General features: G+C 63.4%; 49 protein-coding genes and 2 pseudogenes (2 of these 51 cut by a window edge). 22 read left to right on the top strand and 29 right to left on the bottom strand.

The features are described 5' to 3' along the window. The 9 genes and pseudogenes from gltB to pilM all read right to left on the bottom strand — a co-directional run. Positions 1 to 3,716: the 5' portion of a glutamate synthase large subunit gene (gltB, locus tag PFLCHA0_RS02300; protein WP_015633870.1), read on the bottom strand. Its footprint begins 733 nt before the window's first position; 3,716 of the gene's 4,449 nt are visible here — the first part of the coding sequence; it begins with the start codon at positions 3,714 to 3,716; the stop codon falls past the left edge of the window. A gap of 348 nt (positions 3,717 to 4,064) precedes the next feature. Then, positions 4,065 to 5,645, bottom strand: coding sequence for an SPOR domain-containing protein (locus tag PFLCHA0_RS02295; protein WP_015633869.1), 1,581 nt, complete (start codon positions 5,643 to 5,645; stop codon positions 4,065 to 4,067). Positions 5,646 to 5,655: 10 nt separating this feature from the next. Continuing rightward, positions 5,656 to 6,756: a 3-dehydroquinate synthase gene (gene aroB, locus PFLCHA0_RS02290; RefSeq protein ID WP_015633868.1), complete on the bottom strand. Its 1,101-nt coding sequence runs from the start codon at positions 6,754 to 6,756 to the stop codon at positions 5,656 to 5,658. Positions 6,757 to 6,901: 145 nt separating this feature from the next. Continuing rightward, positions 6,902 to 7,420, bottom strand: a complete 519-nt coding sequence (gene aroK, locus PFLCHA0_RS02285) for a shikimate kinase AroK (RefSeq protein WP_011058824.1) — start codon at positions 7,418 to 7,420, stop codon at positions 6,902 to 6,904. Positions 7,421 to 7,424: 4 nt separating this feature from the next. Next, positions 7,425 to 9,080, bottom strand: a pseudogene (locus PFLCHA0_RS02280) (type IV pilus secretin PilQ); the annotation flags it as partial. Between the two features lie 110 nt (positions 9,081 to 9,190). Beyond that, positions 9,191 to 9,721 (bottom strand): pilus assembly protein PilP, encoded by a 531-nt coding sequence (locus PFLCHA0_RS02275; protein ID WP_015633866.1) that lies wholly within the window; start codon positions 9,719 to 9,721, stop codon positions 9,191 to 9,193. Further along, the gene (locus tag PFLCHA0_RS02270) at positions 9,718 to 10,341 is read right to left on the bottom strand and encodes a type IV pilus inner membrane component PilO (RefSeq protein WP_015633865.1); all 624 of its coding nucleotides are present in this window, start codon (positions 10,339 to 10,341) and stop codon (positions 9,718 to 9,720) included. The genes PFLCHA0_RS02275 and PFLCHA0_RS02270 overlap by 4 nt, the downstream gene beginning before the upstream one ends. Next, positions 10,338 to 10,904 carry a PilN domain-containing protein gene (locus tag PFLCHA0_RS02265; RefSeq protein WP_015633864.1) on the bottom strand — a complete coding sequence of 189 codons (567 nt, stop codon included), beginning with the start codon at positions 10,902 to 10,904 and terminating at the stop codon, positions 10,338 to 10,340. Before PFLCHA0_RS02265 ends, PFLCHA0_RS02270 begins: the two co-directional genes overlap by 4 nt. Beyond that, entirely contained in the window at positions 10,904 to 11,965 is a 1,062-nt protein-coding gene (gene pilM / locus PFLCHA0_RS02260; protein ID WP_041751917.1) for a type IV pilus assembly protein PilM, read from the bottom strand. The genes PFLCHA0_RS02265 and pilM overlap by 1 nt, the downstream gene beginning before the upstream one ends. Positions 11,966 to 12,184: 219 nt before the next feature. Here pilM and PFLCHA0_RS02255 point away from each other — a divergent pair, with 219 nt between their 5' ends. Further along, entirely contained in the window at positions 12,185 to 14,617 is a 2,433-nt protein-coding gene (locus PFLCHA0_RS02255) for a penicillin-binding protein 1A (RefSeq protein ID WP_373365351.1), read from the top strand. Positions 14,618 to 14,738: 121 nt separating this feature from the next. On the opposite strand, the gene PFLCHA0_RS02250 is transcribed toward PFLCHA0_RS02255, so the two are convergent. The 3 genes from PFLCHA0_RS02250 to rpmE form a co-directional block, all read right to left on the bottom strand. After that, positions 14,739 to 16,007 carry a malic enzyme-like NAD(P)-binding protein gene (locus tag PFLCHA0_RS02250; RefSeq protein WP_011058817.1) on the bottom strand — a complete coding sequence of 423 codons (1,269 nt, stop codon included), beginning with the start codon at positions 16,005 to 16,007 and terminating at the stop codon, positions 14,739 to 14,741. A 187-nt stretch (positions 16,008 to 16,194) separates the two neighbouring features. Continuing rightward, positions 16,195 to 16,974, bottom strand: coding sequence for a thermonuclease family protein (locus tag PFLCHA0_RS02245; RefSeq protein ID WP_015633861.1), 780 nt, complete (start codon positions 16,972 to 16,974; stop codon positions 16,195 to 16,197). Between the two features lie 41 nt (positions 16,975 to 17,015). After that, positions 17,016 to 17,237, bottom strand: coding sequence for a 50S ribosomal protein L31 (rpmE, locus tag PFLCHA0_RS02240; RefSeq protein WP_011058815.1), 222 nt, complete (start codon positions 17,235 to 17,237; stop codon positions 17,016 to 17,018). Between the two features lie 299 nt (positions 17,238 to 17,536). Here rpmE and PFLCHA0_RS02235 point away from each other — a divergent pair, with 299 nt between their 5' ends. The 10 genes from PFLCHA0_RS02235 (at position 17,537) to PFLCHA0_RS02190 (ending at position 30,413) form a co-directional block, all read left to right on the top strand. After that, positions 17,537 to 19,756 carry a primosomal protein N' gene (locus PFLCHA0_RS02235; protein ID WP_011058814.1) on the top strand — a complete coding sequence of 740 codons (2,220 nt, stop codon included), beginning with the start codon at positions 17,537 to 17,539 and terminating at the stop codon, positions 19,754 to 19,756. 210 nt (positions 19,757 to 19,966) lie between these two features. Next, the gene (gene argS, locus PFLCHA0_RS02230; RefSeq protein ID WP_011058813.1) at positions 19,967 to 21,703 is read left to right on the top strand and encodes an arginine--tRNA ligase; all 1,737 of its coding nucleotides are present in this window, start codon (positions 19,967 to 19,969) and stop codon (positions 21,701 to 21,703) included. 1 nt (position 21,704) lies between these two features. After that, positions 21,705 to 22,412 (top strand): SPOR domain-containing protein, encoded by a 708-nt coding sequence (locus PFLCHA0_RS02225; protein WP_011058812.1) that lies wholly within the window; start codon positions 21,705 to 21,707, stop codon positions 22,410 to 22,412. 199 nt (positions 22,413 to 22,611) lie between these two features. Further along, the gene (hslV, locus tag PFLCHA0_RS02220) at positions 22,612 to 23,142 is read left to right on the top strand and encodes an ATP-dependent protease subunit HslV (protein WP_003186641.1); all 531 of its coding nucleotides are present in this window, start codon (positions 22,612 to 22,614) and stop codon (positions 23,140 to 23,142) included. A 57-nt stretch (positions 23,143 to 23,199) separates the two neighbouring features. After that, on the top strand, positions 23,200 to 24,540 hold the full coding sequence (hslU, locus tag PFLCHA0_RS02215) for an ATP-dependent protease ATPase subunit HslU (RefSeq protein ID WP_011058811.1): 1,341 nt from the start codon (positions 23,200 to 23,202) through the stop codon (positions 24,538 to 24,540). Positions 24,541 to 24,631: 91 nt separating this feature from the next. Continuing rightward, positions 24,632 to 25,009, top strand: a complete 378-nt coding sequence (locus tag PFLCHA0_RS02210; protein ID WP_011058810.1) for a gamma-butyrobetaine hydroxylase family protein — start codon at positions 24,632 to 24,634, stop codon at positions 25,007 to 25,009. 256 nt (positions 25,010 to 25,265) lie between these two features. Further along, on the top strand, positions 25,266 to 26,945 hold the full coding sequence (gene phaC / locus PFLCHA0_RS02205) for a class II poly(R)-hydroxyalkanoic acid synthase (RefSeq protein ID WP_015633859.1): 1,680 nt from the start codon (positions 25,266 to 25,268) through the stop codon (positions 26,943 to 26,945). A gap of 130 nt (positions 26,946 to 27,075) precedes the next feature. Continuing rightward, positions 27,076 to 27,936 carry a poly(3-hydroxyalkanoate) depolymerase gene (gene phaZ / locus PFLCHA0_RS02200; RefSeq protein ID WP_011058808.1) on the top strand — a complete coding sequence of 287 codons (861 nt, stop codon included), beginning with the start codon at positions 27,076 to 27,078 and terminating at the stop codon, positions 27,934 to 27,936. A 108-nt stretch (positions 27,937 to 28,044) separates the two neighbouring features. After that, positions 28,045 to 29,727, top strand: coding sequence for a class II poly(R)-hydroxyalkanoic acid synthase (gene phaC, locus PFLCHA0_RS02195; protein ID WP_011058807.1), 1,683 nt, complete (start codon positions 28,045 to 28,047; stop codon positions 29,725 to 29,727). Positions 29,728 to 29,792: 65 nt separating this feature from the next. Next, positions 29,793 to 30,413, top strand: coding sequence for a TetR/AcrR family transcriptional regulator (locus PFLCHA0_RS02190; RefSeq protein WP_011058806.1), 621 nt, complete (start codon positions 29,793 to 29,795; stop codon positions 30,411 to 30,413). 60 nt (positions 30,414 to 30,473) lie between these two features. Here the strand turns inward: PFLCHA0_RS02190 and PFLCHA0_RS02185 are convergent, their stop codons facing one another. From PFLCHA0_RS02185 to PFLCHA0_RS02175, 3 genes are all read right to left on the bottom strand, one after another. Further along, positions 30,474 to 31,346: a phasin family protein gene (locus tag PFLCHA0_RS02185; protein ID WP_011058805.1), complete on the bottom strand. Its 873-nt coding sequence runs from the start codon at positions 31,344 to 31,346 to the stop codon at positions 30,474 to 30,476. 10 nt (positions 31,347 to 31,356) lie between these two features. Beyond that, positions 31,357 to 31,779: a phasin family protein gene (locus PFLCHA0_RS02180; protein ID WP_011058804.1), complete on the bottom strand. Its 423-nt coding sequence runs from the start codon at positions 31,777 to 31,779 to the stop codon at positions 31,357 to 31,359. A 123-nt stretch (positions 31,780 to 31,902) separates the two neighbouring features. Further along, the gene (locus PFLCHA0_RS02175) at positions 31,903 to 32,178 is read right to left on the bottom strand and encodes a polyhydroxyalkanoic acid system family protein (RefSeq protein ID WP_011058803.1); all 276 of its coding nucleotides are present in this window, start codon (positions 32,176 to 32,178) and stop codon (positions 31,903 to 31,905) included. A gap of 155 nt (positions 32,179 to 32,333) precedes the next feature. On the opposite strand from PFLCHA0_RS02175, the gene ubiE reads away from it, so the two are divergent. The 11 genes and pseudogenes from ubiE to PFLCHA0_RS32190 all read left to right on the top strand — a co-directional run bounded on the left by ubiE (position 32,334) and on the right by PFLCHA0_RS32190 (position 40,460). Continuing rightward, positions 32,334 to 33,104, top strand: a complete 771-nt coding sequence (gene ubiE / locus PFLCHA0_RS02170; RefSeq protein ID WP_011058802.1) for a bifunctional demethylmenaquinone methyltransferase/2-methoxy-6-polyprenyl-1,4-benzoquinol methylase UbiE — start codon at positions 32,334 to 32,336, stop codon at positions 33,102 to 33,104. Beyond that, positions 33,104 to 33,727, top strand: a complete 624-nt coding sequence (locus PFLCHA0_RS02165) for a ubiquinone biosynthesis accessory factor UbiJ (RefSeq protein ID WP_015633857.1) — start codon at positions 33,104 to 33,106, stop codon at positions 33,725 to 33,727. Before ubiE ends, PFLCHA0_RS02165 begins: the two co-directional genes overlap by 1 nt. Further along, complete coding sequence (gene ubiB / locus PFLCHA0_RS02160; RefSeq protein WP_011058800.1) at positions 33,724 to 35,328, top strand: ubiquinone biosynthesis regulatory protein kinase UbiB; 1,605 nt, start codon at positions 33,724 to 33,726, stop codon at positions 35,326 to 35,328. The genes PFLCHA0_RS02165 and ubiB overlap by 4 nt, the downstream gene beginning before the upstream one ends. 80 nt (positions 35,329 to 35,408) lie before the next feature. Beyond that, positions 35,409 to 35,801 (top strand): phosphoribosyl-AMP cyclohydrolase, encoded by a 393-nt coding sequence (gene hisI, locus PFLCHA0_RS02155; RefSeq protein WP_011058799.1) that lies wholly within the window; start codon positions 35,409 to 35,411, stop codon positions 35,799 to 35,801. 1 nt (position 35,802) lies between these two features. After that, positions 35,803 to 36,135: a phosphoribosyl-ATP diphosphatase gene (locus tag PFLCHA0_RS02150; RefSeq protein WP_015633856.1), complete on the top strand. Its 333-nt coding sequence runs from the start codon at positions 35,803 to 35,805 to the stop codon at positions 36,133 to 36,135. A 25-nt stretch (positions 36,136 to 36,160) separates the two neighbouring features. Next, positions 36,161 to 36,442 carry a twin-arginine translocase TatA/TatE family subunit gene (locus PFLCHA0_RS02145; RefSeq protein ID WP_011058797.1) on the top strand — a complete coding sequence of 94 codons (282 nt, stop codon included), beginning with the start codon at positions 36,161 to 36,163 and terminating at the stop codon, positions 36,440 to 36,442. Between the two features lie 10 nt (positions 36,443 to 36,452). Continuing rightward, on the top strand, positions 36,453 to 36,911 hold the full coding sequence (tatB, locus tag PFLCHA0_RS02140) for a Sec-independent protein translocase protein TatB (protein ID WP_011058796.1): 459 nt from the start codon (positions 36,453 to 36,455) through the stop codon (positions 36,909 to 36,911). Next, entirely contained in the window at positions 36,908 to 37,702 is a 795-nt protein-coding gene (gene tatC / locus PFLCHA0_RS02135) for a twin-arginine translocase subunit TatC (RefSeq protein WP_011058795.1), read from the top strand. Before tatB ends, tatC begins: the two co-directional genes overlap by 4 nt. Then, positions 37,699 to 38,406: a 16S rRNA (uracil(1498)-N(3))-methyltransferase gene (locus PFLCHA0_RS02130; protein ID WP_011058794.1), complete on the top strand. Its 708-nt coding sequence runs from the start codon at positions 37,699 to 37,701 to the stop codon at positions 38,404 to 38,406. The genes tatC and PFLCHA0_RS02130 overlap by 4 nt, the downstream gene beginning before the upstream one ends. A gap of 137 nt (positions 38,407 to 38,543) precedes the next feature. After that, positions 38,544 to 39,605, top strand: a pseudogene (locus tag PFLCHA0_RS32195) (methyl-accepting chemotaxis protein); the annotation flags it as partial. Beyond that, on the top strand, positions 39,588 to 40,460 hold the full coding sequence (locus tag PFLCHA0_RS32190; protein ID WP_370059461.1) for a methyl-accepting chemotaxis protein: 873 nt from the start codon (positions 39,588 to 39,590) through the stop codon (positions 40,458 to 40,460). The pseudogene PFLCHA0_RS32195 and the gene PFLCHA0_RS32190, both read left to right, overlap by 18 nt. 49 nt (positions 40,461 to 40,509) lie before the next feature. Here the strand turns inward: PFLCHA0_RS32190 and PFLCHA0_RS02120 are convergent, their stop codons facing one another. The 14 genes from PFLCHA0_RS02120 to PFLCHA0_RS02055 form a co-directional block, all read right to left on the bottom strand. Continuing rightward, positions 40,510 to 41,244: an amino acid ABC transporter ATP-binding protein gene (locus tag PFLCHA0_RS02120; RefSeq protein WP_011058792.1), complete on the bottom strand. Its 735-nt coding sequence runs from the start codon at positions 41,242 to 41,244 to the stop codon at positions 40,510 to 40,512. Beyond that, entirely contained in the window at positions 41,237 to 42,199 is a 963-nt protein-coding gene (locus PFLCHA0_RS02115; RefSeq protein ID WP_015633854.1) for an amino acid ABC transporter permease, read from the bottom strand. Before PFLCHA0_RS02115 ends, PFLCHA0_RS02120 begins: the two co-directional genes overlap by 8 nt. Positions 42,200 to 42,344: 145 nt before the next feature. After that, the gene (locus PFLCHA0_RS02110) at positions 42,345 to 43,142 is read right to left on the bottom strand and encodes a transporter substrate-binding domain-containing protein (RefSeq protein ID WP_015633853.1); all 798 of its coding nucleotides are present in this window, start codon (positions 43,140 to 43,142) and stop codon (positions 42,345 to 42,347) included. A gap of 259 nt (positions 43,143 to 43,401) precedes the next feature. Then, positions 43,402 to 45,972, bottom strand: coding sequence for a glucans biosynthesis glucosyltransferase MdoH (gene mdoH / locus PFLCHA0_RS02105; RefSeq protein WP_011058789.1), 2,571 nt, complete (start codon positions 45,970 to 45,972; stop codon positions 43,402 to 43,404). Next, complete coding sequence (locus PFLCHA0_RS02100; protein WP_011058788.1) at positions 45,965 to 47,797, bottom strand: glucan biosynthesis protein G; 1,833 nt, start codon at positions 47,795 to 47,797, stop codon at positions 45,965 to 45,967. Before PFLCHA0_RS02100 ends, mdoH begins: the two co-directional genes overlap by 8 nt. A 276-nt stretch (positions 47,798 to 48,073) precedes the next feature. Next, positions 48,074 to 48,511, bottom strand: coding sequence for a D-aminoacyl-tRNA deacylase (gene dtd, locus PFLCHA0_RS02095; protein WP_015633852.1), 438 nt, complete (start codon positions 48,509 to 48,511; stop codon positions 48,074 to 48,076). Then, complete coding sequence (pip, locus tag PFLCHA0_RS02090; RefSeq protein ID WP_011058786.1) at positions 48,508 to 49,479, bottom strand: prolyl aminopeptidase; 972 nt, start codon at positions 49,477 to 49,479, stop codon at positions 48,508 to 48,510. Before pip ends, dtd begins: the two co-directional genes overlap by 4 nt. 201 nt (positions 49,480 to 49,680) lie before the next feature. Further along, positions 49,681 to 50,481, bottom strand: coding sequence for an N-formylglutamate deformylase (gene hutG / locus PFLCHA0_RS02085; RefSeq protein ID WP_015633851.1), 801 nt, complete (start codon positions 50,479 to 50,481; stop codon positions 49,681 to 49,683). 10 nt (positions 50,482 to 50,491) lie between these two features. After that, a complete protein-coding gene (gene hutI, locus PFLCHA0_RS02080) occupies positions 50,492 to 51,697 on the bottom strand; it encodes an imidazolonepropionase (RefSeq protein ID WP_041115309.1) in 1,206 nt (401 codons plus the stop codon). Positions 51,698 to 51,707: 10 nt separating this feature from the next. Continuing rightward, a complete protein-coding gene (locus PFLCHA0_RS02075; RefSeq protein ID WP_015633849.1) occupies positions 51,708 to 53,120 on the bottom strand; it encodes an amino acid permease in 1,413 nt (470 codons plus the stop codon). Between the two features lie 156 nt (positions 53,121 to 53,276). Next, positions 53,277 to 54,815 (bottom strand): histidine ammonia-lyase, encoded by a 1,539-nt coding sequence (hutH, locus tag PFLCHA0_RS02070; protein WP_015633848.1) that lies wholly within the window; start codon positions 54,813 to 54,815, stop codon positions 53,277 to 53,279. Positions 54,816 to 54,932: 117 nt separating this feature from the next. Then, a complete protein-coding gene (locus tag PFLCHA0_RS02065; protein WP_015633847.1) occupies positions 54,933 to 56,456 on the bottom strand; it encodes an HAL/PAL/TAL family ammonia-lyase in 1,524 nt (507 codons plus the stop codon). An 80-nt stretch (positions 56,457 to 56,536) separates the two neighbouring features. After that, the gene (locus PFLCHA0_RS02060) at positions 56,537 to 57,367 is read right to left on the bottom strand and encodes a quaternary amine ABC transporter ATP-binding protein (RefSeq protein WP_011058780.1); all 831 of its coding nucleotides are present in this window, start codon (positions 57,365 to 57,367) and stop codon (positions 56,537 to 56,539) included. Beyond that, positions 57,364 to 57,545, bottom strand: partial view of an ABC transporter permease gene (locus PFLCHA0_RS02055; RefSeq protein WP_011058779.1) — the 3' end only. 670 nt of this gene lie beyond the right edge of the window; the window shows 182 of its 852 coding nt (coding positions 671-852); its start codon lies beyond the right edge, outside the window; its stop codon occupies positions 57,364 to 57,366. The genes PFLCHA0_RS02060 and PFLCHA0_RS02055 overlap by 4 nt, the downstream gene beginning before the upstream one ends.

Below are 57,545 nucleotides of genomic sequence, written 5' to 3'. Positions count from 1 at the left end.
CAGATATCCAGGGCGAAGTCGGCACCGCTCTTGTCGTTGATCGCCGAACGCGCCATCTCGACCATTTTCTCGGCCAGCAGGCCCTTGTCGAACGGCGGGTTGCGGTCCACCTGGCAGAACTGCGGTTTGTCCGCCGGGATGTGGTCGCTGCCCAGCAACGGGGTCAGGTCCAGGTGGTGCTGCTTGGCGGTCTGGCCTTCCAGCACTTCCAGCAGATCGGTACGACCGATCAGTTCTTCCAGGGAGCGCACGCCGAGTTTGGCCAGCCACTCACGGGTTTCCTCGGCAACGTAGGTGAAGAAATTCACCACCATGTCGACGGTGCCGATGTAGTGATCCTTGCGCAGCTTCTCGTTCTGCGTCGCAACGCCGGTGGCGCAGTTGTTCAGGTGGCAGATGCGCAGGTATTTGCAGCCCAGGGCGATCATCGGCGCGGTGCCGAAGCCGAAGCTTTCGGCGCCGAGGATGGCTGCCTTGATCACGTCGAGGCCGGTTTTCAGGCCGCCGTCGGTCTGTACCCGGACCTTGCCGCGCAGGTCATTGCCGCGCAGGGTCTGGTGGGTTTCCGCCAGGCCCAGTTCCCACGGTGCACCGGCGTACTTGATCGAGGTCAGCGGCGAAGCGCCAGTGCCGCCGTCGTAGCCGGAGATGGTGATCAGGTCGGCATAGGCTTTGGCCACACCGGCAGCGATGGTGCCAACGCCGGCCTCCGCCACCAGTTTCACCGAGACCAGGGCCTGAGGGTTGACCTGCTTGAGGTCGAAGATCAGCTGCGACAAGTCTTCAATCGAATAGATGTCGTGGTGCGGCGGTGGCGAGATCAGGGTCACGCCGGGGACTGCATAGCGCAGCTTGGCGATCAGGCCGTTGACCTTGCCACCGGGCAGCTGGCCGCCCTCACCGGGCTTGGCGCCCTGAGCGACTTTGATCTGCAGTACTTCGGCGTTGACCAGGTACTCCGGGGTCACGCCGAAACGGCCAGTGGCCACTTGCTTGATCTTCGAGCTCTTGATGGTGCCGTAGCGCGCCGGGTCTTCACCGCCTTCACCGGAGTTGGAACGCGCGCCAAGGCGGTTCATGGCTTCGGCCAGGGCTTCGTGAGCTTCCGGCGACAGGGCGCCGAGAGAGATACCGGCAGAGTCGAAGCGCTTGAGGATCGATTCCAGGGGCTCGACTTCGCTGATGTCCATCGGCGTGTCCAGGGTCTTCACCTGGAACAGGTCGCGGATCATCGACACCGGACGGTTGTCCACCAGCGCGGTGTATTCCTTGAACTTGGCGTAGTCGCCCTGCTGCACAGCGGCTTGCAGGGTGTTGACCACGTCCGGGTTGTAGGCGTGGTATTCGCCGCCGTGGACGAACTTCAGCAGGCCGCCTTGCTGGATCGGCTTGCGCGGGCTCCAGGCTTCGGTCGCCAGGGCTTTCTGCTCGGCTTCGATGTCGACGAAACGTGCGCCCTTGATCCGGCTCGGCACGCCACGGAAGCTCAGGTTGCAAACTTCCTCGGATAAGCCGATGGCTTCGAACAGCTGCGCGCCACGGTAAGAGGCGATGGTGGAGATGCCCATCTTCGACAGGATCTTCAACAGGCCCTTGGTGATGCCCTTGCGGTAGTTCTTGAACACCTCGTAGAGGTCGCCCAGCACTTCACCGGTACGGATCAGGTCGCCCAGCACTTCGTAGGCCAGGAACGGATAGACCGCCGAGGCGCCGAACCCGATCAGCACCGCGAAGTGGTGCGGATCGCGGGCGGTGGCGGTTTCCACGAGGATGTTGGAGTCGCAGCGCAGGCCTTTTTCGGTCAGGCGGTGGTGCACCGCGCCCGTGGCCAGGGAGGCGTGGATCGGCAACTTGCCCGGCGCGATATGACGGTCGCTGAGGACGATCTGGGTGCGGCCGGCGCGCGCGGCTTCTTCAGCCTGGTCGGCGACGTTGCGGATCGCCGCTTCCAGACCGACGCTCTCGTCGTAGTTGAGGTCGATGACCTGGCGCTCGAAGCCCGGGCGATCGAGGTTCATCAGCGAACGCCACTTGGCCGGGGAGATCACTGGCGAGCTGAGTATCACTCGCGAAGCATGCTCAGGCGACTCCTGGAAGATGTTGCGCTCGGCACCGAGGCAGATCTCCAGGGACATGACGATGGCTTCGCGCAGCGGGTCGATCGGCGGGTTGGTGACCTGGGCGAACTGCTGGCGGAAATAGTCGTAAGGGGTACGCACGCGCTGGGACAGCACCGCCATCGGCGTGTCGTCGCCCATGGAGCCCACGGCTTCGTAGCCCTGCTCGCCCAGCGGACGCAGGACCTGGTCACGCTCTTCGAAGGTGACCTGGTACATCTTCATGTACTGCTTGAGCTGGTCGACGTCGTAGAAGGCCGAACCGTGGTCGTTGTCTTCCATGGTGGCCTGGATGCGCAGGGCATTCTTGCGCAGCCATTGCTTGTACGGATGACGGGACTTCAGACGGTTGTCGATGGCGTCGGTGTCGAGGATCTGCCCGGTCTCGGTGTCCACGGCAAAGATCTGGCCCGGGCCGACCCGGCCCTTGGCGATCACGTCCTCGGGCTGGTAGTTCCACACGCCGATTTCCGAGGCCAGGGTGATGAAGCCGTTCTGGGTGGTGACCCAGCGCGCCGGGCGCAGGCCGTTGCGGTCCAGCAGGCAGACGGCGTAGCGGCCGTCGGTCATGACCACGCCGGCCGGGCCGTCCCACGGCTCCATGTGCATCGAGTTGTATTCGTAGAACGCGCGCAGGTCGGCGTCCATGGTCTCGACGTTCTGCCACGCGGGCGGAATGATCATGCGCACGCCGCGGAACAGGTCGATGCCGCCGGTGACCATCAACTCCAGCATGTTGTCCATGCTCGAGGAGTCGGAACCCACACGGTTGACCAGCGGGCCGAGCTCTTCCAGGTCCGGGATCAGGTCGTTGGCGAACTTGGTGCGCCGGGCCACGGCCCAGTTGCGGTTGCCGGTGATGGTGTTGATCTCGCCGTTGTGGGCGAGGAAGCGGAATGGCTGGGCCAGCGGCCATTTCGGCAGGGTGTTGGTAGAGAAACGCTGGTGGAACACGCAGATCGCGGTTTGCAGGCGCTCGTCACCCAGGTCCGGATAGAAGGCGGCGAGGTCCGCCGGCATCATCAGGCCCTTATAGATGATGGTCTTGTGGGAAAAGCTGCAGATGTAGTGGTCGGTGTCGGCGGCGTTGGCCACCGAGGAGCGGCGACGGGAACTGAACAGCTTGATGGCGAAATCCTGGTCGCTCAGGCCCTGGCCGCCGATGAATACTTGTTCGATCTGTGGCAGGCGCTCCAGGGCCAGACGCCCGAGCACACTGGTATCGATCGGCACTTTGCGCCAGCCCACCAGTTGCAGGCCGGCGGCGAGGATCTCGCGGTTCATGTTTTCGCGAGCGGCTTCGGCTTTCACCGGGTCCTGGTTGAAGAACACCATGCCCACCGCATATTGCTTGGGCAGCTCGATGCCGAAGTGCTCCGTGGCGACTGCGCGCAGGAACAGGTCGGGCTTTTGCATCAGCAGACCGCAACCGTCGCCGGTCTTGCCGTCCGCGTTGATCCCACCGCGGTGGGTCATGCAGGTCAGGGCCTCAATGGCCGTTTTCAACAGGGTATGACTGGGTTCGCCCTGCATATGGGCTATCAGGCCGAAACCACAGTTATCCTTAAATTCATCTGGTTGGTACAGACCTGCTTTCATAGACACTTTCTCACCAGGCTGCCTCTTTTAGAGGCAAATTTCTTTTCAATTCAACCACTTGCATTCCGCGCCGAACGTACGCCAGCTTTGCGGGGGCAAAAGGGAGGTCATTGTACACACCGACACAAAGCCCCACAAATTTAGCGACGATCTGTCGTAAATTCATGTCGCATTTATGAACGTTTTAAAGCGATATGCTGTGCTAGTCAAAAAGTTTTGCTTTTGACTGCCGCGACTCAAAAACTACTGTGACGCAGACACCACAAGGCACGCGGCCTGTAAGGCAGCATGCCGATGCGGAAATTTGAGGTTGCCGGGAGAGGCGGCCTGGGTAAGGCCGCCGAATCTTCAGCGAGTTGTTGCCAGTTCTTGTTGAACGCTAGCGACAGTGCGAGGCCAAGGTTTACCAGCCTGAACCTTCGCTGGCAAGGATTTGATGGCGCTGACCGCTGCATCGCGGCTTGCGAAGTTGCCGTAGGTGATCACATACAGCGGCTTGCCGTTGAGGACTTTCTTGAAGTAGCGGTATTCGCCGCCCTGTTCCTTGACGAAGTTCTGCGCGGTGGCTTCCGAGCTGGTGCCGAGGATCTGCACCACGTAGTTGCCTGGCGCCTGGCCAGCGTACCAGCTGCCACCGGCGGCCTTGGCCACGGTGACCGGCTTCTCGGCCGGCTTGGCCGGAGCAGGCTTGGCTGCCACTGGTTTCTCTGCCGGCTTGGCGGCAGGCGCAGGCTTGGCCGTGGCCACCTGGGTCGGTGCCGGGGTTGGACGCGCTGCCGGAGTCGGCGTCGGGCCAGCCGTAGCCCCAGCAGGCGGCGCGGTGGTGGTCACGGTCGGTGGAACGGCGCTGGAGCCTTCAACCGGTACCCCGTCGTCACCCTCACTGATACCCCCTGCGGCTTCGGCCAGAGGACCGCGCATCACGGGCTGCGACTGGCCGACCAACGGCAGCGGCATTGGCTGTGACGAACCGGCGAACTCTACTGACGGGCTGCCATTGGCATTGGGTGTCGGTGTTTGCCCCAAAGGCAGTTGCGCTTGCTCATTGGCCGGAGCGCCGGTGGTTGGAGCCTTGCTGCGGCCCGGCATCAACCAGGCCGCGGCCACGGCCACCACCACGACAGCGGAGATGGCCAATACGTGTTTCTTCGGCATGTTGAACCCCATACTTGGACGCTTGACCGCAGAGCGGCTGGCGATCATTGCTTCGATCATTGCATCCCTGGCGACCTGGTTGATGTTGCCCGGCCAGCCATCGGAGCCTTCGTGAATATCACTGATCTGATCTGCGGAGAAAAGTTCGATGCCCTGCCCCGCACCTTCAAGCCGCTGGGCCAGATATTCGCGGGTTTCCTCTTCGGTATAAGGCTGCAACTCGATGACGTGGAAGCGCTCTTCCTCGGTATTGAGCTGGTCCAGTGCGGCGATCAGCGACGACTCGCCGAACAGGAACACATGGGGACGACCTTCCGGTGCGCCGGCCGCCAGGGCCAGCAGGGCCTCGAGGGCGGACTCGTCGAGCTGCTCGGCGTCATCCACCAGCAGATAGACTTCCTGACCGGTCAGGGCCAGCTGCACTACCTGGGCGAGGATCGCGCCGATTTCAGCCTCGGCCACGTTCAGCGCCTGGGCCACCTGGCGCAGCACGCCGGCAGCGTCGCCGGCGCCGCGGGCCGACACCACCACGCTCTGCACCGATTGCTTGTTGGTACTGGCTACCAGCGCCTGGCGCAGCAGGGTCTTGCCGCTGCCCTGAGGCCCGGTGACCACCAGCAGCAACTGGCTGTAGCGGGCCAGGTGATGCAGTTGCCCCAGCACGGGCTTGCGCTGGGCAGGAAAGAACTTGAAGCCAGGGACCCGGGGAGCGAAAGGATCGTGGCTCAACTGGTAATGGCCGAGGAAAGCCTCGTCGGCGTGCAAACTAGTCATCGGGATCTTATTAACCTTTAAGCTGAGCCAGGGCGCGGTAGTCCGCTCCCAGCGTGGCCTGTAAAACCTCTTTCGGATAATCGTCGGTCACTACGGCTTCGCCCATGCGGCGCAACAGCACCAGACGCAAACGACCGTCGATCACTTTCTTGTCAATTGCCATGTGTTCGAGAAAATCCGCTTCGCTCATTTCCTCTGGCGGGATGACCGGCAAGCCCGCGCGCTGGAACAGGCGAATACCGCGGTCACGCTCCTGGCTGGTGATCCAGCCCAGGCGCGCGGACATTTCCAGGGCCATTACGGTGCCAGCAGCCACCGCCTCACCGTGCAGCCACACACCGTACCCCATGTGGGTTTCGATGGCGTGGCCGAAGGTATGCCCCAGGTTGAGGGTGGCCCGCACTCCCGATTCACGTTCGTCGGCACCCACTACCGCGGCCTTGGCCGCACAGGAGCGCTCGATGGCGTAAGTCAGGGCCTGCTGGTCCAGGGCCCGCAGGCGGTCGACGTTCTCTTCCAGCCAGGTGAGGAAGGGCTCGTCGCAGATCAGGCCGTACTTGATCACTTCCGCCAGACCTGCCGACAGCTCGCGGCTGGGCAGGGTGTTAAGGCTGGTGGTATCGATCAGCACCACGTTCGGCTGGTAGAAGGCGCCGACCATGTTCTTGCCCAGCGGGTGGTTGATACCGGTCTTGCCGCCCACCGAAGAGTCCACCTGGGACAGGAGGGTGGTAGGAATCTGGATGAAATCCACGCCCCGCTGGTAGCAGGCCGCGGCAAAGCCGGCCATATCACCGATCACGCCGCCACCGAGGGCGATGATGGTAGTGCGTCGATCGTGGCGCGCAGTGAGCAGGCCATCGAAGATCAACTGCAGGGTTTCCCAGTTCTTGTAGGCCTCGCCATCGGGCAGAACCACCGAGATCACCGAGAACTGCCCCAGGCTGCGGGTCAGGCGCTCAAGGTAAAGCGGCGCGACGGTCTCATTGGAAATGATCGCCGCTTGCCGCCCGGCGATATGCGGCACCAGCAGCTCGGGCTGGTCCAACAGACCTTCACCAATGTGAATCGGGTAGCTGCGCTCGCCTAGATCGACCTTAAGTGTCTGCATGTGTCCCCACAGTGAAGATGGAAGCAGGCATTGTGCCCTGCATTGACGATGGGCCTCGTCTGGTCTTCTGACGCAGCCCGATAGCTCTGCGCCACACCTTGGCGGTCTGGCGCGACGCCGAGAATAGCGCATTTCGCTCGACGCATTAACGGGGTGGCAGCTGCTGCAGGCGCTCCAGTATGTCCAGCACCACCATTCGTGGCGGCCGCTCATCGGTTTCCACCACCAGATCGGCAATTTCCCGATAAAGCGGGTCGCGGATTTCCAGCAGGTCGCGCAGGGTCTTGGCCGGATCGGCGGTGCGCAGCAGGGGACGATTGCGGTCCCGGGCGGTGCGCCCCACCTGTTGCTCGACCGAGGCGTGCAGATAGACCACTCGTCCGCCAGCGTGCAGCGCCCGACGATTGGCCTCGCGCATCACTGCACCACCGCCAGTGGCCAGGACCACGCCGTCAGTGCCACAGAGCTCGGCGATCATCGCCTGTTCGCGATCACGAAAGCCCGGTTCGCCTTCCTTATCGAAGATCCACGGGATATTCGCGCCTGTACGCAGTTCAATTTCCTTATCGGAATCTTTGAATGGCAGGCGCAGCTCTTTGGCCAGTAAGCGACCGATGGTGCTTTTTCCAGCCCCCATCGGCCCAACAAGAATCAAATTTCGCACAGAATCAACGACTCACAGCAATCGCCTGGTTGTTCATGATACGCGGAGTGAGAAATACCAGCAGCTCGGATTTTTTCTCCGACACCACGTCACGCCGGAAAAGGCGGCCAAGATACGGCACATCGCCAAGAAATGGCACTTTATCTACAACCTTGCTCTGGGTATTCGAGAAAACCCCGCCGATGACGATGGTCGCCCCGTCGTTGACCAGTACCTTGGCATTGACCTCGTTCTTCTTGATCGGCGGTACATCCTGGACCTTGTTCAGGTAGTCCGGCTCATCCTTGGTGACCTTGACCTCCATGATGATGCGGTTGTCCGGGGTGATCTGCGGCGTCACTTCAAGCGACAGCGACGCCTCCTTGAAGGACACCGAGGTAGCGCCGCTGGAGCTGGCTTCCTGGTAGGGGATCTCGGTGCCCTTGAGGATCTTTGCGGTTTCCTTGTCGGAGGTGACCACCTTGGGCTGGGAAACGATCTCGCCGTTGCCGGTCTTCTCCATGGCGGTCAACTCCAGGTCCAGCAGCACGTTGTCGGTGATGTAGGCGATGCCGATGCCCGAGGTATGGGCGCTAGCCCCCAGATCGACAAAGGGTGAGTTGCTGCCGCCGCTGCCCGGAGCGCCGATGCCGCTGGAACCGCTGGCAGCGTTCTGCACCCCGCTGGCGCTCCAGTTGCCCTGGTTCTGCACCGAGCCGCCCCAGCGCACGCCCAGGCTCTTGTCGTAGTCAACGTTGGCCTCGACGATGCGCGCTTCGATCATCACCTGGCGCACGGGAACATCCAGCTGGGCGACGATGCGCCGAAGTTCGTCGAGGCGCTCCTGGCTCTGGTAGGCAATGATGCTGTTGGTGCGTTCGTCCACGGTGATCGAGCCACGCTCATCGGCTTTTTCCTCGGCGCGGGTCACCGACTGGAACAGCTTGGCGATGTCCGCCGCCTTGGCGTAGTTGACCTGAAGCAGCTCCCGACGCAACGGCGCCAGGTCCTCCAGCTGCTTCTGCGACTCCAGCTCCTGACGCTCGCGGGCGGCAATCTCATCCGCCGGAGCCACCAGCAGCACATTGCCGATCTTGCGCGAATCAAGGCCCTTGGTCCGTAGCACCAGATCCAGGGCCTGATCCCAGGGCACGTTCTGCAGGCGCAGGGTGATGCCGCCCTGCACGGTGTCGCTGGCCACCAGGTTGAGGCCCGTGAAATCGGCGATCAATTGCAGCACCGAGCGCACCTCGATGTCCTGAAAGTTCAGCGAGAGCTTTTCCCCCTTGTAGGCAGGTCGGGCCGCAGCCGCCCTGCTGCTGGTCTCGGCCAGGGGGCGGACACTGACCGTCAGGCGGTTGTCGGTCTGGAAGGTGGAATAGTCGAAGGCGCCCTTGGGCTCCAGGGTGACGGTGGTACGCCCGGCAGCCGTATCCGCAGTGATGTACTGCACCGGGGTGGCGAAATCCTTGACGTCCAGGCGAACCCGCAGCGCCTCGGGCAATTGGGTACGGGCAAAATCGAGGACGATTCGGCCCTCGCGCCGCTGGACATCGACAGCGATGCGCGGGTCGGACAGGTCGATCAGCACATTGCCTTCGCCCTCCTCGCCGCGCTGAAAATCCACGCCGCGTATCGACCCGGCCACTGCCTGCGGCTTTGCAGGCGCCCGAGCTGCCGTCCCCGGAGCAGCGGGCTTGGGCTCGGCGGCGCCGACCAGCGGTGCCAGCAGCGCTATCCATAGCGCTACACCGAGGGCTGAAACAGTCCTGTTCATTTTCCAGATTCCACTTAAGAGTGTTTTTTCAGCGCCAGTGTTCGCGGCCGCTCCAGCCAGGCTCCCGCTCCATCGGGAACAATTTCCACCACCTCGATCTGCGATTCGCTGATGGTCACAACCCGGCCTTCGTTGCGCCCCAGGTAGTCGCCCACCTGCAAGCGGTGGATGCCACCTGCGCCGCGCAACAGGGCAAAGCTCCCGGAGGCGTTGGACAGGGTCCCGACCATTTGCAACTGCTCGATATCGAACCCCTCCAGGTATTGCCGGGCTCGCTGCGGGTCGGGCCGGACCGCACTGGCCCCTTGCCGACGGGCCGCCAGGTCAAGCCTTTGCGGCGGCTGGAACGGACTACGCAATGCGCTGGCGTCATAGGTGAACGAGGGGTAAGACCGGATTACCGGGATTGGTTCAATCGGCCCGGGCGCTTGCAGGCGCATCTGGTTCATGTAGGCGTCCAGGTCGGCAAAGTCGTCATCGGCGCCACCACACCCCCACAGCCCGGCACAAAGGCAGCCAAGCACCGCCCAGCGCAGGCGCCTCATGAGTGCGGCTCCGGAGCGTCGTACCTGTAGGTGCGCGCCTCGATGCTCATGCGCAACAGCGCCGGATTGCCCGCCGCCACAGGCTGAATGCGAAAATCATGCAAGGTGACGATGCGCGGCAGGCCGGCGACGCCACTGACGAAGCTCGCCAGGTCGTGATAGGCCCCGGTGACAGTAATCTGGATCGGCAACTCGACGTAGAACTGCCTGGCCACCTCCGGTTGCAGCCTGATTTCCTCGAAGGCCAGGCCACTGCCCAGCCCCACGCGACTGATGTCCTCCAGCAGGCCGGGGACCTCGGTGTCGCTGGGCAACTGACGCAACAGCAGGTCGAAGCTGTTGCGTATGACGGCCAACTGCTCCTGGTAGCGCGGCAAATTGGCTCCCTGGCGCGCCTTGCCGGCAAACTCCTGCCTGAGACGAGCTTCCTCCTGGCGCTGGCGCTCCAGTTGCTCCAGGTGCGGGCTCAGGTAAAAGCCGTAGCCCACTAGCAGAACCAGCAGCAGAAGCAGGGCCGCCACCAGACTCCTGGCCGGCCCGGGCCAGGAGCCCAGGTTGGCCAGCTCCAGCTCCCGCAGATCGATACGCCGCAACTCTGCCAGCCATTGTCGAGGGGTCATTGCCGAAGCTCCCCGGTTGGCCCGGGCGTCTGCCCGACATTCAGCCGGAACAGGTTGTTCAGCCCTTGCTGGGCGTCCACCGCGTTCTTCACCTCGGTCAGGCTGGGGGCAGCAAAACCCTCGGCAGCCTGCAGATTGCGCATCAGGTCGGACACCCTGTTGTTTGACTCGGCGGCACCGCTGATTCCAAGGTTCTGCCCCTGCAGATCCACCTCGGTGAAGTACACGCCATCAGGCAGGCTGCGGGCCAACTGCTGAAAAATCCGCACACTGTTGGAGCGGTTGCCCTGCAGCTCTTCGATGATGCCCATGCGTTCGAGCAACTGCTGTCGTTGCGCCTTGAGCCCCTGGATGCTGGCGATCTGCTCATCCAGGCGTGCCGTCGCCTGGCCCAGATACTGGTTGCGCAAATGCTGGCGCTCGATCACTCGGCTTATATAGGCGTCGGCCAACAGAATGACCCCGCCCCCGAGCACGACCATCATCGCCAGCATCTGCAGGAAACGCCGACGCCTCAGTTCGCGCGAGGCCTCGCGCCAGGGCAACAGGTTGATCCGCGCCATCAGTCGAACCCTCGCAGGGCCAAGCCACAGGCCAGGAGCAGGTTCGGCGCCTGTTCATTCAATACCTGGGGGTCGACTCGAGGCCCCATCGGCATGGCCCGGAAAGGATTGGCCAGCGACGTATCGATGCCTGTCTCGCCCTCCACCCGCCGCTCCAGGCCGGCCAGCCCGCTACCGTCTCCGGCCAGCAGCAGTTGCACCAGGGGCTGTTGCTGAGGCGAGGTGGCGAACTGCTGCAGGGAACGGCTGACCTGTTGCAGCACCTCCTGCTCGAAGGGTTGCAGCAACTCTTCGGCGCAACCCTGTGGCAAACGGTCCTGGCTCTGCGCCAGCAATGCCTGCTCCAGTGTCAGCCCGTATCGACGCTGGAGCGCTTCCATCAGCAGCCCGCTACCGAAAAGCTGCTCACGGTTATAGATCACTCGCTGGCCGTGCAGGACGCTGAAACGGCTGAGGGCCGGGCCTATATCCAGCAACGCCACGGCGCCAGGAGTCGCCAGCGGCAGGTGCGCCGCCAGCAGCAACAGGCAGCGCTCCAGAGCCAGGGGCTGGGTATCCACCACCCGGGCTGTCAGGCCGGCCAGGCCCAATACCGTTTCCAGAGCTTCTACCCGCTCGTTGCGACAGGCTACCAGCAGCACCTGAACCCGCTGCGGATTACCGGGCACCGGCCCCTGCACTTCAAAATCCAGGGCCACGTCTTCCAGGGGATAGGGAATGTACTGGCCGGCTTCCAGCCGGACCTGCTGCTCCAGTTCGTCGGTGTGCAGGCCCGCCGGCATCTCGATCAGTTTGCTGATCACCGCCTCGCCGGCCACCGCTACCGCCGCCCCCTTGAGCCGGCTGCCCGTCTTGAGCCAGGCGCGGGACAGGGCCGCGGCCAGGGCCTCGGGGTCGGCAATGTGTTGGTCAAGCACAGTATTGGGCGCCAGGGGCTCCCTGGCGTAGGCCTCGACCCGGTACCCCTGCCCCTGGCGCCCCAGGGCCAGAAGCGTGACCGATGTCGCATTGATATCGATCCCCATGAGGGAACTCGGCTTTTTGCTGAAGAGTCCAAGCACGACCAATTCCCTATGACTATCCGTGACTTACGGACTGCTTAAGCTGCATTGCGTTCAATGGTCACGTCTTGACAGACGGGCAAATGACGCTCTCGGCGGAAAATGCTTATAATGCCCAGCGTTTTTTTCCGCTTTTACCTGCTGCGTGGGCCGGCCCCTGATGTCCGTGAATGCCCTGACGCCTAATTCATTCCTTTCTCTGGAAATCCAAAAGCCTTGATTCGTCTGCTGAAGTTTTTCGGGTGGTCCATCGTCGCGGTGTTCTGCGGGCTCCTCCTCGCCCTCTCCGGTGCGTTTCTCTATCTTAGTCCCGGCTTGCCGTCGGTTGAGGCCCTGAGAAGCATCCAGTTGCAGATTCCCCTGCGGGTGTACAGCAGCGACGGCAAACTGATCGCTGAATTCGGTGAAATGCGCCGTACCCCCATACGTTTCGCCGACATTCCGCCCAACTTCATCAATGCGTTACTAAGTGCTGAAGACGACAACTTCGCTAACCATTACGGGGTTGACCCCAGCAGCCTGATGCGTGCCGCAACCCAGCTGGTCAAGAGCGGACACATCCAGTCCGGCGGCAGTACCATCACCATGCAAGTGGCGAAGAACTTCTTCCTGACCAGCGAGCGCAGCTTCTCGCGCAAGACCACCGAGATCCTCCTGGCTCTGCAGATCGAACGGCAGCTGACCAAGGACGAGATCCTCGAGCTGTACGTCAACAAGATCTACCTGGGCAACCGTGCCTACGGGATCGAGGCAGCGGCCCAGGTGTATTACGGCAAGTCCATCCGTGACGTGAGCCTGGCGCAGATGGCGATGATCGCCGGCCTGCCCAAGGCGCCTTCGCGCTTCAACCCCCTGGCCAACCCGGCACGCAGCAAGGAACGTCGCGACTGGATCCTGGGGCGCATGTACAAGCTCGGCAAGATCACCGAAGCGGCCTATACCGAGGCAATCAACGAACCGTTGAACGCCAGCTATCACGTACCGACTCCGGAAGTGAACGCCCCGTACATCGCCGAGATGGCCCGGGCCGAAATGGTCGGCCGCTATGGCAGCGATGCCTACACCGAAGGTTTCCGGGTCACCACCACGGTGCCCAGCGATCTGCAGGAAATGGCCAACACCGCGGTCCATGAAGGCCTGATGACCTACGACCAGCGCCACGGCTATCGCGGCCCGGAATCGCGCCTGCCAGGCAAGACCCAGGCGGCCTGGGCCAGCGAACTGACCAAGCAGCGGACCATCAGCGGCCTGGAACCGGCGATCGTCACCCTGGTAGAGAAGAATGGCCTCCAGGTGCTGACCCGCAACGGCGAAGAACATGTGGCCTGGGACAGCATGAAATGGGCCCGGCCGTTCCTCAATACCAACAGCATGGGCCCGGTCCCGCGCCAACCGGCGGACGTGGCCCAGGTCGGCGACCTGATCCGCGTGCAGCGCCAGGCGGACAACTCGTTGAAGTTCAGCCAGATCCCGGTCGCCCAGGGCGCCCTGGTGACGCTGGACCCGCAGAACGGTGCGATCCGCGCCCTGGTGGGCGGCTTCGCCTTCGAGCAGAGCAATTACAACCGTGCGATGCAGGCCAAGCGCCAGCCCGGCTCCAGCTTCAAGCCGTTCATCTATAGCGCCGCCCTGGATAACGGCTACACCCCGGCCAGCCTGGTGAACGACGCACCTATCGTGTTCGTCGACGAATACCTGGACAAGGTCTGGCGCCCGAAGAACGACACCAACACCTTCCTCGGCCCGATCCGCATGCGCGAGGCGCTGTACAAGTCGCGCAACCTGGTGTCGATCCGCCTGCTGCAGAGCATGGGCGTGGACCGCACCATCGACTACATCAGCAAGTTCGGCTTCAACAAGCAGGACCTGCCGCGCAACCTGTCCCTGGCCCTGGGTACCGCAACCCTGACGCCGATGGAAATCGCCACCGGCTGGAGCACCTTTGCCAACGGCGGCTACAAGATCACCCCGTACATCATCGACAAGATCGAAAGCCGCAACGGCGAGCTGCTGTTCAGCGCCAACCCGCCAAGCGCCCCCACCGGCAATACGGCCACCAGCGGCATCGCCGCCCCTGAGCACAACTTCACGATCAACAACGTGGCCGGTGAAACCTCAGCTCCGGCAGCGACGCAAGCCCCGGCGGTTGCCGAGCGGATCATCGATGGCCGTACCACCTACATCCTCAACAGCATGCTCCAGGACGTGATCAAGCTGGGTACCGGACGCCGCGCACTGGCCTTGGGCCGTACCGACCTGGCGGGCAAGACCGGTACCACCAACGAGTCCAAGGATGCCTGGTTCTCCGGCTACAACGCCGACTACGTGACCACCGTATGGACCGGTTTCGACCAGCCGGAAAGCCTGGGGCGCCGCGAATACGGCGGCACCGTGGCACTGCCGATCTGGATGAGCTTCATGGGCGCCGCCCTCAAGGACAAGCCGCCACACACCCAGCCAGAGCCGGAAGGCATTCTCAGCCTGCGGGTAGACCCGGTCAGCGGCCGCGCCGCCACACCCGGCACGCCCAATGCCTACTTCGAACTGTTCAAGAGCGAAGACACTCCGCCCTCGGTCAATGAACTGGGCAATGGCGCCGTACCAGGCAGCCCGCTGCCGGCGGACGAAGCGGCGCCGATCGATCTGTTCTAGCGCCAGGGGAGCCGTGAACGCGGCAACCTTCGCCGGCGTGGCCGCTCCTACAGCGGACAAGCGCCCACAAAAAAGCCCCGGTTCTCGCGAGCCGGGGCTTTTTGCATGACGCTACGAACGCTTAACCGTTGAACACATCATCCACGCTCTTGAGCGGGTAGTTCTTCGGGTACGGCAGGGTAGCCACGCCGGTCTCGATGGCGGCCTTGGCCACGGCATCGGAGATCACGGTGATCAGGCGGGCATCCATTGGCTTGGGAATGATGTACTCACGGCCGAATTCCAGCTTGATGCCACCGTAGGCGTCGCACACTTCCTGAGGAACCGGCAGCTTGGCCAGGTCACGCAGGGCGTTGGCCGCGGCGATCTTCATTTCTTCGTTGATGCGCTTGGCGCGTACGTCCAGGGCACCACGGAAGATGAACGGGAAGCCCAGGACGTTGTTCACCTGGTTCGGGTAGTCCGAACGGCCGGTAGCCATGATCACGTCGTCGCGGGTGGCGTGCGCCAGTTCCGGGGCGATTTCCGGATCAGGGTTGGAGCAGGCGAACACGATCGGGTTCGGCGCCATGGATTTCAGGCCTTCAGCACTCAGCAGGTTCGGGCCGGACAGACCGACGAACACGTCGGCGCCTTGCAGGGCGTCGGCCAGGGTGCGCTTGTCGGTGGCGTGGGCGAACACCGCCTTGTACTGGTTCAGGTCATCACGGCCGGAGTGGATCACGCCGGTACGGTCGACCATGAAAATGTTTTCGATCTGTGCACCCATGCTCACCAGCAACTTCATGCAGGAGATGGCGGCAGCACCGGCACCCAGGCAGACGATCTTGGCGTCGGCCAGGGTTTTGCCAGCGATTTCCAGGGCGTTGATCATGCCGGCGGCGGTAACGATAGCGGTGCCGTGCTGGTCATCGTGGAACACCGGAATGTCGCACTGCTCGATCAGAGCGCGCTCGATCTCAAAGCACTCGGGTGCCTTGATGTCTTCCAGGTTGATGCCACCGAAGGTGATGGAAATGCGCTTGACGGTGTCGATGAAAGCCTGCGGGCTTTCGGAGTCGACTTCGATGTCGAATACATCGATGCCGGCGAAACGCTTGAACAGCACGCCCTTGCCTTCCATCACTGGCTTGGAGGCCAGTGGGCCGAGGTTACCCAGGCCGAGAATCGCGGTGCCATCGGAAATGACGGCAACCAGGTTGCCTTTGCCGGTGTACTTGTAGGCCAGTTCCGGATCGCGAGCGATTTCGCGTACCGGCTCGGCTACGCCGGGGCTGTAGGCCAACGCCAGATCACGAGCGGTAGCAGTGGCCTTGGTGAGCTCGACACTCAGCTTTCCTGGACGAGGATTGGCATGGTATTCGAGAGCGGCAGTTTTCAAATCAGACATGTGGGCATTCCGCTTTTTGCTGTTGGACAGACGGACCGCCGAGGATACTCGTGTCGCATAGTCCCCACAAGACTGCCCGGTCACCCCTGTCAAGGCCCCTAGCGTACGACTTTGGGCCAAGAGCCGCGGGGTACAAGGCTTTCAACTGTTCACAATCTATTAAAAAAATGTCTACAATTTTTCTTTATCAGATAAGTCCGAGCATGGAAGGGTCAGTCACGGACAACATCCAGCGTGGATGTGCAGAGTGCCGGCCAGGCTGACGCGAGCGATCGACAACCCAGCCGCGAGCCTCGATCCGGCGCCCCGAAAGGCCACTGAGCAGCCGGCGATCGAAGCGCCGCAGGACATTGGGTGCAATGCGCAATACAACCTGCCCCTGCAATGTGATCCAAAGACCACCACGATTGCGCTGCACCCTGCTCACTCGCCCTTCGAACAGGGCAAAGCCCGTGCGATGGATCTGCTGCGCCGTGAGTACAGGTGAACGTCGCCAAAGCCCCAGCCCGGCTCGGCGCGCATGGTTCTCGGCAGCCTTCTGGCAGCTCGCCAGGGCGACGTTTGGCAGCACGGCAATCCGATAGGCCAAGCCTTCCGCGATCAACCGGGCTTCGAAGTTGATACCAGTGACGCCATAGACATGGGCCAGGACACGACCGTAACGATCCTGCCTTTCACGCCCCGGCAGCAGGCCGACCCGCCCACCACTCTGTGCCACCAGTTGTCGCAGACGCTGCCGCGCCGCCTCGGCGAAGGGCTCGGCAGGGCGCCCCTTGCCCGCCAGCTCCGGGGCATTGAGGCCGATCATGCGTAACCTGCGGCCATCCTTGAGGTGCAGGGTGTCGCCATCCACCACCCGCAGCACCGTTGCCGGCAACAGCCCTTTGGGCGCCGGGCAAAACGCCTCGGCCGCTGTCAGCCAAATCGCGCCCACAAAAAAGGCGCCCACTAGGGACGCCTTTTTCATCAGCGAGGAAAGTCGGTATCGGCTTTCCAGAACGATCAGCCTCAGGCCTTCTTCGTTGCGCCGAAAGCACCGAAGCGCGACTTGAACTTGTCGACACGACCGCCAACGTCCAGAGTCTTTTGCTTGCCGGTGTAGAACGGGTGGCACTCGTTGCACACGTCCAGGCTCAGAGGCTTGGCCAGGGTGGAGCGAGTTTCGATGACGTTACCGCAGCTGCAGGTAGCGGTAATGGCTTCGTATACTGGATGGATATCGGCTTTCATGGTGTATTCCTCAGGCTAGCGTGCCGCCACCCAACACTATTGTTGAATACCGCACGAATTAGGGCGCGAATTCTACCAGACCGCGTCAAACGCGCAAGCGATCCTGAGTGCAGCCCATCAGAAAAAGCCGGTGCAACCTTGACAGCCCAGGCTTTGCCACCCCCTGAACTGAAAAACCTGCTCCATGCCCGGGCAGACCCCGCAGGTACAGGGGCCACGCACGCTTATACAGGACACTCCACCGCTGCTCTGTTAGGCTCCGGGGCCTATTTACCCTCTGCTCAACGAGATTGTCCCGCGTGCCCGACGCCATCCTGCGCCTCGCCCTGCCCTCGCCCCTGCGCCGCCTGTTCGACTACCGTGCTCCGGCCGGGGTGCTGCGTGCCCAGTTGCACCCCGGCATGCGCCTGCGGGTGCCATTCGGCCGCCGGGAAATGATCGGCATCCTGGTGGAGGTGGCGGATCACAGCGAGGTCCCGGCGGAAAAACTCAAGCCGGCCCTGGCCCTGCTGGATCCCACGCCTCCGCTACCGCCGGCCCTGTTCAAGCTGTGCCTGTGGACCGCCCAGTACTACCAGCACAGCCTGGGAGACACCCTGAGCTGGGCATTGCCAGTGCTGTTGCGCCAGGGCGAGCTGGCCGAGGCCCGCCAGGAACGCTTCTGGTCGATCGCCCCCGGGGCCCGGCTCGACGACCCGCGCATCGCTCGCGCCCCACGCCAGCGCGAAGCCCTGGCAACCCTGGCCCAGCACCCACACGGCGTGCCCCATACCCTGCTGAGCAAGTTGATGCTGAGCAAGGACAGCCTCGACCTGCTGCTGGCCAAGGACCTGGTGCAGGTGGAGGTGCGCAAGCACGCGCCCGGGGTACGCCACGAACACTGGCTGGCCCAGCCCGAACTGCCGCTCAACAGCGAGCAGCGCGCCGCCTATGAAGCCATCCGCGCCGGGTTCGACAGCTATCACGCGTTTCTCCTGGCCGGGGTCACCGGCAGCGGCAAGACCGAGGTCTACCTGCAACTGATCCGCGAAACCCTGGAAGCCGGCAAGCAGGCCCTGGTGCTGATTCCGGAGATCAACCTCGGCCCGCAGACCCTGGCGCGCTTCGAGCAACGCTTCAACGCCCGCATCGCCCTGCTGCACTCGGCGGTCAATGACCGCGAACGCCTGGACGCCTGGCTGGCTGCCCGGGACGGCGAGGCCGACATCATCATCGGCACCCGCTCGGCCCTGTTCACGCCGATGAAGAACCCCGGCCTGATCATCATCGATGAGGAGCACGACGGGTCCTATAAACAGCAGGAAGGCCTGCGTTACCACGCCCGCGACCTGGCTTTGGTGCGTGCGCGCCAGGAAAACATTCCCATCGTCCTGGGCTCGGCCACGCCGTCCCTGGAAAGCCTGCACAACGCCTACACCGGCCGCTACGGCCTGCTGCGCCTGAACGAGCGGGCTGGCGGCGCCAAGCAGCCGCGTTTCCTGCGCCTGGACGTGAAGAGCCGCCCGCTGGACAGCGGCATTTCCGGCCCCATGCAGCAAGCCATCGGCCAGACCCTGGCCGCCGGCCAGCAGGTCCTGGTGTTCCTCAACCGCCGCGGCTTCGCCCCGACCCTGCTCTGCCACGACTGCGGCTGGATGTCCGAATGCCAGCGCTGCGACGCCCGCATGACCGTGCACCAGCGTTCCGGCGAGCTGCGCTGCCACCACTGCGGCCATGTGGAGCGGGTTCCGCGCCATTGCCCGCAATGCGGCAAGGTCGACCTGCGCCCCGTGGGCGCCGGCACCGAGCGGGCGGAAGAGCGCCTGGGCATCTTGTTTCCCGACTACCCGGTGCTGCGGGTGGACCGCGACAGCACCTCGCGCAAGGATGCAATGAACCAGCTGTTCGCCACTATCCAGAAAGGCCAGCCGTGCATCCTCGTGGGCACCCAGATGCTGGCCAAGGGTCATCACTTTCCCCGGGTGACCCTGGTGTCGATCCTCGATGCCGATGGCGGCCTGTTCTCCGGCGACTTCCGCGCCAGCGAGCGCATGGCGCAACTGATCGTCCAGGTCGCCGGGCGGGCTGGCCGGGCCGAAGAGCCGGGCAAGGTGATCATCCAGACCCACCTCGCCGACCACCCGTTGCTGGTGCAGTTGACCGAGCAGGGCTACTTCGCCTTCGCCGAACAGGCCCTGAGCGAGCGCCGCGCCGCCGGCCTGCCACCTTTCGCCCACCTGGCGCTGCTGCGGGCCGAAGCCCACAAACCGGGCCAGGCCGAGGGGTTCCTCGATGAAGCCTGCAGCGAGGCCGAGCGCCTGCTGGCGGAACAGAACCTGGGGGGCATCGAACTATTGGGCCCGGTGCCGGCTCCGATGGAGCGGCGCGCCGGACGTTATCGCGCGCAATTGCTGCTGCAGGCCAATGCCCGAGCGCCCTTGCATCGTTTGCTCAGCAGTTGGCTGCTGGTGCTGGAACAGATGCCCAGCGGGCGGCAGGTCCGCTGGTCGCTGGATGTGGATCCCGTGGATCTGTATTGATCGAGGTCGTGCTTTCGCGGGCAAGCCCGCTCCTACAATGGGCAGCATCAAACCCGCAAGAGCCGGCTTGCCGGCGAAGGCAATCGAATGCCGCCATCGATCCCCAAGCAGTCCTCTATAGTTGGCAAGCCCGTTCCAGCAACGGATAATGCCCAGTTTTTCCACCTGCGCACCGAAGCGCCGCCGCACCAGCGGTCGAAAGAGAAGACCATGAAAGACACCATTCGCCAGCTCATCCAGCAAGCCATCACCCAACTCGTCACCGAAGGTGTGTTGCCAGAAGGCCTGACGCCGGCGATCCAGGTCGAAAACACCCGCGACAAGACCCACGGCGACTTCGCCAGCAACATCGCCATGATGCTGGCCAAGCCGGCCGGCATGAAGCCACGCGACCTGGCGGAGAAAATCATCGCCGCCCTGCCGGCCCATGAAGACCTGAGCAAGGCGGAAATCGCCGGCCCCGGCTTCATCAACTTCTTCCAGAACACCCAGGCCCTGGCCGCGCGCCTGGACGCTGCTCTTGGCGACGACCACCTGGGCGTACGCAAGGCCGGCCCGGCGCAGCGCACCGTGATCGACATGTCGGCGCCCAACCTGGCCAAGGAAATGCACGTTGGCCACCTGCGCTCCACCATCATTGGCGACGGCGTGGCCCGGGTCCTGGAGTTCCTCGGCGACACCGTGATTCGCCAGAACCACGTGGGCGACTGGGGCACCCAGTTCGGAATGCTGATGGCCTACCTGGAAGAAAACCCCATCACCAGTGACGAGCTGTCGGACCTGGAGAACTTCTACCGCGCCGCCAAGCAGCGCTTCGACGAGTCCGAAGCCTTCGCCGACCGCGCCCGCGGCCTGGTGGTCAAGCTGCAGGCCGGCGACCCGGACTGCCTGGAGCTGTGGACCAAGTTCAAGGACATCTCCCTGTCCCACTGCCAGAAGATCTACGAGCTGCTCAACGTCAAGCTGACCATGGCCGACGTGATGGGCGAGAGCGCCTACAACGACGACCTGATCAACGTGGTCAACGACCTCAAGGCCCAGGGCCTGCTGGTGGAGAGCAACGGCGCCCAGTGCGTGTTCCTCGACGAGTTCAAGAACGCCGAAGGCGAGCCGCTGCCGGTGATCATCGTCAAGGCTGACGGCGGCTACCTGTACGCCACCACCGACCTGGCGGCCGTGCGCTACCGCAGCGGCAAGCTCAAGGCCGATCGCGCCCTGTACTTCGTCGACCAGCGCCAGGCCCTGCACTTCCAGCAAGTGTTCGCCGTGGCCCGCAAGGCCGGTTTCGTGACCCATCCGATGGAAATGGAGCACATGGGCTTCGGCACCATGAACGGCGCCGACGGCCGTCCGTTCAAGACCCGCGACGGCGGCACCGTGAAGCTCATCGACCTGCTGACCGAAGCCGAAGAACGTGCCTACGCCCTGGTGAAGGAAAAGAACCCGCAACTGCCGGAAGCCGACCTGCGCAGCATCGCCAAGGTGGTGGGCATCGACTCGGTGAAGTACGCCGACCTGTCCAAGCACCGCACCAGCGACTACAGCTTCAACTTCGACCTGATGCTCAACTTCGAAGGCAACACCGCGCCGTACCTGCTGTACGCCTACACCCGCGCCGCCGGTGTGTTCCGCAAGCTGGGCAAGGACTTCAGCGAAGTCGGCGGGCAGATCGAACTGCACGCGGCCCAGGAACTGGAGCTGGCGGCCAAGCTGGCGCAGTTCGGCGAGATTCTCAACAACGTCGCCGAGAAGGGCACGCCACACATCCTCTGCACCTACCTGTACGACGTGGCCGGGCTGTTCTCCAGCTTCTATGAAAACTGCCCGATCCTGGCAGCCGAGACGCCGACCCAGATGCACAGCCGTCTGCGCCTCACCGAGCTGACCCGGCGCACCCTCAAGCAAGGTCTGGAACTGCTGGGCCTCAAAGTCCTGGAGCAAATGTAAGTTGGCTGCCAAGAAAAAACCTGCACCCAAGCGTGGCGCCAGCCGTTACCAGGCCCCGGCCAAGAAGCCGATTCCGGGCTGGTTGTGGCTGGCCATCGGCCTGACCATCGGTGCCTTCATCGTGTTCCTGATGAAGCTCGAGCCCGGCAAGGGCGGTGACAGCGTCAAGCGCGAGAAGATCGAACAGCAGAAAGCCACCAAGATCGCCGAGGCCAACAAGACCCCGCCGAGCCCCCAGCAACCGGTGAAGCCGAAATACGACTTCTACACCCTGCTGCCGGAATCGGAGGTCATCGTGCCGCCGGAAGCGGTGCCGGAAAAAACCCTGCCGACGCCACAGGTGCCACCTGTGCCCACCACCCCGGTAACCCCGGCGGAAGCGGCCAAGATCGACACCGCCCGTGCCCAGGCAGCCCTGGCCGGGATCACCCCGCCACCAGCGCCACCCGTGGCCAAGGCGGCGCCGGTGACCAAGTTCTTCCTCCAGGCCGGTTCGTTCCGCAAGGAAGCCGATGCCGACAAGGTCCGGGCGCAGATCATCCTGCTGGGCCAGTCGGTCTCGGTGGAATCCGGCACGGTGAAGGATGAAACCTGGTACCGGGTATTGGTAGGCCCGTTCAGCAACCGCGAACAGCTGACCGTGGCGCAGAAACAACTGGCCGGCGCCGGCTTCAGCAACCTGCTGTTACAACAGCGCCAGAGCCGCTAAGCCGACCGCTACGCGATTGATCGCGGGCAAGCCCACTCCTACATGGCCCCCCGTAGGAGCGGGCCTGCCCGCGAAGCGCTTGCAGCATGCAACAATGACCGCCGGTCCCTCGCTGCAGCCTCCGGTTGAAAAACGCCCGACCACCCCCATATGAGTTTCCATCAGGGCACTTTCGCCCCGCTGTGTGGAGACTCCCCCCTTGACCACCATCGTTTCAGTCCGCCGCCACGGCAAAGTCGTCATGGGCGGCGACGGCCAGGTTTCTCTCGGCAACACCGTGATGAAAGGCAACGCGAAAAAAGTCCGCCGCCTCTATCACGGCCAGGTCATCGCCGGCTTTGCCGGGGCCACCGCCGACGCCTTCACCCTGTTCGAGCGCTTTGAAGGCCAACTGGAGAAACACCAGGGCCATCTGGTCCGTGCCGCCGTAGAGCTGGCCAAGGAATGGCGCACCGATCGCTCCCTGAGCCGCCTGGAAGCCATGCTGGCCGTGGCCAACAAGGATGCGTCCTTGATCATCACCGGCAATGGCGACGTGGTTGAACCCGAGGACGGGCTGATCGCCATGGGTTCCGGTGGCGCCTACGCCCAGGCCGCTGCCAGCGCCCTGCTGAAAAAGACCGACCTGTCGGCCCGTGAAATCGTCGAGACCGCACTCGGCATCGCCGGCGACATCTGTGTATTCACCAACCACACTCAAACCATCGAGGAGCAGGATCTCGCGGAATAAGCCTGTTGCGGCGCTTGCGCCACGGCATTCATTCTTGCTTGAGGACCGCCAACTACTATGTCCATGACACCCCGCGAAATCGTCCACGAACTCAACCGCCATATCATCGGCCAGGACGATGCCAAGCGCGCCGTCGCTATCGCCCTGCGCAACCGCTGGCGCCGCATGCAACTGCCGGCCGAGCTGCGCGTTGAAGTGACCCCCAAGAACATCCTGATGATTGGCCCGACCGGCGTCGGCAAGACCGAGATCGCCCGCCGCCTGGCCAAGCTGGCCAATGCGCCCTTCATCAAGGTCGAGGCCACCAAGTTCACCGAAGTCGGCTATGTGGGCCGCGACGTTGAATCCATCATCCGCGACCTGGCCGACGCGGCGATCAAGATGTTCCGCGAACAGGAAATGATCCGGGTTCGCCATCGCGCCGAAGACGCCGCCGAAGAACGCATCCTCGATGCCCTGCTGCCCCAGGCACGCACCGGTTTCAACAGCGACGACGCGGCTCCGGCCCAGGACTCCAATACCCGCCAGCTGTTCCGCAAGCGGCTGCGCGAAGGCCAGCTGGATGACAAGGAAATCGAGATCGAAGTGGCGGAAGCTGCAGGCGTCGACATTTCCGCGCCACCGGGCATGGAAGAAATGACCAACCAGCTGCAGAGCCTGTTCGCCAACATGGGCAAGGGCAAGCGCAAGAACCGCAAGCTCAAGGTCAAGGAAGCGCTGAAACTGGTACGCGACGAAGAAGCCAGCCGCCTGGTCAACGACGAAGAACTCAAGGCCAAGGCCCTGGAAGCCGTCGAGCAGCACGGCATCGTGTTCATCGACGAGATCGACAAGGTGGCCAAGCGCGGCAACGCCGGCGGTGTGGACGTCTCCCGCGAGGGCGTGCAGCGTGACCTGCTGCCGCTGATCGAAGGCTGCACCGTCAACACCAAGCTGGGCATGGTCAAGACCGACCACATCCTGTTCATCGCCTCCGGTGCCTTCCACCTGAGCAAGCCCAGCGACCTGGTACCGGAGCTGCAAGGCCGTCTGCCGATCCGCGTGGAACTCAAGGCGCTGTCGCCGCAAGACTTCGAGCGCATCCTCAGCGAGCCGCACGCTTCGCTGACCGAGCAATATCGCGAGCTGCTGAAGACCGAAGGCCTGAACATCGAGTTCCTGCCCGAAGGCATCAAGCGCCTGGCGGAAATCGCCTGGCAGGTCAACGAGAAGACCGAGAACATCGGTGCCCGTCGCCTGCATACCCTGCTCGAGCGCCTGCTGGAAGAGGTGTCGTTCAGTGCCGGTGACCTGGCCAGCGCCCACAGCGAAGAGCCGATCCGCATCGACGCCGCCTACGTCAACAGCCACCTGGGCGAATTGGCGCAGAACGAAGACCTTTCCCGTTATATCCTGTAAACCTTCGCCACCCATGCAGGGACTGGCTTGCCAGCGATAGGGCCTCCCCCGATCGCCGGCAAGCCGGCTCCTGCCGGAAGGACTACAGGTCATGAGCAAACTTCCCACCGGTATCAACCTGCACAAAGCCTCGAAAACCCTGACCCTGACTTACGGGCCGGACGAGGTCTATCACCTGCCTGCAGAACTCCTGCGGGTGCATTCTCCCTCCGCCGAGGTCCAGGGCCACGGCAAACCCATCCTGCAATTCGGCAAGCTCGGCGTCGGCCTGACCAAGGTTGAACCGGCGGGCCAGTACGCACTGAAATTGACCTTCGACGACGGTCATGACAGCGGATTGTTCACCTGGGACTACCTCTACCAACTGGCGCTGCGCCAGGACGAGCTGTGGAACGACTATCTGGCGGAGCTCAAGGCTGCCGGAAAATCCCGCGATCCGAACGAGTCCATCGTCAAGCTGATGCTCTAGCTCAAGGCTCCGATGGTTTAGAGGGCATTTTCTAATTTCATCTGTTTGAATGCTTGGCTGTATGGCCAATGAATGGCCTGCTTGCGGAAAAAATTAAACTCGGGTAACCAATGGAGCTGGCAAGTTCCCTGCAGAGCTTTCGGAACAAAAAGCAGCGGTGCGCAATCAACGGTCACCCGAGCAGTAGTACCTGGCATCGTGCTGTGTGACTGCACAGCAGGTCCGGTACTCGTCTCAGGACAATGGAGCGTCGTAGATGAGTAACAAGAATAACGATGACCTGAAACGCCAAGCCTCGGAAAACACCCTGGGGCTCAATCCGGTCATTGGCTTGCGTAGAAAGGACCTGCTTACTTCCGCTCGAATGGTGCTTGCCCAGGCCATCAAACAACCCATCCACAGCGTCAAGCACGTCGCCCATTTCGGCATCGAACTTAAGAACGTGATGTTCGGCAAATCCACCCTGCAGCCGGAGAGCGACGACCGTCGCTTCAACGACCCCGCGTGGAGCCAGAACCCGTTGTACAAACGCTACCTGCAAACCTACCTGGCGTGGCGCAAGGAGCTCCACGACTGGATCGACGACAGCAGCCTGTCCGAGCAGGACATCAGCCGCGGCCACTTCGTGATCAACCTGATGACCGAAGCCATGGCCCCGACCAACAGCGCGGCCAACCCCGCAGCGGTAAAGCGCTTCTTCGAAACCGGCGGCAAGAGCCTGCTGGACGGCCTGTCCCATCTGGCCAAGGACCTGGTGCACAACGGCGGCATGCCCAGCCAGGTCAACATGGACGCCTTCGAAGTGGGCAAGAACCTGGGCACCAGTGAAGGCGCGGTGGTGTTTCGCAATGACGTGCTGGAGCTGATCCAGTACCGGCCGATCACCGAGCAGGTGCATGAGCGCCCGCTGCTGGTGGTGCCACCGCAGATCAACAAGTTCTATGTCTTCGACCTCAGCCCGGACAAGAGCCTGGCGCGCTTCTGCCTGCGCAACAACGTGCAGACCTTTATCGTCAGCTGGCGCAACCCCACCAAGGCCCAGCGCGAATGGGGCCTGTCCACCTACATCGAAGCCCTGAAAGAAGCGGTCGACGTAGTGACCGCGATCACCGGCAGCAAGGACGTGAACATGCTCGGTGCCTGCTCCGGCGGCATCACCTGCACCGCGCTGCTGGGCCACTACGCGGCGCTGGGGCAGAAGAAGGTCAACGCCCTGACCCTGCTGGTCAGCGTACTCGACACCACCCTGGACACCCAGGTAGCGCTGTTCGTCGACGAGCAGACCCTGGAAGCGGCCAAGCGCCACTCCTATCAGGCCGGAGTCCTGGAAGGCCGCGACATGGCCAAGGTGTTCGCCTGGATGCGCCCCAACGACCTGATCTGGAACTACTGGGTCAACAACTACCTGCTGGGCAACGAGCCGCCGGTGTTCGACATCCTGTTCTGGAACAACGACACCACCCGCCTGCCCGCCGCCTTCCACGGCGACCTGATCGAAATGTTCAAGAACAACCCGCTGGTGCGCGCCAATGCACTGGAAGTGTGCGGCACGCCGATCGACCTCAAGCAGGTGACCGCCGATATCTTCTCCCTGGCCGGCACCAACGACCACATCACCCCGTGGAAGTCCTGCTACAAGTCGGCGCAGCTGTTTGGCGGCAACGTCGAGTTCGTGCTCTCCAGCAGCGGCCATATCCAGAGCATCCTCAACCCGCCTGGCAACCCCAAGGCGCGCTACATGACCAGCACCGACATTCCGGCCTGCCCCGACCAGTGGCAGGAAAACTCGATCAAGCACACCGATTCCTGGTGGCTGCATTGGCAGGCCTGGCAGGCGGAACGCTCAGGTGACCTGAAGCCGGCGCCCACCAGCCTGGGTAACAAGAAGTTCGCAGCCGCCGAGGCGGCGCCCGGGACCTACGTCCACGAGCGCTGAGCCCCGGCCATCGACACGGCGGCGCCAGGAGGCTCCGCCAAGCCCTATTCTTGACAAGAGGCTCGGCCTCAGGAAAACCGCAGGACGCCCGGGATGGCGGCTGCGACGGTTTAATTCACAGGGCTACGGCATGCCACACTCATTCATATTCCGCACCGTCGACCTGGATGGCCAGACCATCCGCACCGCGGTACGCCCAGGCAAGCCGCACTTGACGCCGCTGCTGATCTTCAACGGCATCGGCGCCAACCTGGAGCTGGTGTTTCCCTTTGTCCAGGCCCTGGATCCGGACCTTGAGGTGATCGCCTTCGATGTCCCCGGTGTCGGCGGCTCCTCCACGCCGAGCCGGCCCTACCGCTTTCCCGGGCTGGCCAAGCTGACCGCGCGGATGCTCGACTACCTGGACTACGGCCAGGTCAATGCAGTGGGTGTGTCCTGGGGCGGCGCGCTGGCCCAGCAGTTCGCCTACGACTACCCCGAGCGCTGCAAGAAGCTGGTGCTGGCCGCCACCGCGGCCGGGGCGTTCATGGTCCCGGGCAAACCCAAGGTGCTGTGGATGATGGCCAGCCCACGGCGCTACGTGCAGCCCTCCCATGTGATGCGCATCGCGCCGCTGATCTATGGCGGCTCCTTCCGCCGCGACCCGAGCCTGGCAGCGGAACACGCAGCCAAGGTGCGCTCGGCCGGCAAGCTCGGCTATTACTGGCAGCTGTTCGCGGGCCTGGGCTGGACCAGCATTCACTGGCTGCACAAGATCCATCAGCCGACCCTGGTGCTGGCCGGCGATGACGACCCGCTGATTCCCCTGATCAACATGCGCATGCTGGCCTGGCGCATACCCAATGCCCAGTTGCACATCATCGATGATGGCCACCTGTTCCTGATCACCCGGGCCGAGGCCGTCGCCCCGATCATCATGAAGTTCCTCCAGGAAGAACGCCAAAGGGCGGTGATGCACCCGCATCCCGAACCTGTGCGCCCTACCAAGTAAAAGATACCTGTCGACAGGATCGTCGCGCGCAAGAAGGGCCAGGACCGACTATGTTGTCTGTCTTGGATTGGTCTGCTTGTTAGTGGTTTGACGAAGGAGTGTTGACTCATGCAAGACAAACCTGCGACGGGCTCATTGCCGTCACCCGCCGCGTATATCAATGCGCAGAGCGCGATCACCGGCCTGCGCGGCCGGGACCTGTTCTCCACCTTGCGCAGCCTGGCGGCCCACAGCCTGCGCAATCCGTTGCACAGTGCCCGGCATACCCTGGCCCTGGGCGGCCAGCTGGGGCGTGTGCTGCTGGGGGAAACCCTGCACAAGACCAACCCCAAGGACAACCGCTTCGCCGACCCGGCCTGGAGCCTCAACCCCTTCTACCGGCGCGGCCTGCAAGCCTACCTGAGCTGGCAGAAGCAGGTGCGCCACTGGATCGACGACAGCGGCATGAGCGAAGACGACCGGGCCCGGGCACACTTTGCCTTTTCCCTGCTCAATGATGCCGTTGCGCCTTCCAATACCCTGCTCAACCCCCTGGCCCTCAAGGAGATCTTCAACACCGGGGGCAACAGCGTGGTGCGGGGCATCGGCAACCTGCTGGATGACCTGCTGCACAACAACGGGTTGCCCAGCCAGGTAACCAAGCACGCTTTCGAGGTGGGCAAGAACCTGGCGGTCACCCCGGGCTCAGTGGTGTTTCGCAATGAATTGCTGGAGCTGATCCAGTACAGCCCCATGAGCGAAAAACAGTACGCCAAGCCGCTGCTGATCGTGCCGCCACAAATCAACAAGTACTACATTTTCGACCTGAGCCCGACCAACAGCTTCGTCCAGTACGCGCTGAAAAACGGCCTGCAGGTGTTCATGGTCAGCTGGCGCAACCCGGATGTGCGGCACCGCGAGTGGGGCCTGTCGACCTACGTCGAGGCGGCCGAAGAAGCGCTGAACGTCACCCGGGCGATTACCGGCAGTCGCGAAGTCAACCTGGTGGGAGCCTGTGCCGGAGGGCTGACCATCGCCGCCCTGCAAGGCCATCTGCAGGCCAAGCGCCAGCTGCGCCGGGTATCCAGCGCGACCTACATGGTGAGCCTGCTGGACAGCCAGATGGACAGCCCGGCAACGCTGTTCGCCGACGAGAAGACCCTCGAAGCGGCCAAGCGTCGCTCCTATCAGCAAGGGGTACTGGACGGTCGCGACATGGCCAAGGTGTTCGCCTGGATGCGCCCCAACGACCTGATCTGGAACTACTGGGTCAACAACTACCTGCTGGGCAAGGAGCCGCCGGTCTTCGACATTCTCTACTGGAACAACGACAGCACCCGGTTGCCGGCCGCGCTGCACGGCGATCTGCTGGACTTCTTCAAGCACAACCCCCTGAGCCATGTCGGCGGGCTGGAAGTCTGCGGCACGCCGATCGACTTGCAGAAGGTCACGGTGGACAGCTTCAGCGTGGCCGGGATCAACGACCACATCACGCCCTGGGACGCGGTCTACCGCTCGACCCTGCTGCTGGGCGGCGAACGGCGCTTCGTGCTGTCCAACAGCGGCCACGTGCAGAGCATCCTCAACCCGCCGAGCAATCCCAAGGCCAATTACGTGGAGAACCGCAAGCTCAGCAGCGACCCGCGGGCCTGGTACTACGATGCCGAGCATGTGGACGGCAGCTGGTGGAGCCAGTGGCTGACCTGGGTCCAGGAGCGTTCGGGGGCGCAGCGGGAAACCCTCACCACCCTGGGCAACCAGAACTATCCGCCGATGGAGGCTGCGCCCGGCACCTACGTGCGCGTGCGCTGAAGACACTTTGCACCACGGTTCCACGCCGGAGCCGTGCCCCTTCAATGGACCGACAAGAAGTCAGGATGAAGACCCGCGACCGGATACTCGAATGTGCCCTGCAACTGTTCAATCAAAAGGGCGAGCCCAATGTCTCCACCATGGAGGTGGCCAATGAAATGGGGATCAGCCCCGGCAACCTCTACTACCACTTCCATGGCAAGGAGCCGCTGGTGCTCGGCCTGTTCGAGCGCTTTCAGAACGAACTGACGCCATTGCTGGACCCACCGTCCGACGTCCAGCTGGCGGCGGAAGACTACTGGCTGTTCCTGCACCTGATCGTCGAGCGCCTGGCCCACTACCGCTTTCTATTTCAGGACCTGTCCAACCTGGCCGGGCGCCTGCCAAAACTGGCCAAGGGCATTCGCAACCTGCTCAATGCCTTGAAACGCACCCTGGCCTCGTTGCTGGCCCGGCTCAAGGCTCAGGGGCAACTGGTCAGCGGCACCCAGGCCCTGGGGCAGCTGGTGGAACAGATCACCATGACCCTGCTGTTCTCTCTGGATTACCAGCGGATTCTCGATCGCGAAGGCGAAGTTCGGCTGGTGGTCTACCAGATCATGATGCTGGTGGCGCCACACCTGCTGCCGCCGGCAAAGATGGCCACCGAACAGATGGCGCTGCGCTACCTGGATGAGCAGGGCTAGAACGCCTCAATAAAAAACGCCCGGCCTTCCCAGGCCGGGCGTTTTTTATTCCTGATGCGATCAGGACTGGCTGCTTGGCGTCGCTGGAGCTGGCGCGGCAGTCGGGGTTGCAGCCGGGCTCGGGGCTGCGGCGGAGTTCGCCGAGCTGGCCGGAGCCGGGGCTGCAGGCTTGGCCGCAACAGCGGGCTTGGCTGCTGGTTTGGCCGCTGGCTTGGCAGCCACAGGCTTCTTGGCCACAGGCTTTTTCGCCACTGCAGGCTTGGCGGCCGGTTTGGCCGCTGGCTTGGCCGCTGCGGTTTTCGCCGCGGGCTTGGCTGCTGGCTTGGCAGCGGGCTTGGCCGCTACAGGCTTGGCAGCCGGTTTGGCCGCTGGTTTGGCGGCTGCGGTTTTCGCGGCCGGCTTGGCTGCGGGTTTAGCGGCGGCCTTGGCGACAGGCTTAGCGGCAGGCTTGGCCAGAGGCTTGGCTGCGGGTTTTGCAGCAGGCTTGGCAGCTGCAGTTTTGGCTGCAACCGGCGCAACCTTGGCACCTGTGAGTTTTTCAATCTGCTTGGTCAGGGTATCGACCTTGTCGTGCAGGGCCTTGACTTCGTTGCGGCTAGGCACGCCCAGACGCGAGATGGCGCTGTTCAAGCGCTTGTCGAAAGCGCCTTCCAGTTCATCCCACTTACCCAGGGCGCGATCCTTGACGTCGCTGATACGCGACTTGGCCGAAGTTGCGGAATCTTTGGCCGCATCAACTTTCTTGCCGACTACGCTCTTAGTCAGTTTCTCGGCTTTCTCACCATCTTTGACCAATGTCTCGAAAAGCTTGCTGCCGTCAGAGTCGATTTTCGAGTACACGCCTAAACCAGCAAGCCAAATTTTACGGGAGTACTCTTCGACTTTCCCGATCCACGAGCTGCCTTCTTTTTCAGTATTCTTTTTACCAGCCATCCCGTTCTCCTTAATGTTTACGCGCGACACGTTCGAGCAACGCCGTCAGCTCATCGAGCTTAGCAGAGAGTGTCTCAACGTCATGTTTAGACGGAATGCCGATACGATTCAAGGCACTGGCGACGCGCGTGTCAAAAGCCTTCTCGACCTTGTCCAGCTGCACTTCGACTTTGCCTTTGAGAGTGCTGACATCCCCTTTAACGCCATCTATCTGACTGTTGGCTGCTTCAAGTTGTTCAGTGACAACTTTTTTGCCTTTCTTTTCAACGGATTGACCAGCCTTGATCAACTCCTGGAAGTACTCGCTGCCTTCCTGACCGACTTTGGCGTAGGCCCCCAGGCCTGCCAGCCAGATCTTGCGGGCATAGGATTTGACTTCACTCAGAGCAGTCGATTGGGCATCAACTTTTTTCTTCAGAATTACTTTGGCCATGGTGCACCTCACGCGCAGAAGGTTTGAGGAACTGCCCTCGGAAGGAGGACCTGAGGCACAACCTAGAGAGAAAAATTAGAATCGGCACCCTAACGACTGTCATGAATTCATGTAGGAGCCGGTTCAGACCAGGGCCTTGTCCAGAGCCTTTTCGATTTCCGACTTGATGGTGCCGCTCATGGCCGACATCAACATCCCCAGTTCCACGTCGATGCGGATCGACTCTTCACCCACATGCACCGCGCCTTTGACGCCCGAGCGCTTGAGGTTCAGGGTATCGCCTGCCCACTGCGGCTCCAGGCCATATTGATCGGCGAGTTTCTGCGCCAGTTTGTCGGCCTTTTCACGGGCTGCCTGCTTGCCCAGGCCATGGGCACGTTCAACACTAATACGGGCCATTGAAGGTCTCCTGCTGTTTCGGGACTTGCCTGAAGCATCTTGACCCTGCGTGCGTCAAAACGTCCCGGCGGATCGCTATCTTACATTCAGCCTTGCCAAGACAAAGACCGCCACCGGCATTAGAATGTCCCGCATTCTCTTTTGGTGACAGCGATATGACTGATCAGCGCAAAGGCAGCGATGCCGAACCCACCACTCACTTCGGCTTCAAGAATGTTCCTGAAAGCCAGAAAGCGGAAAAAGTCGCTGAGGTGTTCCACTCGGTAGCGGCCAAGTACGACTTGATGAACGACGTGCTGTCCGGTGGCATGCACCGCCTGTGGAAACGCTTCACGATCGAGCTGTCCGGCGTGCGCGCCGGCAATCGCGTACTGGACATCGCCGGCGGCACGGGTGACTTGACCAAGCGTTTCTCCCACCTGGTGGGCCCGACCGGCCAAGTGGTACTGGCCGACATCAACGAATCCATGCTCAAGGTCGGTCGTGACCGCCTTCTGGACCTGGGTGTGGCCGGCAACGTCGAGTTCGTCCAGGCCGATGCGGAAAAACTGCCGTTCCCGGACAACCATTTCGACTGCGTGACCATTGCCTTCGGCCTGCGCAACGTGACCCACAAGGAAGACGCCCTGCGCTCCATGCTGCGGGTGCTCAAGCCCGGTGGTCGCCTGCTGGTGCTGGAGTTCTCCAAGCCCACCAACGCGCTGATGTCCAAGGTCTACGACGCCTACTCGTTCGCCTTCATGCCCCTGGCCGGTAAGCTGATCACCAACGACTCGGAAAGCTACCGCTACCTGGCCGAATCGATCCGCATGCACCCCAACCAGGAAACCCTGAAGTCGATGATGGTCGAGGCCGGCTTCGACCGCGTGACCTATCACAACATGACCGCAGGCATCGTCGCCCTGCACCGCGGCATCAAGCCCTGATGTTGCTCAGCGGCCTGCTCGCCAGCGTCGAGACCGGCATCAATCGGGTGCTGCGTCTGGACAGCACGGCGCTGCCGCGCCTGCAGCACCTCAATGGCAAGGTGATCGCCGTGGAATGCCGCAACCCGGCGCTGCAGCTGTTCATCCTGCCCAGCGATGAAGGCCTGATGCTCGCCAGCCAGTGGGCCGCGGACCCGGACTGCACCCTGCGCGCACCGGCCTCGAGCCTGCTGCGCCTGGCCCTGAGCAAGGACAAGACCGCGGTCCTGCACGGCCCCGAAGTGGAGCTGGAAGGCGATAGCGGCGTGCTGCTGGACCTGGCAGCAACCCTTCAGGACCTGGAGCTGGACTGGGAATACGAACTCTCGCGCTGGCTGGGCCCCGTGGCCACCCAGCTGTTCAGTGGCCATGTGCGCAGCCGCGCCCGCTGGTATCAGCAAGGATTTGCCAGCCTCAACCAGAACCTCGCCGAATTCCTCGCCGAAGAATCGCGGACCCTGGTGGGTCAGCGTGAAGCCGAAGCGCGCTTTCGCGAGCTGGATCAGGCCAAACTCGACCTGGAACGTCTCGAGGCGCGCTTGGAGCGCCTTTCCCGATCCCTTGACCCAAGCGATAACGCATGAAGCTGCTTGCCGTCCGCCGTCTGTTGCGCATCCAGCGCGTCGTGATCCGCTACCGCCTCGATGACCTGCTGTTCGACCTGCCCCTGCCCTGGTTCCTCCTGGCCCTGCGCTTCGCCCTGCCCTGGCGCTGGTTCCCGCGCAAGCCGCTGGACCTGAGCCGCGGTGCACGCCTGCGCCTGGCGTTGCAGGACCTGGGGCCGATCTTCATCAAGTTCGGGCAGATCCTCTCGACCCGCCGCGACCTGCTGCCGGAAGACATTGCCGACGAGCTGATGCTGCTGCAGGACCGGGTGCCGCCGTTCGACTCGCAAAAGTCCGTGGCCCTGATCGAAGCGCAGCTGGGCAAGAAGATCAGCGACGTGTTCAGCCGCTTCGACATCGAGCCCCTGGCGTCGGCGTCGGTGGCCCAGGTGCACGCCGCCAAGCTCAAGACCGGCGAAGAAGTGGTGGTCAAGGTGATCCGCCCCGGGCTCAAGCCGATCATCGCCCAGGACCTGGCGTGGCTGTTCATCCTCGCCCGGGCCGCGGAAAAGCTCTCAGCCGACGCGCGCCTGCTGCACCCGGTGGACGTGGTCAGCGACTACGAGAAAACCATCTACGACGAGCTCGACCTGCTGCGCGAGGCGGCCAACGCCAGCCAGCTCAAGCGCAACTTCGAAGGCTCGCCGCTGCTCTATGTACCCCAGGTCTACTGGGACTGGTGCCGGCCCAAAGTGCTGGTGATGGAGCGCATCTACGGCATTCAGGTCACCGACCTGGCCACCCTGGCCGACCAGCGTACCGACATGAAGATGCTCGCCGAGCGTGGCGTGGAGATCTTCTTCACCCAGGTGTTCCGCGACAGCTTCTTCCACGCCGACATGCACCCGGGCAACATCTTCGTCAGCACCGTGCAGCCCTGGAGCCCGCAGTACATCGCCATCGACTGCGGCATCGTCGGCAGCCTGACCCCGGAAGACCAGGACTACCTGGCCCGCAACCTGTTTGCCTTCTTCAAGCGCGACTACCGCCGCGTGGCCCAGTTGCACATTGATTCCGGCTGGGTCCCGGCGGAAACCAAGCTCAACGAATTCGAGGCGGCGATCCGCACCGTGTGCGAGCCGATCTTCGAAAAACCGCTGAAGGACATTTCCTTCGGCCAGGTGCTGATGCGCCTGTTCCAGACCGCTCGGCGCTTCAACATGGAAGTGCAGCCGCAACTGGTGCTGCTGCAGAAGACCCTGCTCAACATCGAGGGCCTGGGCCGCCAGCTGTACCCGGACCTGGACCTGTGGAACACCGCGCAACCCTTCCTCGAACGCTGGATGCGCGAACGGGTCAGCCCCAAGGCCGTGCTCGGCAACATCCACAGCCAGATCGAACAGTTGCCGCACCTGGCCAACATGACCCGCGACCTGCTGGAGCGCATGTCCCAGCCCCATGCCGCCGATCCGCCGGCGCCCTGGCACAAGCGCAAGGACGACTGGTTCCTGCGCCTGCTGGGCACTGCCCACCTGGGCGGTGGCGCGGTCCTGGCCGCCGGCGGTCCATTGCATGAGCTGGGGCACTGGCCTGCTGGCATCATGATTGCGGTCGGTTTGTATCTGATCGTTCGCCGATAGCCAGTGGCGCGACCTGCTGGCAAACTGTCGAAATCGCCGAGGCGTCACCAGCGGGTAGAGCCCGGTTGTCGGAGTCGAAAATGAAAGATTGGCTGGACCAGATCAAATGGGATGCGGACGGCCTGGTGCCGGCCATCGCCCAGGATCACAAGACCGGGCGCGTGCTGATGATGGCCTGGATGAACCGCGAGGCCCTGAGCCTGACTGCCGCCGAGAACCGCGCCATCTATTGGTCACGTTCCCGTGGCAAGCTATGGCGCAAGGGCGAAGAGTCCGGGCACGTACAGAAGCTTCATGAAATGCGCCTGGACTGCGACGCTGACGTGATCATCCTGATGGTCGAGCAGATCGGCGACATTGCCTGTCACACCGGCCGCCACAGCTGTTTCTACCGCGTCTACGAAGACGGCGAGTGGAAAACCGTCGAACCGGTCCTCAAGGACCCGCACGCGATTTATTCTGCAGGACACTGACATGAGCGATACCCTCACCCGTCTGGCCCAAGTGCTGGAAGAGCGTAAAGACGCCGCAGCCGACAGCTCCTATGTGGCCAGCCTGTATCACAAGGGCCTGAACAAGATTCTGGAAAAAGTCGGCGAAGAGTCGGTCGAAACCATCATCGCCGCCAAGGACGCCGCCATCAGCGGTGACTGCAGCGATGTGATCTATGAAACCGCAGACCTGTGGTTCCATACCCTGGTCATGCTGGCGCAGCTGGGGCAGCACCCCCAGGCTGTGCTCGACGAGCTGGATCGCCGCTTCGGTCTGTCCGGACACACCGAGAAAGCCTCGCGTCCGTCCGCCTGAACAACTTTCTAAGAGGAAACGCAGCATGGGCATTTTTGACTGGAAACACTGGATCGTCATCCTGGTGGTCGTGGTACTGGTATTCGGCACCAAGAAGCTCAAGAACCTGGGCACCGACGTCGGCGAATCGATCAAGGGCTTTCGCAAGGCCATGAATGACGACGAAAAGCCTGCCGAACCCGTGGTCCCGCCAGCGGCGCAGCCTGTGCCACCGGTTCAGCCGCAGCAGAGCGCGCCGTTGAACCAGCCGCACACCATCGATGTGCAGGCGCAGAAAGTCGAAGAGCCGACCCGCAAAGACTCGTGAGCACTGACTAATGTTTGGTATCAGCTTCTCTGAACTGCTGCTGGTGGGCCTGGTGGCCCTGCTGGTGCTCGGCCCCGAGCGCCTGCCCGGCGCTGCGCGCACCGCCGGCCTGTGGGTCGGGCGCCTCAAGCGCAGCTTCAACGCGATAAAACAGGAAGTTGAACGTGAAATCGGTGCCGACGAAATCCGCCGGCAACTGCACAACGAGCACATTCTGTCCCTGGAGCAGGAAGCGCGGAAAATCCTCGCCCCGACCCAGCAGCAACCGACTCCGGTAGAGCCTGTGGCCGAGCAGACGATTCACGCGCCAGGCGCCGCTACGGTCGCCGAAGCGCCGCCAGCCAGCGAAGTGCCCGCGCCTCTGCCATCAACACCAGCACCGGCACCGACCGCAGAGCCCGCAGCCCCAGTGGCAACACCCGCCACCACGGCCCCCCACGACTCCACCTTGCCGCCGCGAGCACCATGAGCGATATCCCAGAGAACGACCAACACATGCCGCTGGTGTCGCACCTCACCGAGCTGCGCACCCGCCTGCTGCGCTGCGTAGCGGCGATCTTCATCATCTTCGCCGGGCTGTTCGCCTTCACCCAGCAGATCTACACCATCGTCTCCACGCCGCTGCGCCAGTACCTGCCGGTCGGCGCGACGATGATCGCCACCGACGTCGCCTCGCCGTTCCTGACGCCGCTGAAGCTGACCATGATGGTCTCGCTGTTCCTGGCGATCCCGGTGATCCTGCACCAGATCTGGGGCTTTATCGCACCCGGCCTGTACAAGCATGAAAAGCGCATTGCCGTGCCCTTGCTGGTGTCGAGCATCCTGCTGTTCTACATCGGCATGGCGTTCGCCTACTTCCTGGTGTTCCCGCTGATCTTCAAGTTCTTCGCCGCCGCCACCCCGGCCGGCGTGGAGATGATGACCGATATCACCAGCTACCTCGATTTCGTCATGACCCTGTTCTTCGCCTTCGGCGTGGCCTTCGAGATCCCGGTGGCCGTGGTCCTGCTGGTGTGGATAGGCGTGGTCAACGTGGCGTACCTGCGCAAGATCCGCCCTTACGTGATCATCGGCTGCTTCGTGGTGGGCATGATCCTCACCCCGCCGGACATTTTCTCCCAGACCCTGCTGGCCGTGCCCATGTGGCTGCTGTTCGAGATCGGCGTGCTGTTCGGCGGGCTGATCAGCAAACGTGGCGAGCACCCGGACGATGAACCGGCCGACGACCACAACGACCAGCCGCCAGCGACCCAAGCGTGAACCTGCTGCTTCTGGAAGAGGCCGATTTCATTGCGGCCGACCGGGTAGTGCTGCGCGACCGACGCCTGACCCACATGCAGGACGTGCATCGGGTGGCGGTCGGCGACAGCCTGCGGGTCGGGCGCATTGGCGGCTTGATGGGCAGTGCCCAGGTACTGCGCCTGGAGCCTGCTGAAGCCGAACTGCAAGTGACCCTCGATCAGCCGCCACCGGCCAAGCTGCCATTGACCCTGGTGCTGGCCCTGCCGCGCCCGAAAATGCTTCGCCGGGTGTTCCAGACCATAGCGACCATGGGCGTGCCGCGGCTGGTGCTGGTGAACAGCTACCGGGTAGAAAAGAGCTTCTGGCAGACCCCGTTCCTGGAACCCGAAACGATTCGCGAACACCTGGTGCTCGGCCTGGAACAGGCCCGTGACACCGTGCTGCCCGACGTCCTGATCGAAAAACGCTTCAAGCCCTTCGTCGAAGACCGCCTGCCGGCCCTCAGCGCTGGCACCCTGGGGCTGGTGGGCCACCCTGGCCCATATCCGCCCTGCCCTCGCGGGCTGGACCAGGCCGTCACCCTGGCCATTGGCCCGGAGGGCGGCTGGATTCCCTACGAGATCGATCTTCTGGGCAAGGCCGGCCTGCAACCGGTGCAACTGGGCGAACGCATCCTGCGGGTCGAAACCGCGGTCACCGCCCTGCTTTCGCGCCTGTTCTGAGCCCCCATGTGCGTGCTGGCCAAGTGGCCAGCCGGACCTCACGGTCGTAATGGCAACTAGCCAGTCAAGCTACAGAATCCCCCACTCCCGCCGATAGCCTATGGTTAAGCGCACATTGCTAAAAGGGAGTTCGCAGAATGTACCGTTGGCTAGCCAGAAACCTGGGAAACGTAAGCGTCAGCCTCAAGCTGGGTATCGGCTTCGGCCTGGTACTGCTCCTGACCCTGCTGATCACCGCCACCGGCTGGACCGGCCTGAGCCGGGTGATCGACCGGGGCGACAAACTGGGCAATATTTCCGTTATCTACGCCCTGACCAAGGACCTGCGCATCGCCCGCCTCAACTACGAGATGAGCCGCGGTGAACACGGCCCGGCAGCGGTCAACGACTTCCTCAAGCAACTCGACGACGGCCTGCAGGACGCTCGCGCGCAACTGCAGCAACCGGAAAGCATCACCATGGTCGACCAGCAACTGGACGCCGTGGCCGAATACCAGAAAGCCTTTGCCGACATGACTCGCGCCACCGCCAACCGCGAGGCTGCGAGGTCCCAGCTTGGCGCCACCGCGGACAATGCCGTGGCCCGGGTCGCGGAGGTTGAAAACTCACTGCTGCAAGGCGACAGCGTGGCGCAGTTCAATAGCGTGATCGACCTGTCCAAGCTGATCCAGCAGGCACGCTTCCAGGTACGCGGCTACACCTACAGCGCCAAGCCCGAGGCCAAGCAGCCGGCGCTGGACGCCATCGACAACGCCCTGAACAACCTCACCAGCCTGCCTTCGCGCCTGCCCGAGCAGCACGTTGCCAACCTGCAACAGGCCAGCGACTCGCTGAAGGCCTACCGGATGGCCGTCAGCGCCTACAGCGACGCCGAAGAAGCCAGCGCGGCTGCGCTCAAGCGCATGGCCGCCCAGGGCGACCGGCTGATGGACCTGAGCAAGCAGCTGACCGTGGCCCAGACCACCAAGCGTGACAGCGACGCCGCGCAAGCCAAGAGCACCCTGCTGATCGCCACCTTGCTGGCCATGCTGTTCGGCCTGATCGCCGCCTGGGCCATCACCCGGCAGATCACCCAGCCGCTGCAGCAGACCCTCAAGGCCGCCGAGCGCGTGGCTTCCGGGGACCTGAGCCAGAACCTCGCCGTGGAGCGCCGCGACGAACTGGGCCAACTGCAGAAAGCCATGCAGCGCATGACGGTGAGCCTGCGGGAACTGATCGGCGGCATCAGCGACGGGGTGACCCAGATCGCCAGCGCCGCCGAGCAACTGTCCGCGGTGACCGAGCAGACCAGCGCCGGGGTCAACAGCCAGAAAGTCGAGACCGACCAGGTGGCCACGGCCATGAACGAAATGGCCGCCACCGTGCAGGAAGTGGCGCGCAACGCCGAGGAGGCCTCCGAGGCCGCTGTGGCGGCCGACCAGCAGGCCCGCGAGGGTGACCGGGTGGTGAACGAAGCCATCGCCCAGATCGAGCGCCTGGCCAGCGAGGTGGGCCATTCCACCGAGGCCATGGGCCATCTCAAGCAGGAAAGCGACAAGATCGGCAGCGTCCTGGATGTGATCAAGTCGGTGGCCCAGCAGACCAACCTGCTGGCCCTGAACGCCGCCATCGAGGCCGCCCGGGCCGGTGAAGCCGGGCGGGGTTTTGCCGTGGTGGCAGATGAAGTCCGCAGCCTGGCGCAACGTACCCAGCAATCCACCGAAGAAATCGCTGAACTCATCGTTGGCCTGCAAAGCGGCACCCAGCAGGTGGCCAGCACCCTGGATACCAGCCGCAGCCTGACCGACAGCAGTGTCGAGCTGACACGCCGGGCTGGTGGTTCCCTGGAAAACATCACCCGTACCGTGTCGGCGATCCAGGCGATGAACCAGCAGATCGCCGCGGCAGCAGAGCAGCAGAGCGCGGTGGCGGAAGAGATCAACCGCAGCGTGTTGAATGTGCGGGATGTGTCTGAACAGACGTCATCGGCCAGCGAGGAAACCGCCGCGTCCAGCGCCGAGCTGGCGCGGCTGGGGATTCACCTGCAAAGCCTGGTGGGGCGTTTCCGGGTCTGAGCCGCTTCGCCGGCAAGCCGGCTCCTACCGGGAAATGCAGGAGCCGGCCTTACAGCACCTGGCGCAGGAAAGCCTGGGCCCGCGGGTCTTGCGGCGCGTCGAAGAACACCTGCGGCGCCGCGTCTTCCAGTAGTTTGCCGTGATCGAAGAACAGCACCCGATCCGCCACTTCCCGGGCAAAGCCCATTTCGTGGGTCACGCAGACCATGGTCATGCCTTCCAGGGCCAGGGTCTTCATCACATCCAGCACCTCGCCGACCATTTCCGGGTCCAGGGCCGAGGTCGGCTCGTCGAACAGCATCACCTTGGGTTCCATGGCCAGGGCCCGGGCGATGGCCACACGCTGCTGCTGGCCACCGGAAAGCCGCGAAGGAAACTCGTGGGCCTTCTGGGCGATCCCGACCTTTTCCAGCAACGCCAGGGCCTTGGCCTCGCGCTCCTGCTTGCCGCGCTTGCGTACCACCTTCTGCGCCAGGCAGAGGTTTTCCAGCACGGTCATGTGCGGGAACAGGTTGAAGTGCTGGAACACCATGCCGACTTCCCGGCGGTAGGCGTTCACATCGGTCCTCGGGTCGGCCAGTTGCAGGCCGTCGATGCTCACCGAGCCGGAATCGAACTCTTCAAGGCCATTGAGGCAACGCAGGAAGGTCGACTTGCCGGAGCCGGACGGGCCGATCACCACCAGCACCTCGCCCTTGGCCACCTGGGTGGTGACGTTATCCACCGCGCGCACCACCTGGCCGCGGGTGTCGAAGACTTTTACCAGATCGCGGACTTCAATCACTTTGCGCGAGCCTCCGCTCAAGCCGGCTGGCCATCTTCGACAGCGGCAGGTTGATCAACAAATACAGGCCTGCCACGCAGAACAGGATCTCGAATGGCGAGAACGACGTGGTGATGACTTCCCGGCCGCTTTTGAGCAGTTCGGTAATGGCGATCACCGACACCAGGGAGGTGTCCTTGACCAGGCTGATGAACTGCCCGGCCAGCGGCGGCAGCACCCGCTTGAAGGCCTGGGGCAGCACCACATGGCGCATCGACTGGCCGGCGCTGAGCCCCAGGGAGCGAGCGGCTTCGTTCTGCCCGCGGGCGATGGACTGCACCCCGGCGCGAACGATTTCCGCCACATAGGCCCCGGTAAACAGCGACAGCGCGGCGATCCCGGCGAACTCCCGGGACAGATTGAGCACCGTGCCAATAAAGAAATAGAAGATGAAGATCTGCACCAGCAGCGGCGTGCCCCGCACCAGTTCGACATAGATCGTCGACAGGTCGCGCAGGGTCGGGTTGCTGGACAACCGGCACAGGCCGGTACCCAGGCCGATCAACAGCCCCAGCACGCCGGACACCACCGACAGCCACAAGGTGGTCCACAGGCCCCACAACAGCGGGCCCGCGGCCCAGTGCCGGGTCACGCCGATGACATCGCCTTCGGCCACGTCATCGCCGCTAGCCACCTGCAAGCTGCTTTCATCGACGCTCAGATGCTGCTCGGCACCCGAGTCACCGCGCAGCGTGACTTGTGCCTTGCCGCCCTGGCGCACCACCTCGGCGACGGTGGAGATTTCCGCCGCCCGCTGGGACTCTTCGGCCTGATAGGCGAAGTACTGGGGGACACGGTTCCAGCGCCACTCGTAGGACATCAGCGAGGTGGCGTAGTACAGGGCGCCGGCCAGGCCGATCAGCACCAGCACGGTCAGTACGTGCCAGGGCCATTGGGCTTTTTTCTGTTTGTTCACTTTGCAGGTTCCAGCGGTTTGCAGCGGGGAGGTTCGGCAGAGCCCGGGTGGGCATCGTCGCGAGCAGGCTCGCTCCTACAAAAACGCTATGCGCCCTGTAGGAGCGAGCTTGCTCGCGATCAACCAGAAGTCAGTTGCCTGACACCTATTCCATGTCCTTGAGCCACTCGGTGCTCTTGAACCACTTGTCATGGATGCGATCGTAGGTGCCGTCTTCGTGGATCTGGTGCAGGAAGTTGTTGATGAAGTTGATGCTGTCGTAATCGCCCTTCTTCAAACCGAAGGCCAGGGGCTCGTAGGTGAACGGCTTGTCGAGGAAGACCAGCTTGCCATTGCCCACTTTGTTGACGGCCACCACGTTGTACGGAGCGTCGTAGATGAAGGCGTCGGCCTTGCCGTTGACCACGTCCAGCACCGCTTCCTGCTCGTTGTCGTAGCCGTGGTACTTGGCCTTGGCGATCAGCTTCTTGGCGACCATCTCACCGGTGGTGCCCAGCTTGGAGGTGATGCGGTAGTCGGCGCTGTTCAGGTCCTTGTAGGACTTGATGGTGCCTTCCAGGTCCTTGCGAATCAGCAGGGTCTGGCCGACCACGATGAAGGGTTCGCTGAAGTTCAGGCGCAGGTTGCGTTCCTGGGTCAGGGTCATGCCGCTGCCGATCATGTCGAACTTGTCGGTCAGCAGGGCCGGGATGATGCCGTCGTAGCCAGTGGAAACCATCTCCAGCTTGACCCCCATGGACTTGGCCATGGCCTTGAGCAGATCGACTTCGAAACCGATGATTTCGCCACGCTTGTTGGTCATTTCGAACGGCATGTAGGTCGGGTCCATGCCGACTTTCAGCGTACCGCGCTTGACCGCGTCATCGATGGCGCCGGCCTGGGCGGTAGTGACCGCCAGCATGGCGGCGGCGCCTGCCAGCAGCAGCGAAAGATACTTCTTCATCTCAAGTCCCCTGAAGCCATTTTATTGTGGTGTCTGCGCACGGCGGTCATCTGCTTGAGTGCTTCGAATGGCAGGCCGTTGTCGATTGCGCGCAGAAATTTGCGGGTGCGATGCTAACGCACTCGGCCATTTGCACAAGGATTTTTGTTGTTTCAGGGGGAGCGACCGGTGGCCGCTGCCACAGCCTCCGGCAAGGCGTAGGCGGCCATTGGCGCCATAAAGCAAAACGCCCTTGAGCAAGAGCTCAAGGGCGTTGGCTTCAGGCCGGTTGCGGCGCCGCGTTCAGCGGCTGCAACGGCAGCAGCGGTGCATGGGGATCGGCATCCACCGACTGGCGCCAGGCGCTCAGCCATTCGCTGTGCCCCTCGCTCCAGACCTGCTCGTGCAGGCGCCCCAGGGCTACCGGGTCGCTCAACAGCGCCAGCCGCTCGCTGTTGTTCAGGGCCGCCGGGCCGACTTTCAGAGCATGCCGTACACGCTCCTGGCGCAGCCACTCGATGGGCTCGGCCTGGGTGTGGCGCGAGGTCGCCAGGGCACAGGCCAGGGCGTTCTGCTGCGGATCCACCACGGCCCGGACAAAGCCGTCGTTGAGCGCATGCCAGCGGTTTTCATGGGTGTACTGGTCGGTTGCCAGCAGCGCCTGTGGCGGAGCGTATTCCTCGGGGATCAGGAACAGGCTTTCGTCACGGGACTTCAGGCCCAGGCCCACGCGGCTGGAGATCACCGACACCGGGATCGACAGCATCAACGAACCGACGATCGGTACCAGCCACCAGAGGAAGCTCGGGTTCAACCAGATCACCAGCAGCGCCCAGCAGAAGCCCAGCAGGGTCTGCGGACCGTGGCGCTTGACCGCTTCGCTCCACGGCGTGGAGTCGTCGTCACGCTGTGGCGAGTTCCAGGTCGCGGCCCAGCCCAGGAATGCGGCCAGTACGAAACGGGTGTGGAAAATCATCCGCACCGGCGCCAGCAGCATGGAGAACAGCATCTCCAGGAGCATCGACAGGGTCACCTTGAACTTGCCACCGAACTCTTTCGCACCCTTGGCCCAGATCAGGATGATGCTCAAGAGCTTGGGCAGGAACAGCAGCACGATGGTGGTGGAGAACAGCGCGATGGCCTTGTCCGGATGCCACTGCGGCCACAGCGGATACAGCTGCCGCGGCTCGAGGAAGTACTGCGGCTCCATCAGGGTGTTGACCGCCAGCAGGGCCGTGGACAGCACCAGGAAGAAGAACCACAGCGGCGCCGACAGGTAGGACATCACCCCGGTGAGGAACACCGCGCGGTGCACCGGGTGCATGCCCTTGACCAGAAACAGGCGGAAGTTCATCAGGTTGCCGTGGCACCAGCGCCGGTCACGCTTGAGTTCGTCCAGCAGGTTCGGCGGCAGCTCTTCGTAGCTGCCCGGCAGGTCGTAGGCAATCCACACGCCCCAACCGGCACGGCGCATCAGCGCGGCTTCGACGAAGTCGTGGGAGAGGATCGCACCGGCGAAGGCACCCTTGCCCGGCAACGGCGCCAGGGCACAGTGCTCGATGAACGGCTGCATGCGGATGATCGCGTTGTGCCCCCAGTAGTGGGATTCCCCCAACTGCCAGAAGTGCAGGCCGGCGGTGAACAGCGGGCCGTAGACCCGGGTGGCGAACTGCTGCATGCGCGCATACAGGGTGTCCATGCCCGAGGCCCGTGGCGCGGTCTGGATGATCCCCGCGTCCGGCGTGGCTTCCATCAGGCGTACCAGGCTGGTCAGGCATTCGCCGCTCATCACGCTGTCAGCGTCGAGCACGACCATGTACTTGTAGTCACCGCCCCAGCGACGGCAGAAGTCGTCGAGGTTGCCGCTCTTGCGTTTCACTCGGCGGCGACGGCGGCGATAGAAGATCTTGCCGAAGCCCTTGGCTTCGCGGCAGACATCCAGCCAGGCCTGCTGCTCGGCCACACAGATATCGCTGTCGTTGCTGTCGCTGAGGACGAAGAAGTCGAAACGGTCCAGGTCACCGGTGGCCGCCACCGACTCGAAGGTCGCGCGCAGGCCGGCAAACACCCGGGGCACGTCTTCGTTGCAGATCGGCATCACCAGTGCGGTGCGCGCATCCTTGGGAATCGGCTCGTTGCCGGCGCTGGCCCCGGAGATGCGGTACTTGTCGTGGCCGGTCAGCAGTTCCAGGAAGCCCATCAGCGCGGTCCAGAAACCTGCCGAGACCCAGCAGAACAGGATCCCGAACAGAATCAGGATGCTGGTCTGCAGGGCATAGGGCAGCACTTGCTGGGCGGTCTGCATCAGCGGCTGGTGCATGACCTCTTCCAGGTCGACGAAGGACCAGCCCTGGTACGGCATGATGCCTTTCATGTACCAGCCGGCGACGATGGTCTGGCCGAGCATCAGCACCAGCAGGATGTAGCGGCGGATAGAACCGACGGTACGCCAGCGAGCGGCCGGCAGTACCCGTTCGTCCTTCTTCGGCGCTGGCGGGTTGGTACGCCCGGTCAGGCGCCGCCAGCCGCGCACCAGGATATTGGTGCGCCACGGCTCCGGGACCACCTTGGTGCGGCGGATCGGTGGCGTGGCCTTGAGGCAGACCCGGCCCTCGGCGTCCACCGCGAGCATTTCCGCTTCTTCCAGCTCAGCGGCGGTGCTCAGGGTCAGGCGCTGGCCCACCGAGGCCTGGGCGGCATCGGTGGGGCCATCGAAGGTGCTGGACGACAGGCGTTGGTGCAATTCGCTGAAGGACTGGCAGCCCGCGAGTTCCGCGCGCTGCTGGTCCGACATCGGCAAATGCGCCAGGTACTCGGCAAGAGACTCTGGCTGTAGTTGAGAGTTACTCATCGGCAGGCAACTGATAGCTCCAGGTCTCGGTCAGGACTTGCTCCGTTTTAACCGGTTCCGGTGTGGCTGGGGCCGCGTCCGCAGCAGCAGGCTGCTTGGCGTCTTTGTGGTCCTTGTCCTTGGCGTTCTTGGCGTCTTTAGCCTCTTTGCCCGGCTGGGCTTGCGCCTGCTTGGCGGCTGCCGCTGCGGCTTCCTTCTCTTTCTTCTCCTGCTGCTTGGCGGCGATCTTGTCGGCCTTGGCGATGGAGGAGTTGGAGTTCGGCGTCGAGGCCTTGGCCGGCTCGGGCTGCGCAATGTCGCGGACCAGAGCGGCACGCATCTCGGTGGACTTGCTCGCGTCCTTGATCTTCATCCGCAGGGTCAGGCGCCAGCCCTTGGTTTCCGGGTTGTAGCGAACGCTGTTTTCCACTAGCTCGGCGTTGTCACCTACGCTGACCTGGCTGCGAACGTCGGCGTTTTCCGGCAATGCCGCCAGGGACGGGCCTTCGAAGTCCACCAGGTAGGCCACGCTGCCGTCGGGCTGACGGATCAGGTTGGACTGCTTGACGTCACCGGTGGAGCGCAGGGTCTGCTGTACCCAGGCGCTGTCAGGGGAATGCAGGGCGGCTTCGTCGATGGTCCAGTGCAGGCGATAGGCGAAATCCAGCGGCTGGCCTGGCTCAGGCTGCTTTTCCGGGTTCCAGAACGCCACGATGTTGTCGTTGGTTTCGTCCGCGGTCGGGATCTCTACCAGGTCGACGGTGCCCTTGCCCCAGTCGCCCTTGGGCTCGATCCAGGCGCTTGGGCGCTTGTCGTAGCGGTCGTCGAGGTCTTCATAGTGGCTGAAGTCGCGGCCACGCTGGAGCAGGCCGAAACCACGCGGGTTCTCCACCGAGAAGTTGCTCACGGCCAGATGTTTCGGGTTGTTCAGCGGGCGCCAGATCCATTCGCCATTGCCGGCGTGGATCGACAGGCCGCTGGAGTCATGCAGTTCGCGACGGTAGTTGAGGACCTTCGACGGCTGGTTGGCGCCGAACAGGTACATGCTGGTCAGCGGGGCCAGGCCCAGCTTGCCGACCTTGTCACGCAGGAACACCCGGGCCTTGACGTCGACAATGGTGTCGGCGCCCGGCCGCAGGGTCAGGCGATAGGCGCCGGTGGCCCGTGGCGAATCCAGCAGGGCGTAGATCACCAGGTGCTTGTCGGTAGCCTTGGGCTGCTGGATCCAGAACTCGCTGAAACGCGGGAATTCCTCGCCGGATGGCAGGGCGGTGTCGATTGCCAGGCCCCGGGCGGACAGGCCATAGGTATGGCCCTTGCCAACGACGCGGAAATAGCTCGCGCCGAGCATGGTCATGATCTCGTCTTGCTTGTCAGCCTTGTTGATCGGGTACAGCACGCGGAAACCGGCGTAGCCGAGCTTCTCGGTGGCCTTGGGATCGAACTTCACGTCGCCGAAATCGAAACGGTTCGGGTCGTACTTGATCTCGGTAACGGTGTTGGCGCTGATCTCGTTGATCTTCACCGGCGTGTCGAAGTGCATGCCCTGGTGGTAGAACGACAGCTTGAACGGGGTCTTCTGGTCGGCCCATTCGGCTTTTTCGGTGAGGAAGCGGATTTTTTGGTAATCCGCGAACTTCATCTCACGGAACTCGTTCGGCAGGTTACTGCGCGGGGCCTCGTACTTCTGCCCGGCCAGGTCCTTGGCCTTGACCGATACATCATCCAGATTGAATGCCATGAGTTGACCGGCGCCGAGCAGGCAGACCAGCGCAGAGCCCGTCACCAGTGCGTTTCGTAACCGTTTGGCAAACAAGTTTGGTGCATTACAGGGACTAACAATCACGAGCAACCCTCGCCGAAAACAGATCAAAAAACCAACGGCCAGCTATCTATATGCCAGGTTGGCGAGCATTGTTCCGACTCCGATGGGGCTAAATGATTCCCCAAACGGCCGTGGACAAGTCTCTACTTAAGTCAAAATGGACCAACGAACGCTGATCCCCGTAGCGCGCGATTATCTAGTAGCCCGCGTTACAACGCATCAGGGGTAACAAAGTATTTATCGCGAAAAACAGCAGTTTCCGGCCCAAATCGGTGGAAAAAGCTGTTTCAGGCGTTTTCAGGTCTGTAACAGGAAGGTTACCGGGCCATCATTGACCAGGTGCACCTGCATGTCCGCGCCAAAACGCCCTGATGCCACTTTGCCATGCAACTGTTGCGCCTTCACTACCAGGTAGTCAAAAAGCTCTTCGCCAAGGGCCGGCGGCGCGGCTGTGGAAAAGCTCGGGCGCAGCCCGCTCTTGGTGTCTGCCGCCAGGGTGAATTGCGACACCAGCAGCAAGCCGCCCTGCACATCCGCCAGGGACAGGTTCATCTTGCCCTCGGCATCACTGAACACCCGATAGTTAAGCAGCTTATGCAGGAGTTTGTCGGCACTGGCCCGGGTGTCCTCGGGCTCCACCGCCACCAGTACCAGCAATCCCTGGTCCACCGCGCCGACTATTTCCCCGGCGACTTCCACCCGCGCGCCACGCACGCGCTGCAACAGGCCCTTCATGCTTCTTCGGGCGGCAGGTCGAGCAGACGGCGCGCCATCTGGTCGGTGGCGCGTACCAGAGCATCGGTGATGCCCGGCTCGGAGGCGGCGTGGCCAGCGTCGCGGATCACCTGCAGCTCGCTGTTGGGCCAGGCCTGATGCAGCTCCCAGGCGTTGTCCAGCGGGCAGATCACATCGTAGCGGCCATGGACGATGACCCCGGGCAGATGGGCGATCTTGCCCATGTCGCGGATCAGCTGGTCAGGTTCGAGGAAGGCGTTGTTGGTGAAGTAATGGCATTCGATCCGGGCAATCGACAGCGCCCGCTGCGGCTCGGAGAAACGGTCCACCACCAACGGGTTGGGGCGCAGGGTCGCGGTGCGCCCTTCCCAGCCCGACCAGGCCTTGGCCGCATGCATCTGGGCGATCTGGTCGGTGCCGGTCAGGCGCTTGTGGAAGGCGCTGACCAGGTCATGCCGCTCTTCCAGGGGAATCGGCGCCACATAGTCCTGCCAGTAGTCGGGGAACAGGCGGCTGGCGCCACACTGGTAGTACCACTGGATCTCCTGGGGCCGGGCAAGGAAGATGCCCCGCACGATCAGGCCGAGCACGCGCTCCGGGTGGGTCTGGGCATAGGCCAGGGCCAGGGTCGAACCCCAGGAGCCGCCAAACAGCACCCACTTGTCGATGCCCAGGTGCTGGCGAATGCGCTCAAGGTCCGCCACCAGGTCCCAGGTGGTGTTGTTTTCCAGGCTGGCGTGGGGGGTGGAACGCCCGCAACCGCGCTGGTCGAACGTGACGATGCGGTACAGATTCGGGTCGAAGTAGCAGCGGCTGGCCCCATCGCAGCCCGCCCCCGGCCCGCCATGAATGAACACCACCGGCAAACCTTCCGGTGAACCACTTTCGTCGACATACAGCACGTGCGGCTCGTCGACGGCCAGATCGTGCCGGGCATAGGGTTTGATCTGCGGGTACAAAGTCTGCATTACGCGCTCCGTGGAGGTCGGGTTCATCCCTGGCGGGGACTACATTTATTCTGCCGTCCGGCATCATAAACCCGAATTACGCAATGAGCATGTCCTTGGAGAAAACAGGGTTGTTTGCAGGTTTGCGCGGGGGTCGAAGGCGCTTCGCGAGCAAGCGCGCTCCTACACAAAGGCGTGTACCCGCTGTAGGAGCGCTTGCTGTCAGGCGTAACGTTCCTGCCCCCAGGCCAGCAGCCCCTGGAGCAATTCCTTGAGCACCACCTGGGTCGGTGCTGCCAGGTCCCCGCGATAGCGGAACGGTTCGAACTCTTCCATGTAGGCGCTCTGTGCCAGCTCCAGTTGCACGGCATGGATATGCTCGGCCGGGTTGCCGTAGTGGCGGGTGATATGCCCGCCCTTGAAGCGCCCGTTGAGCACATGGGTGTAGCCGCCGTGGCCGGCGCAGATCGCCTCCAGCCGGCTGGCCAGTTGCGGATCGCAGCTGGCGCCATTGAAAGTGCCGAGGTTGAAGTCCGGCAGCTTGCCTTCGAACAGGTGCGGGATCAGCGAGCGGATGGAGTGGGCATCGAACAGCAGGGCATAGCCGAATTCGGCCTTGAGCCGCGCCAGCTCTTCCTGGAGGGTGCGGTGGTAAGGCCCCCACACCTCGTGCAGGTACTGCTCGCGCTCCTCACTGGACGGCGCCTGACCTTCGACGAACAAGGGCTCGCCGTCGAACAGGGTGGCCGGGTACAGGCCCGTGGTGGCCCCCACGTACAGGGGCTTGTCATCGGACGGGCGGTTCAGGTCGATGACAAAACGCGAATATTCGGCCGCCAGGGTACTGGCCCCCAGCTCCTGGGCGAACTGGTACAGCCGTGGAATGTGCCAGTCGGTGTCCGGCAGGCTCTGCGCCTGGGGCACCAGCCCGGCCGCCACCGCCGGGGTCAGGCGCGTACCGGCGTGGGGCATGCTGATCAGCAGCGGCACCCGGCCTTGTTTGAAATTCAGAACCTTATCCACAACCCTTCTCCTACACAGTCACTTCAACGCCGTGTCGCACGACGCGCTTTTCCAGATCGCCGCCCAGCCAGTAGGCCAGGTCGGCAGGACGATCGATCTGCCAGGCGACGAAGTCCGCCACCTTGCCCACCTCCAGCGAACCATGGGTCTTTTCCATGCCCAGGGCCTGGGCCGCATGCAGGGTAACCCCGGCCAGGGCCTCCTCGGGGGTCATACGGAAACAGGTACAGGCCATGTTCAGCATCAGCCGCAGCGACAACGCCGGTGACGTACCGGGATTGAGGTCGCTGGCCACGGCGATCTTCACCCCGTGCTTGCGCAGGGCTTCCATTGGCGGCAGCTGGGTTTCCCGGAGGAAATAGAAGGCCCCCGGCAGCAACACCGCCACGGTCCCGGACGCCGCCATGGCTATTGCATCCTCCTCGGTCATGAACTCCAGGTGATCGGCGGACAGCGCATGGTAGCGGGCCGCCAGGCTCGAACCATGCAGCGACGACAGTTGCTCGGCGTGCAGCTTGACCGGCAGGCCGAGCTGTTGCGCGGCAATGAACACCCGCTCCACCTGCTCCGGGGAGAACGCCAGGTATTCACAGAAGGCATCCACCGCGTCCACCAGCCCCTCGGCCGCCAGGGCCGGGAGCATCTCGCTGCAGATATGCTCGATGTAGGCATCGCTGCGCTCGGCGTATTCCGGCGGCAGGGCGTGGGCCGCCAGGCAGGTGCTGCGCACGCTGACCGGCAACTCTTCGCCCAGGCGACGGATCACCCGCAGGATCTTGCGCTCGCTGGCCAGGTCCAGGCCGTAGCCGGACTTGATCTCGACGCTGGTCACGCCATCGCGCAACAGGCTCAGCAGACGCTTGCGGGCGCTGCCGAACAGTTCCTCCTCGGTGGCGGCCCGAGTAGCCCGTACGGTACTGGCGATACCACCGCCGGCAGCGGCGATCTCGGCATAGCTCACCCCTTGCAGGCGCTGCTCGAACTCACCACTGCGGTTGCCGCCAAATACCGTGTGGGTGTGGCAATCGATAAAGCCCGGGGTTACCCAGGCTCCAGCCAGGTCATTGACCTGGGCGTAGTCGCCGGCCGGCGCCTCCGAGCGCCGGCCGATCCACTCGATGTGCGCCCCTGACGTCACCATGGCCGCATCCTCGATGATCGAGTAAACACCCGAGGCCATGCTGGCGACGTTGCAGTGTTGCCAAAGAGTTTTCATCCAACCTCCATTAATGGTCAGTAGGTAAAGGAGCGTCGCTCATGATCGCCTGGGCCTGCCCCGCCATGGGCTTGACCCACAGCATATAGGCCACGATCAGTAGAGCGATCCACACTACGCCGACGATCAGCGCTCCCTGGGTTTTCGGGAAATAGCCCAGCACGCCGAAGATGAACAGCATGAAGGCAATGGCCGCCGCCGGGGCCCAAGGCCAGAATGGCACCTTGAACTGCAACTGGGCCACCTGCTCGGCGGTCATCGAACGGCGCATGGCCACGTGAGTCAGGAGAATCATCAGCCACACCCAGACCGTGGCGAACGTGGCCAGGGAAGCGATCAGCAGGAAGATGTTTTCCGGGATCAGGTAGTTCAGCACCACCCCGATCAACAGAGTCACGGCCATCACCACCACGGTCATCCACGGCACCCCGTGCTTGGACACCTGGGCAAAGCCCTTGGGCGCCTGCCCTTGCCGGGCCAGGCCATACATCATCCGGCCGGCGCCGAAGATGTCGCTGTTGATGGCCGATACCGCCGCCGAAATCACCACGATATTGAGGATAGTGGCGGCCGAGCTGATGCCCAGGCTGTCAAAGATCTGCACGAACGGGCTGCCCTGGGTACCGATCTGCGGCCAGGGGAAAATCGACATCAGCACGAACAGGGTCAGCACGTAGAACAGCAGGATACGCAGCGGCACGGCATTGATCGCCTTGGGAATGACCCGCTTCGGGTCCTGGGCCTCGCCCGCAGTGACCCCGATGATCTCGATGCCGCCAAAGGCAAACATCACCACGGCAAACGAGGCGATCACCCCACTGATGCCATTGGGCATGAAGCCTCCGTGGGCCCAGAGGTTGGCGGCGCCAGTGGCCTGGTCCTGCGCGGCGCTGCTGATACCGAAGAGCATGATGCCCAAGCCCCCCAGGATCATCGCGACGATCGCCCCGACCTTGAGCAGCGACAGCCAGAACTCCATCTCGCCGAACACCTTGACGTTGCACAGGTTCAGGCCACCGATGAACAGCACGATGCCCAGCACCCAGATCCAGCGCGCCACTTCGGGAAACCAGAAGCCCATGTAGATGCCAAAGGCAGTCACGTCCGCCAGGCACACGATCAACATCTCGAAGGCGTAGGTCCACCCCAGGATGAAGCCCGGCAACGGCCCCAGGTACTGGCTGGCGTAATGCCCGAACGAACCGGACACCGGGTTGTGCACGGCCATCTCCCCGAGGGCGCGCATCACCATGAAAACCGCCGCGCCACCGATCAGGTAGGCCAGCAACACGGCGGGCCCGGCCATCTGGATGGCCGAGGCCGAACCGTAGAACAATCCTGTACCGATGGCCGACCCCAAGGCCATGAAGCGTATATGGCGGGCTGTCAGCCCTCGGCGTAGTCCACTGTCTTGCGATTGCATGTCATCGTCCCTTTTATTGTTATCGGACAAGTCCGCCCCGCGCAGGGGTGCGGGGCGGAGGAAGCAGACGCTCCGCGCCTGTCTTGCAGGTAAAGCCAACCAGCACGGGCCGCAGCTCCACGCCGAGCGCGAAGCTGCCTGGCGGCCCGGCGTGCATTACAGGCTCGGCAACAACCGGGCTGGCAGCAGCCCGTTCAGGCAACGCGAAGCCAGCAACTCACTGGCGGCGTTGATGTCCGGTGCAAAGAAGCGGTCCTTCTCGTAGTACGCCACTTTCTCGCGCAAGGTGGCACGGGCCTTTTCCAGGGTCGGCGAGGTTTTCAGGCCTTCGCGCAGGTCCAGCCCCTGGCAGGCCGCCAGCCATTCCACAGCCAGGACACCACGGGTGTTCTCGGCCATTTCCCACAAGCGCTTGCCGGCGGCCGGGGCCATGGAGACGTGGTCTTCCTGGTTGGCAGAGGTAGGGATGCTGTCCACCGAGTGCGGGTGGGCCAGGGCTTTGTTCTCGCTGGCCAGGGCCGCGGCGGTGACCTGGGCGATCATGAAGCCGGAGTTGACCCCGCCATTGGCCACCAGGAACGGCGGCAGTTGGGACATGTGCTTGTCCATCATCAGCGAGATCCGCCGTTCGCTCAGAGAGGCGATCTCGGCGATGGCCAGGGCCATGTTGTCGGCGGCCATGGCCACCGGCTCGGCGTGGAAGTTGCCACCGGAAATCACGTCACCTTCGGCGGCGAACACCAGCGGGTTGTCCGACACGGCGTTGGCTTCCACCACCAGCACTTCGGCAGCCTGGCGCAACTGGGTCAGGCAGGCGCCCATCACTTGTGGCTGGCAACGCAGGGAATACGGGTCCTGGACCTTGTCGCAGTTCTTGTGCGACGCGGATACCTCGGTGCTGTCCCCCAGCAACGCGCGATAGGCCGCGGCGGTATCGATCTGCCCGCGCTGACCACGAGCGGCGTGAATCCGCGGGTCGAATGGCGAGCGCGAACCCAGCACCGCTTCCACGGTCAGGCCGCCGCACACCAGGGCGCCGGCGAACAGGTCTTCGCCCTCGAACAGACCGCGCAAGGCGTATGCGGTGGAAACCTGGGTGCCGTTGAGCAGCGCCAGGCCTTCCTTGGCGGCCAGGGTCAACGGCTTGAGGCCGGCCACTTCCAGGGCCGCTGTCGCTTCCAGCCACTGCCCCTTGTAGCGCGCCTTGCCCTCGCCCAGCAGCACCAGGGACATGTGGGCCAAAGGCGCCAGGTCGCCGGAAGCACCCACCGAGCCCTTGAGCGGGATGTGCGGGTAGACCTCGGCGTTGATCAGGGCGATCAAGGCGTCGATCACCTGGCGGCGGATCCCGGAGAAGCCACGGCTCAGGCTGTTGACCTTGAGCACCATGATCAGGCGTACCAGGTCATCGCTGATAGGCTCGCCAACACCGGCGGCGTGGGACAGCACCAGCGAGCGCTGAAGGTTTTCCAGGTCGGCGCTGGCAATGCGGGTCGAGGCCAGCAGGCCAAAACCGGTGTTGATGCCATAGGCAGTACGATTCTCGGCGAGGATCTGCTCGACACAGGCGACGCTGGCGTCGATCTGCGCCGAGGCGCTGCCATCCAGGGTCAGGGTCAGCGGCTGCTGATAGATGGTCCGCAGTTGGGCCAGGGTCAGTTGGCCGGGAATCAGGTTTAGCGCAGTCACATTCATGCTCCTTTTGAGAGTTTTGTAATAACTAGCCAGTCGCTCCGGAAGCTTCCGTTGTCCGTCGCCACCCGCAGCTTGAGCAGGTGGCGCCTTGGCACGCTGGCGATGGGGAAATCCGTTTTATTGCACCTTGGAAAAGCGTTTGTTGAGCAATCGCGGGTCCTTGAGCAAGGCCGCCACGCTGGCGATATCCGGGGCCAGCCAGCGGTCCTGGTCGTAGGCCGGAACCCGCTCGCGCAGCAGGCACCAGGCAATGCCGGTGCCGGTGCCGAAGCGCTGCTCCTTGAGAAATTCGAATGCCTGGGCCGCCAGCAGGTACTCGATGGCGAGGATCTGGGTGCAGTTTTCCAGCACCTGCAGCAGCTTCAGGGCGGCGTTGGTGCCCAGGCTCAGGTGGTCTTCCTGCAGGCCCGAGGTGACGAAGTTGTCGAGCACCGCCGGCTGTGCCAGCTGGCGGTTCTGCGCGCACAGCGAGGCCGCCACGTACTGCACGATCATCATCCCGGAGTTGACCCCGGGCTCGGCCACCAGGAACGCCGGCAGGCCACTGACATGGGGGTTGATCAGGCGGTCCAGGCGGCGCTCGGCGATGGAGCCGATCTCGGCCATGGCAATCGCCAGCACGTCCGCCGCCAGGGCCACCGATTGGCCGTGGGGGTTGGCCTGGGACACCACCCGATAGTTGTCCGGGGTGCCCAGCAGCAACGGATTGTCGGTGGCGGCATTGAGCTCGGTTTCCACCTGCCTGGCCGCATGGGCCAGTTGATCCCGGGCAGCACCGTGCACCTGGGGAATCGAGCGGATGCTCAGGGCGTCCTGGGTACGGATGCCCTTGCTGGAAGCGATCACCTCGCTGCGGTCGAGCAAGGCCCGCAGGTTGCTGCCCACCACCTGCATGCCGGGGTGCGCCTTGAGGGCGATGATCTCGGCATCAAAGGCGGCGATCTGGCCGCGCAGGGCCTCGAAGCTCATGGCGCCGATCACGTCGGCCCACTGCAACAGGCGGCTGGCATCGGCCAGGGCCAGGCAACCGAGGCCGGTCATGCACGGCGTGCCGTTGACCAGGCACAGACCATCCTTGGCCCCCAGTTGCACCGCTTGCAGCCCTTCCTCGGCCAGGGCCTGCTCGGCGCTGACGATGTGCCCGCGATAGCTGACCTGACCGACGCCGAGCAGCGCCACGCCGATATGGGCCATGTGGGTCAGGTAGCCCACCGAACCCTGCGACGGCACCTGCGGGGTGATCCCGCGATTGAGCAGCGCCAGCAGCGCCTGGACCACCTGCCGGTGGATCCCGGACTTGCCGTGGCTGTAGTTGATGATGGCCGCACAGATGATCGCCCGGGTCTGTTCGTCGGCCAGCACCGGGCCAACTCCGCAGGCATGGCTGAGCAGGGTATTGCGCGACAGCTGGCTGAGCTGCTCGCCGGCCAGCAACACATTGCACAAGGCCCCAAGGCCGGTGCTGATGCCATAGGCGCGCTCGCCGCTGTCCACCACTTTGCGCACGATGGCCTGGGCATTGTCGATCCGCGCCCAGGCCTGCTCCGAGAGTTCGAGCTCAGCACCGTGGCGGGCGACGGCGACAACATCCTGCCAACCCAGGGGGGCGTCGGCGACTACGATCTTTTCAGCCTGGAACATCGTTAACCTCGTGGTGAAATCCGGGGGCCTCTTCGCTGGCAAGCCAGCTCCTACGGGCCCGGGGCTTGTGGGCTGTTGAACTACACCGTCGCGGCACGACGCTGGACGAAACGGTCGACGTACTCATCCGCCGGTGAATGCAGGATCTCCCTGGGCGTGCCCACCTGGATCAGGCGGCCGTCCTTGAGGATCGCGATGCGGTTGCCGATGCGCACGGCCTCGTCCAGGTCATGGGTGATGAAGACGATGGTCTTGTGCAGCGTCTTCTGCAGCTCCAGCAACTGGTCCTGCATTTCTGCGCGGATCAGCGGGTCGAGGGCGCTGAAGGCCTCGTCCATGAGAATGATGTCGGTGTCCGCCGCCAGGGCCCGGGCCAGGCCGACCCGCTGGCGCATGCCGCCGGACAGCTGGTGCGGGTACTTGTTCTCGTAGCCCTTGAGGCCCACGGTGTTGATCCAGTGCAAGGCACGCTCGGCACACAGTGCCTTGCTCTCGCCGCGCACCTTGAGGCCGTAGGCAACATTGTCCTGCACATTGCGGTGGGGCAGCAGGCCGAAGCTCTGGAACACCATGCTGATCTTGTGCCGGCGAAACTGGCGCAGGGCCTCCATGTCGTATTGCAGGATGTCCTCGCCGTCCACCAGGATCGCGCCGCTGGTGGGGTCGATCAGGCGGTTGAAGTGGCGCACCAGGGTCGACTTGCCAGAGCCGGACAGGCCCATGATGACGAAGATCTCGCCGGTGCCGATGCTCAGGGACAGGTCGTTGACCCCGACCACACAGCCGGTCTCGGCCAGCACCTGGTCCTTGCCCTTGCCTTGGCGGATCATCGCCAGGGCATCGGCAGGGCGACTGCCGAAAATCTTGAAGACGTTCCTCACTTCGATCTTGCTGATGGCAGCGCTGCTCATTTGCTCACCTCATGGCGCGGACGACCGTAGGCCTGGGTAATGCGGTCGATCACCACCGCCAGAATCACGATCGCCAGCCCCGCTTCCAGGCCGCGCCCGACGTTGAGGGTCTGGATCCCCACCAGCACATCCTCGCCCAGGCCACGGGCACCGATCATCGAGGCGATCACCACCATCG

This window comes from Pseudomonas protegens CHA0, assembly GCF_000397205.1.
Lineage (GTDB): Bacteria > Pseudomonadota > Gammaproteobacteria > Pseudomonadales > Pseudomonadaceae > Aquipseudomonas > Aquipseudomonas protegens.
Note: the sequence above shows the minus strand (reverse complement) of the source record. Positions and strands in the feature narration are given on the sequence as shown.

Excerpts from the sequence above, each read along its gene's own strand:
- tatC (WP_011058795.1), top strand. The coding sequence starts at position 36,908 with ATGAGCGATATCCCAGAGAACGACCAACACATGCCGCTGGTGTCGCAC.
- ubiE (WP_011058802.1), top strand. The coding sequence starts at position 32,334 with ATGACTGATCAGCGCAAAGGCAGCGATGCCGAACCCACCACTCACTTC.
- aroB (WP_015633868.1), bottom strand. The coding sequence starts at position 6,756 with ATGCAGACACTTAAGGTCGATCTAGGCGAGCGCAGCTACCCGATTCAC.
- PFLCHA0_RS02165 (WP_015633857.1), top strand. The coding sequence starts at position 33,104 with ATGTTGCTCAGCGGCCTGCTCGCCAGCGTCGAGACCGGCATCAATCGG.
- argS (WP_011058813.1), top strand. The coding sequence starts at position 19,967 with ATGAAAGACACCATTCGCCAGCTCATCCAGCAAGCCATCACCCAACTC.
- PFLCHA0_RS02210 (WP_011058810.1), top strand. The coding sequence starts at position 24,632 with ATGAGCAAACTTCCCACCGGTATCAACCTGCACAAAGCCTCGAAAACC.
- rpmE (WP_011058815.1), bottom strand. The coding sequence starts at position 17,237 with ATGAAAGCCGATATCCATCCAGTATACGAAGCCATTACCGCTACCTGC.
- PFLCHA0_RS02175 (WP_011058803.1), bottom strand. The coding sequence starts at position 32,178 with ATGGCCCGTATTAGTGTTGAACGTGCCCATGGCCTGGGCAAGCAGGCA.
- dtd (WP_015633852.1), bottom strand. The coding sequence starts at position 48,511 with ATGAAGGGCCTGTTGCAGCGCGTGCGTGGCGCGCGGGTGGAAGTCGCC.
- PFLCHA0_RS02190 (WP_011058806.1), top strand. The coding sequence starts at position 29,793 with ATGAAGACCCGCGACCGGATACTCGAATGTGCCCTGCAACTGTTCAAT.
- PFLCHA0_RS02270 (WP_015633865.1), bottom strand. The coding sequence starts at position 10,341 with ATGACCCCTCGACAATGGCTGGCAGAGTTGCGGCGTATCGATCTGCGG.
- phaZ (WP_011058808.1), top strand. The coding sequence starts at position 27,076 with ATGCCACACTCATTCATATTCCGCACCGTCGACCTGGATGGCCAGACC.
- PFLCHA0_RS02180 (WP_011058804.1), bottom strand. The coding sequence starts at position 31,779 with ATGGCCAAAGTAATTCTGAAGAAAAAAGTTGATGCCCAATCGACTGCT.
- PFLCHA0_RS02145 (WP_011058797.1), top strand. The coding sequence starts at position 36,161 with ATGGGCATTTTTGACTGGAAACACTGGATCGTCATCCTGGTGGTCGTG.
- phaC (WP_011058807.1), top strand. The coding sequence starts at position 28,045 with ATGCAAGACAAACCTGCGACGGGCTCATTGCCGTCACCCGCCGCGTAT.
- PFLCHA0_RS02060 (WP_011058780.1), bottom strand. The coding sequence starts at position 57,367 with ATGAGCAGCGCTGCCATCAGCAAGATCGAAGTGAGGAACGTCTTCAAG.
- ubiB (WP_011058800.1), top strand. The coding sequence starts at position 33,724 with ATGAAGCTGCTTGCCGTCCGCCGTCTGTTGCGCATCCAGCGCGTCGTG.
- PFLCHA0_RS02250 (WP_011058817.1), bottom strand. The coding sequence starts at position 16,007 with ATGTCTGATTTGAAAACTGCCGCTCTCGAATACCATGCCAATCCTCGT.
- PFLCHA0_RS02110 (WP_015633853.1), bottom strand. The coding sequence starts at position 43,142 with ATGAAGAAGTATCTTTCGCTGCTGCTGGCAGGCGCCGCCGCCATGCTG.
- PFLCHA0_RS02295 (WP_015633869.1), bottom strand. The coding sequence starts at position 5,645 with ATGACTAGTTTGCACGCCGACGAGGCTTTCCTCGGCCATTACCAGTTG.
- hutH (WP_015633848.1), bottom strand. The coding sequence starts at position 54,815 with ATGAATGTGACTGCGCTAAACCTGATTCCCGGCCAACTGACCCTGGCC.
- hslU (WP_011058811.1), top strand. The coding sequence starts at position 23,200 with ATGTCCATGACACCCCGCGAAATCGTCCACGAACTCAACCGCCATATC.
- PFLCHA0_RS02075 (WP_015633849.1), bottom strand. The coding sequence starts at position 53,120 with ATGCAATCGCAAGACAGTGGACTACGCCGAGGGCTGACAGCCCGCCAT.
- hutI (WP_041115309.1), bottom strand. The coding sequence starts at position 51,697 with ATGAAAACTCTTTGGCAACACTGCAACGTCGCCAGCATGGCCTCGGGT.
- tatB (WP_011058796.1), top strand. The coding sequence starts at position 36,453 with ATGTTTGGTATCAGCTTCTCTGAACTGCTGCTGGTGGGCCTGGTGGCC.
- PFLCHA0_RS02150 (WP_015633856.1), top strand. The coding sequence starts at position 35,803 with ATGAGCGATACCCTCACCCGTCTGGCCCAAGTGCTGGAAGAGCGTAAA.
- hisI (WP_011058799.1), top strand. The coding sequence starts at position 35,409 with ATGAAAGATTGGCTGGACCAGATCAAATGGGATGCGGACGGCCTGGTG.
- PFLCHA0_RS32190 (WP_370059461.1), top strand. The coding sequence starts at position 39,588 with ATGCAGCGCATGACGGTGAGCCTGCGGGAACTGATCGGCGGCATCAGC.
- pip (WP_011058786.1), bottom strand. The coding sequence starts at position 49,479 with ATGCAGACTTTGTACCCGCAGATCAAACCCTATGCCCGGCACGATCTG.
- phaC (WP_015633859.1), top strand. The coding sequence starts at position 25,266 with ATGAGTAACAAGAATAACGATGACCTGAAACGCCAAGCCTCGGAAAAC.
- PFLCHA0_RS02245 (WP_015633861.1), bottom strand. The coding sequence starts at position 16,974 with ATGAAAAAGGCGTCCCTAGTGGGCGCCTTTTTTGTGGGCGCGATTTGG.
- PFLCHA0_RS02265 (WP_015633864.1), bottom strand. The coding sequence starts at position 10,904 with ATGGCGCGGATCAACCTGTTGCCCTGGCGCGAGGCCTCGCGCGAACTG.
- PFLCHA0_RS02065 (WP_015633847.1), bottom strand. The coding sequence starts at position 56,456 with ATGTTCCAGGCTGAAAAGATCGTAGTCGCCGACGCCCCCCTGGGTTGG.
- PFLCHA0_RS02275 (WP_015633866.1), bottom strand. The coding sequence starts at position 9,721 with ATGAGGCGCCTGCGCTGGGCGGTGCTTGGCTGCCTTTGTGCCGGGCTG.
- PFLCHA0_RS02185 (WP_011058805.1), bottom strand. The coding sequence starts at position 31,346 with ATGGCTGGTAAAAAGAATACTGAAAAAGAAGGCAGCTCGTGGATCGGG.
- mdoH (WP_011058789.1), bottom strand. The coding sequence starts at position 45,972 with ATGAGTAACTCTCAACTACAGCCAGAGTCTCTTGCCGAGTACCTGGCG.